Below are 57,671 nucleotides of genomic sequence, written 5' to 3'. Positions count from 1 at the left end.
TTCGACCAGTCCCGGAGTCCTCCTCTGGGAATACAGACTTACGAAGTTTCAAAAACTTCGTAAGTCTCCGCTTTGTGAGAAAGCCCCAACAAAAAAGGGCTTATCCGTTACAGATAAGCCCTTCAATATTATAAAGCTGATTTACTTAATTACAGCTTGCGTTTAACTTCCACATTTTCGTACGCTTCAACAATATCGCCTACTTCAATGTTGTTAAAGTTGTTGATGTTCAAACCGCACTCGTAGCCTGCGCTTACTTCTTTCACGTCATCTTTAAAGCGTTTCAGTGAAGCCAGTTCGCCGGTGTAGATCACCACGCCATCGCGGATGATGCGGATCTTGCTATTACGGTTAATTTTACCATCCAGTACCATACAGCCTGCAATAGTACCCACTTTGCTGATCTTGAAGGTTTCGCGGATTTCAACGTTAGCCACGATTTTTTCTTCAAAGGTTGGTGCAAGCATGCCTTCCATCGCCGCTTTAATCTCATTGATCGCGTCGTAGATGATAGAGTACAACCTGATATCGATCTGTTCAGCTTCGGCCAGTTTACGGGCGCCACCTGATGGGCGTACCTGGAAACCGATGATGATCGCGTCAGATGCCGATGCCAGCAATACGTCTGATTCGGAGATCTGACCTACCGCTTTCGAGATGATGTTCACCTGGATTTGCTCGGTTGACAGCTTCAGCAATGAATCTGACAGGGCCTCGATAGAACCATCCACGTCACCTTTAACAATGATGTTAAGTTCCTTAAAGTTACCAACTGCCAAACGACGGCCGATTTCATCAAGGGTGATGTGTTTCTGAGTACGTAAACCCTGCTCGCGTTGTAACTGTAAGCGTTTGTTAGCAATTTCACGTGCTTCAACTTCGCTTTCAAGCGCGTTGAACTTATCGCCCGCGGTTGGCGCGCCCTGCATACCTAATACCTGTACAGGTGTTGATGGTCCCGCTGAATCTACACGCTGGCCACGCTCGTTGGTTAACGCTTTAACACGACCGCTGTAGCAGCCTGCCAGTATCGGGTCACCTACTTTTAAGCGGCCTGCCTGTACCAGGATGGTGGTAACAATACCACGGCCTTTATCTAAAGCTGCTTCAATAACAGTACCTACGGCACGTTTGTTAGGGTTAGCTTTCAGTTCAAGCAATTCGGCTTCAAGCAATACTTTTTCCAATAGCAAGTCAACATTTAAGCCGGTTTTGGCCGAAATTTCCTGCGACTGGTATTTACCGCCCCACTCTTCAACCAAAATATTCATGGCCGATAACTGTTCCCTTACCTTATCAGCATTGGCACCTGGCTTGTCAATTTTGTTAAAGGCGAAGATGATTGGTGCACCTGCAGCCTGCGCGTGGTTTATGGCCTCGCGGGTTTGCGGCATCACGCTGTCATCGGCAGCTATCACTATAATTACAATATCTGTAACCTGCGCACCCCTTGCACGCATCGCGGTAAACGCTTCGTGACCCGGCGTATCCAGGAAGGTGATCTTTCCTTTGTTATCAGGCAACGTTACTTCGTAAGCACCAATGTGCTGGGTTATGCCACCCGCTTCGCCGCCTATTACGTTGGTTTTACGTATAAAGTCGAGCAATGAGGTTTTACCGTGGTCAACGTGGCCCATGATGGTTACGATTGGTGCACGAGTCACCAGGTCGGCCGGATCATCAGGCTGGTCAAGGTTGGCTTCCTCATCCTGCGGCTTCACAAATTCAACCTGGTAGCCAAACTCATCGGCCACAATTGAAAGTGTTTCGGCATCAAGCCTTTGGTTAATGGAAACAAACATACCCAGGCTCATACAGGTAGATATAATCTGCGTTACAGATACATCCATCATGCTTGCCAGCTCATTTGCCGTTACGAACTCCGTAACCTTCAATACTTTTGATTGCAGTTCCTGTTCCATTGCCAGTTCTTCGGCACTTGCAGCAACGTCATCACGTTTTTGACGACGGAATTTAGCACGCTGTGCAAACTTGCCCGACTTACCTGCTCCACTTAAGCGTGCAAGTGTAGCCTTGATCTGGTCTTGTATGTCTTTTTCTGAAGGTTCTTCCTTCGGTCCTATATGTTGAGGCGGATTATTGCGGTTGTTCCTGAAATCCGGGCGGTTACCACCGCCATGACCTCCCTGGCCCTGACCTGGCCCGCTGTTTCCGGGTGCTCCATGTGTACGGTTCCTGAAATCCGGGCGGTTAGGATTAATGGTACCACCACCGCTGGGCTGTTGACCTTGTTGCGGGTGATTGCCACCACCGCCCTGCTGGCCATGCGGATGGTTACCGCCGCCTTGCTGCGGGTTGCCCTGGTTATCTTTACGCTTACGTTTGCGTTTGTGATCGGCCGAGTTATTATTTGAATTTGATGATGAAGCTACCGGGTTGCGCTTTGGCGCATTAACCGGCAACTGGATCTTACCAATAATGTTTGGCCCTGTTAAACGCTCAGCTTTAGCACGGATCACGTCTGGCTCCTGGCTGTCATCAGCTACTGGTGCAGCCGGAGTTTCGGGAGCAGCCGGAGGTGTTGCAACCGGTGCTTTTTCAGCAACAGGCGCTTTAGGCTCTTCAGCTTTAGGTGCTTCGGCAACCGGAGCTGCCGGTTTTGGCGTTTCAACCTTTGGTGGTTCGGGCACAACCGGGGCTACCGGCTGTGGCGCTTCAACTTTTGGCTCGGCAGGTGCCGGAGCCGGTGTTGGCGCAGGTGCCTGTGCAACTGGCTCGGGTTGTTTAACAACTACTTCCGCTGGTTTTTCCGCAGGCTTCTCCGCCTGTGGCTTAGCATTCAGGTTGTTAAGGTCAATTTTTCCAACCACCTTAACACCAGGTAATACGTCATTGCGCTCATCAGAACGTGCAGGGGCTTGTGCTGCCGGAGCAGGCTCGGCCGGTTTTGGTTTTTCAACCTGCGGCTGTGCAAAGTGCCCTGTATTCTTGATCAGTATCTCTTCGTTCTCAAAATCGCGCGAACGGCGGTTCTCAACCGGCTTTTCAGGAAACTGTGCAGCAGGCTCTTCTTTCCTTATCTTTCCGATACTGATCTGCTTAGCTTCCTCCTTAATACTTTTGTCAACAGCAAATTCCTTTAACAGGGCATTGTACATGTCATTATCCAGCTTGGCCATAGGATGCTTGTCAACCTTGTATCCTTTGGTAGCTAAATAATCGACAAGGGTACCCATGCCAATGTTCAGTTCTTTTACTGCTTTAATTAATTTTATGGATTTGTCTTCTGACATTTAATATTACTTTCTCTGCTTATTTAGTGCAAAAATACGATTTTAATTTGCTTATTCCGCTTATTCAAACTCCGCATTCAATATTGATAGCACTTCTTTTACTGTTTCTTCCTCTAAATCGGTACGTTTTACCAATTCACCAACGGTTAAGGCCAGTACTGATTTTGCTGTATCTAAACCAATACGTTTAAATTCATCAATGATCCAGCCTTCAATCTCGTCAGAAAATTCTTCAATGTCCACATCCTCGTCATGCTCATCAGCCTCACGGTAAACATCAATTTCGTAGCCTGTCAATTTTCCTGCCAGCTTAATGTTGTGCCCGCCACGACCGATAGCTAATGATACCTGGTCGGGTTTTAAATACACAGCAGCTGTTTTTTTCTCATCATCTAATTTAATAGAAGTGATTTTGGCAGGCGACAATGCACGCTGAATATATAGCTGAACGTTGTTGGTAAAGTTAATAACGTCGATATTTTCATTTTTTAATTCCCGTACTATACCGTGGATCCGTGAACCTTTCATACCTACGCAGGCACCAACTGGATCGATACGGTCGTCATATGATTCAACGGCAACTTTAGCACGCTCGCCCGGTTCGCGTACAATTTTCTTGATGGTAATTAAGCCATCAAAAATCTCAGGAACTTCAAGCTCAAACAAACGCTGTAAAAATTCAGGCGCTGTGCGTGAAATGATGATTTTAGGATTGCTGTTCAGCATATCTACCTTTGATACAACAGCTTTAACGCTATCGCCTTTCTTAAAGTAATCGGCCGGGATCTGCTCTGTTTTTGGCAGTAACAGCTCGTTGCCTTCATCATCAAGAACTAAAGTTTCTTTTTTCCAAACCTGGTAAACCTCACCTGTAACAATTTCACCTACGCGGTCTTTATATTTTTTGAAGATCTCGTCTTTCTCTAATTCCAGAATTTTTGATACCAGCGTTTGGCGGGCGGCTAAAATAGCACGGCGGCCAAAGCTTTCTAAAGTGATCTGTTCAATATAATCATCACCAACTTCAAGGTCGGCGTCATACAGGTGTGCTTCGGCAAGTTCTATCTCCAGGTCATCATCTTCGCTAAAGCCATCTTCCATAACTTTACGTGTGCGCCAGATCTCTAAGTCACCGTTGTCGGTGTTCACAATTACGTCGCAATTTTCGTCCGTACCGTACTTTTTCCTGATCATGCTCCTGAAAACGTCTTCCAGAACGCTCATCATGGTAGGGCGGTCAATGTTCTTGAAATCTTTAAATTCCTGAAAAGAATCAATTAAATTAATATTGCTCATTTTTTACTTAAATGATATTAAAACCTTTGTTTCTGTTATTTGGTCCATTGGGATAACGCTTTCTATAACCTGCGCTTTTTTCCCTTTTTCTTTTACTTTTTGTTCAATAGTGATGGCATCCTCTGTAAGGCCGGTTAATGTGCCTTCGCGTTTAGCGCCATCTTTCATTTTAATGCCCAGGTTACGGCCAACATTCTTGGCGTATTGCCTTGGCGACGACAGCGGATAATCAATGCCCGGCGATGAAACCTCCAGGTTATAAGCGGTTTCAATCACGTTTTCCTCTTCCAGATGGAAACCTACGTGCCTGCTTACCTGTGCACATTCATCAATACCGATACCGTTATCGCCATCAAGCAGAATGATCAGCTTCCCGTTCGAGTGCATTTTAATATCCACTATAAACAGGTTTGGTTTATCTGCTATCTTCTCTTCTACCAGTTCTTTTACCCTTTTTTCAATATTCATTACCCACCGGTGTTTTTGACAGAATAATTTTGATTGATAAAATAAAAGAGGGGACTAATTGCCCCCTCTTTTATTAACGGTTGCAAATATAATCAAAAATATTAAATTTTCAAGCATATAGGTAGTTTATTGCTTAAAAATCAAATCTGTATAGTGCAAGGTTCCGGGTTTGCTGCGGCTTTTTATCAAATCGGTCAGCGTACCACCGGCACTGAAATCATAGTAACGAAAAAAATACGTTTGCTGTGTACTAAAGGCTGTATCCGGCGTAAAAATAACAACATTATCTTTAACGGTGTAACTACCCGGCTGTGCGGGCTGCAGGTTTCGCATGCTGGTATCGGCAGGCATGCGGTAAACAGCCATCAGCGTTTCCCAGGCTGTCGCCGATGAGTCACGGCTGATCTCGTTAATGATGGCCGGATCGAAGCCTGTTATCTGCAATGCGTTTCCGTTATTAACTGTCTTAATGGTTACCAGTGTTTTGGTTGATGTTTCTGTACAACTGAATAAAAACATTAACGGAAGTAATAAAGGAAAAAGTTTTTTCATTTCACAATAATAGGTTTATTGTAATAAAAAGCGGATATTTCTGTTTACAACACAAAACCTGACACAATTGAAACCGAGATTTTTATTCCTGCTCTTCTCAATGTTTTTTTGCTGTATTAAAACATACGCGGATGCACCTCGGGTAGACCTTAACCGTGTTAAAGAAAAAGCCAAACAAAGCCTGGCGTTTTGCCGGCAGCGTGGTTACAACACCCGCTATTGTATTTTAATTGATATGGCCCTGCCGTCGGGTGTTAAACGTTTTATGGTATGGGATTTCAGGAAAAACGATGTGCTGGTTTCCGGACTGGTGAGCCATGGCTGCGGCCGTAACCCCTGGAGTGGTGAATGGTCGAAAGACAAACCGGCGTTCAGTAACCTGGATGGCAGCCATTGTACTGCTCCCGGTAAGTATCAAATAGATGGGCGGGCCTACAGCGCCTGGGGAATCCACCTAAAGTATTACCTCACCGGATTGGAAGCAACCAATAATAACGCTTTAGCAAGGCAGATCGTTTTTCATTCGTGGGAACAGGTAGCCGAAACGGAAGTTTACCCTAAAGGGACACCAGAAGGCTGGGGCTGTCCGGCTATATCAAATAATACCATGAAAATTGTGGATGCTTTGTTGAAGAAACAAAAGACGCATGTGTTGATGTGGATATATCAATAATAGTTCGCGACTGCGGGACACGGCCGCGAGGTTAAATTACACTCCTCCTTTCACTGTCAATATAATTAAACTGGCTTTCTTCTAACTTTTCTTCTAAAGCGTCCAGCCCATTTTGCATTTTATAGTTCCGTTCTTGTAATGTTATAGGGATAAGCCAATAAAAAAATATTGTTTTATGGTTATTGCCAGGATCAAACAATTCAAGATCAGGTCCATCTAAATAAGGTAAAGAAATTAAACCATAGCTGCACTCTGAATTTTCCTGCCATGGCCGGCCAAAATTAACCGTATGCCCTAAATTGAGATTTTGATTTAAATTATGGAAGTAAACTACACTTGTTAATAATTCTAAAATAGAACTATTTTGAATGGCGGAAAATAAATGTAGTTCGACAGGTTTTTCATGTGAAAATGTAGACATGCCGCATGTTGCGTAGGTCCACATTTTTCTGTTGTCAGTTGGTTTAAATTCTAAAATTGTAAGCGTATTATCAAGTTCATTGATAGGCCCCGTAGTCCATATCTTCTCTTCATAATTGCTTCCCCAATTTGATATGTAGTGCTCTTTGATCAGTTTGTTGTAAATGCTCATCATTGTAAAATGCATTTTTATTAACTTGTCTATCTGGCTAAGCACATGGGATCCCGAAATAAATTCGGGACGACGGGTGGAGGTAATTACTCTACTTCTTCAACGTCCGCTCAAATAATTTATAGATCCGTTTATACTCATCGGCCCAGCTGCTGGGTTGTTCAAAGCCGTGGTCTTCCACAGGGTACGAGGCCAGCTCCCAGTTTTCTTTGTGCAACTCTATCAGTTTTTGAGTCAGGCGGATAATATCCTGGTAGTTTACATTCTGGTCTATCATGCCATGCAGCATCAGCAGGTTGCCTTTTAAGCCGCTGGCAAAATAAATAGGCGAACTTTTGCGATAGGCCTGTTCATCGGTAAAAGGCTCGTTAAGTATATTTGAGGTATATTCATGGTTATAATGCGCCCAGTCGGTAACGGAGCGTATGGCGCCGCCTGCCGCGAAAACATCCGGTTCAGTAAACATACCCATAAGTGTGATGAAACCACCGTATGAACCGCCGTACAAACCGACATGCTTCGGGTTAACACCATGTTTTTCAACCAGCAATTTTACGCCGTCAACCTGGTCGGTGAGGTCTTTGCCTCCCATGTGGCGATAGATCCCTGTTCGGAAATCCCGGCCATAGCCCGCGCTTGCTGTGTAGTCAATGTCCAGCACAGTGTAGCCATTATCGGCAAGCATGTTATTGAACATGTACTCGCGGAAATAGTAACTCCACGAATAGGTAACGTTTTGCAGGTAGCCCGCACCGTGGACAAAAACCACAGCTGGTTTCGCGGGATCTTGCTTTTTAGGCTGATACAGGCGAGCATAAACATCGGTACCGTAGCGGTTTTTAAAGGAAATAATCTCGGGGTCGCGCCATGGGTATGACAAGTATTCGGCCGAAACGGAATTGGTTATTTTTACCGCCTTTGCACCGGGTTTATTGGCCTGGATATATAGCTCCCATGGCCTGTTTGAATAAGAATAGCGGATAGCCAGCCACTTTTCATCGGGCGAAAGTGTTACCTCGTTACCGCCTTTCATACCGGTAATTTTAACGGGGGTACCGCCGCTAACCGGGATATTGTAAAAATGGGTAATGCCCGGGTGATCGATATTGGCGGTAAAATAAAACGTCTTTTTATCCTGGCTTAACTGTAAAGTTTGTACTTCCCATTTGCCGTTGGTGAGCTGCTTTTTAGCGCCGCTGGTTACATCAACCACATAAATATGCGAGTAACCGCTGGCCTCGCTCTGGTAATAAAAATGGTTATCATCAATAAAACCTGTATTCCCGGGATCATCAATGCCGGGGCCGCCAATCCAGGCCTCATCCCGCTGACGGTCAAGCAGGCTTAGTTTGCCGCTTACCGGGTCTAAGCGCATGATCCAGCAGTCTTTATTATCCTGTGCTGAGATAATGACCACGGCATTGCTGCCGCTTTGATTCCATAAAACGCCATCGATATTTACCTGCCTGTCGGCGTTTTCCTTTTGACGGGCTTTTAATTCATCGGGATAATCTTTTAAATAGTCGGGCAGGTCTTTAATGCCGGGGATCTCTGATGTAATAACCGGGTAAACTGCTTCACGGCGCTTGTCGTAAATAAACGTCTCTGAGGTTGACGATGGCCGGCCCACTTTTGAACGGTTCGGAATATCCTCGGTAAAACCCGATGCGGTAACATAATTAGGTACTATGGCATTCTGAACGCCATCGGCGCGTTTGGTAAGGCGATAGGTGATAAACCTGCCATCCGGACTGATCTGTACAGCGCTCAGTCTTTTATCGCCATAGGCAATCTCTTTCAGCTTGTCGGGCTTAAGCAATGCTGTTTCTGTTGAATCTTTTTTATCCTCCTTTGCTTCCTTTTTGATGATCTCAAACAACTCAAGCTGTTGTTTTTTGAGCCATTGTTCCTGCTCGCCGGGTTTATCCTTACTTTTTTTATCGCTTGCTGTCCGTACAAAATTGGTGAGCTGTACCAGGGTGCCGCCATTCAGGTTCAGGGCAAAGAGATTATTATCTTCTTTGTAAATGATCTTTGTTTCATCACCGCTGAAAACAGGGCTGTCTTCCTGCGCTACGGTATTTGTTAGCCGGGTGGTTTTGTTGGCTTTTACATCGTATAAAAATAAATCGCCGTTTTTACTGAATACCTTTTGGCTATGCTTTTTGTTCCATTCGCCGTAACCGGCTGCCAGATCGCGCTGCTCGGCAATGCTAACTTTTTGTACCTTGTTGTCGCCGGGGCTAACTGAATATAACCGAGTATCGCCCGAAGCATCATCATCCCATTTAAAATAGATCTTTTTACTATCGTTAGCCCAACGGATATTGGACGGCGAAACCCCGATCCATTTAGGGTCGCGCATAATTTTTTCGATGCTAAGGGAATCCAGCTTTTGGGCAAAGGCGCCCGTTACCGGGATCAGGAACAATAAGCCTAACAGTTTTTTCATATCTCAATAAAGCATGCAATTTAACAGTTTGGCTAATGATTGTTATTTTTAAGCATTTTATTGTTACAAAATGGAACTACAGGGCAACGGATTTTTATTGAGGACGTGGCAACCGGGCGATGAAGCATCACTTCAAAAGCATGCGGATAACCCTAAAGTATCGGCTTTTTTGCGCGACAGGTTCCCGTATCCTTATACTATGGAGGATGCCCTGTTTTGGGTAAACCTGGCCCAAAATCAGCAACCTTTAACCAACTTTGCCATAGTAGTTAACGGTGAAGCCTGCGGCGGCATTGGTGTTGAACTTTTTACCGATGAAAGCCGCATAACCGCCGAAATAGGCTATTGGCTTGGTGAAGAACATTGGGGAAAGGGCTTAGCAACCGAGGCTGTAAAACTGGTAACCACTTATGCTTTTGAACATTTTTCGCTATTGCGTTTAGAAGCCGGTGTGTATAATAGAAACACGGCATCCATACGGGTGCTCGAAAAAGCAGGCTATATTCAGGAGGCCGTACTACGAAGGTCAGTTATTAAAAATGGCGAGGTGATGGATAAATATATGTATGCTATTTTTAAGGATGAACAACTAAATTCACAGGATGCCTAATTTGTATATCATAGCAGGTGGTAACGGTGCCGGTAAAACCACGGCAAGCTATACAGTTTTGCCCGAATTGCTTAACTGTAATGAGTTTGTAAATGCAGATAACATCGCGGTGGGACTATCTCCCTTCAATCCGGAAAGTGTTGCATTCGAAGCCGGACGGATCATGCTGCAACGGATTGATGAGCTGCTGAACCGGGGAGTTGACTTTGCCTTTGAAACAACGCTTTCAACCCGGAGTTATGTATCTTTGGTTAAAAGAGCTCAGCAAAAAGGATATGAAGTTACTTTATTGTTTTTTTGGTTGAGCTCTCCTGAAATGGCAATGGAACGAGTAGCTAAACGAGTGAGTAAAGGAGGCCATAATATCCCTGCCGATGTAATAGAACGGAGATATTACCGGGGAATAAGAAATTTAGTATCTTTGTATATACCTCTTTGTGATAAATGGCTGATTGCAAACAACACGGATCTTGGGCCGGTGTTTGTTGCACAAAGTGCGGATGAACTTAAAACCAATATTATAACACCCGATATTTGGGAAACGATTTTATCGCAAGCTAATGACAACAAAAACACATAAAATGGATATAAACGAGTTTGCTGAAAAAGTGCTTGAAGGCATGAAGCGGGCAAACCGCAAACTGGTTGAAACTGCCGCTGCCAACAACGAAAGCCTTATCATTGGAGATAAAGACGGCAGTTTCAAAGCTGTACCCGCAAAAGAGCTTTTAAAAACCCTTCCTGCCAAATAACAATCACTTATAACTCTTTCCGCATTACATAATCGTTCATCCAGTATTTACCAATGGCTATATCCTCTTCATAGGCTATGGTAAACCCCATTTTTTCATAGAATGATTTGGCGTTATTGTACCTGTTGACGTTAAGTTCCAGCGTTTTCTTACCGGCATCTTTAGTTTTTTGGGCTACCTCGTTAATCAATACTTTTCCGTAGCCTTTGCCCTGGGTTTGCGGCAGGCAGTATAGCTTGTGCAGCTTATAAACCTCCGGGTTTTCCTCGCGGGGCGAATAGGCTGCAAATGCCACCGGATTGCCTTCTTCCTCCAGTAACAGGTAAGTTTGCTGATTTTCCTGAATCTGTTCGCTGATCTTATCTGCCGAATAGATCCCGCTCAACATAAAGGCAATCTGTTCATGTTGAAGGATGGGGCTGTAGGTTACCCACCATGTTTTATCGGCTATATCACGGATGGTTTCCACATCATTTATAGTGGCTTTACGTATTGTATACATCTCAAATTTAATTTTATGTTAATAAAGAAATGCCCGGTACTAACTTCTTTCTTCCCAGATCATGCACAGGTGCAAAATGGTTTCAACCGCTTTTTGCATATCCTGTACCGATACCCATTCGTGCCGGCTGTGAAAAGCATGTTCGCCGGCAAAAATGTTAGGGCAAGGCAAGCCCATAAACGAAAGCCTTGAACCATCGGTACCGCCGCGGATACTGCATAACTTAGCGGTTAAGCCCGTGCGGTTAATGGCCTCCATAGCATAATCAACAATTTGCGGGTGCTGATCAAGCACACCTTTCATATTGCGGTATTGCTGGCTCACGGCAATATCAAACGTTGAGCCCGGAAATTTCTTTAATACATCATCAGCAGTGCGGCGGATAACATCAACATGATCTACGAGTTTACTTTCATCAAAATCCCGGATAATAAAATCGATAGCGGCGGTTTCTACATGGCCTTCTATACCTACCGGATGCACAAATCCCTGCATGCCTTCGGTATACTCCGGCGAAAGTTCATCAGGCAAGGCGGCAATAATTTGTCCGGCAATTTTAATGGCGCTTTCCATTTTGCCTTTGGCAAATCCCGGATGTGAGCTTACGCCATTAACGGTAAGCCTGGCCCCATCTGCCGAAAAAGTTTCATTCTCCATATTACCCGTGCTTTCTCCATCCATAGTATAAGCGGCAAAGGCACCCAATTTGGCAATATCCACATGATCTACACCATGGCCAACTTCTTCGTCGGGCGTAAACAGGATCCGGATATCGCCATGTTTTATTTCGGGATGGCTGATGAGCTGGTAGCAGGCATCCATTATTTCGGCCACACCGGCTTTATTATCGGCGCCGAGCAGCGTGGTACCGCTGGCTGTAATAACATCGTTACCCAACTGGTTCTTCAGATCGGTATGCTCGGCCATGCGGATCACCTGGGTGTTATCATCAGGCAATATTAAATCCTGGCCCTGGTAATTTTTATGTACAATTGGTTTTACATCTTTTCCGCTGCAATCGGGCGCGGTATCCATATGCGAGCAAAAGCAAATTACGGGTACCCTTTTATCAGTATTTGACGGAATAGTAGCATAAACATAACCGTACTTATCCAAATGAGCGTCGGCTATACCCATAGCCAACAGTTCATCAACCAGTAGCCGGCCAAGATCTTTTTGCTTTTCTGTTGATGGAAATGAAACCGAAGAAGGGTCTGATTGCGTATCAATGGTAACGTAGCGCAGGAAGCGTTCGGCTACTGTGAACTTAATGAATGAGTTAAAATTCATATAAAGCTTTTATATTAGGGGAAATTTAGGCGGTGGTTAATGCCATCTCCAGTTGTAAATATTGATTAAAATTATACATTGAAAAAATATTTTCTACTTTTTGTTTTGGCTTTCGTCACGTTTATGGCTGAAGCCCAAAGTGGTTACAACTATTATGAATGGGGCTTTGGCGGAGGTGTCAATTACGCTCGTGGGTTCGATGACCTTAAAAAGCAGGTTTGGCACCCGGGCGGCACGCTTAACTTAACCTATAACTACAGCCCGTATGTACCGATAGCCCTCGATTTTCATTTTGGGACCATTGAAGGCGGAGGGCTTACTCCAGCCACGGATCAATTTGGCCGTAAATCAAAAAATAATTTCCTGGCACTTGCCCTTCGTGCTGATTTGCAGATGGGAGAAATTATTGATTACGACAACAGTAGTGTTTTAAATGTACTTAAAAACTTTTATATAGGATCGGGCATCGGTGCGATAAAAAACAAAATGGCTTTTGTGCAGCGTTCAAACCCGCCAGGATATGAAAATAATGGGCCGGTTGGCGAAACAAGAGGTTTTGAGGGGAAAGATAAAAGTACTAACCTGATGATACCGATAAGGTTTGGTTATGAATTTAAGATTTACGATGACTATGACCAGGTAGGTTACACCATAACATTGGGTATACAGCATAGCTATACTTTTGGCGAAGGGCTTGACGGATACAATGACAACCCTCAGATTTTCAAAAACAACGCGGCCGACCAGTTTGTTCAATATAGCATCGGTTTTAAATATAATTTTGGCAATACGGTATCCTATACCAAGCTGGTCAGAAACTTCAGACGATGAATATAGAGGAACTACGTGATTATTGTTTGCAAAAGCCGGGTGCAACGGAAGGCTTTCCTTTTGGTGAGGATACCCTGGTTTTTAAAATTGCCGAAAAGATCTTTCTGTTAACCGGTTTACAAACCGGCGACAGGTTCAATGTTAAATGCGATCCTGAATGGGCTGTTGAACTCCGCGAACGCTATCCCGAAGTGCAGCCCGGTTACCACATGAATAAAAAAATGTGGAACACCGTGCAAATGAACGGTTCCCTCAGCCGTAAACAACTCTGCGAAATGATTGACCACTCATACAATGAAGTGGTTAAAAGCCTGCCTAAGAAAGTGCAGGCGGAGATAGCTGTATTATAAAACGGTCCTCCCGTCATGCTGAACTTGTTTCAGGAACCCACAGCACAGATCGCCTCTAAGCAAGTCTGAAACGTAGCGTATGGGGTGCTGAAACAAGTTCGGCATGACGATAAATTAAATCATCTCTCCAGTAAAAATCACCTTATAGCCCCTTCCTTTGCCACACTTAAACTATATTTGAGCAACGTATTTACTTATGAAGATAGTTTTCGCTGCCCTTATTGCCTGTTTCGTTGCCTTATCTGCCCAAGCCCAGCTTACCCCCTTTGAGTTAAGTAAGGATAAAAATTATACCGCAACCTACGCCCAGGTAATTGATTACTATCAAAAGTTAAATAAGCGGTATCCGCAGCAAATGAAGCTTATCAATTACGGCACAACCGATGTAGGCAAGCCTCTTACACTCGTTGTACTTTCAAAAGATAAGATCTTTGATCCGGCAGTTATTAAAAAGCAAAACAAAAGGGTGCTGCTCATTAACAACGGCATTCACCCTGGCGAACCGGAGGGCATTGATGCAAGCATGATGCTTGTACGTGATCTGCTTAAAAATAATACCCTGCCAAAAGATGTGGTGATTTGCCTTATAGCGCTGTATAATATCGACGGTAATCTTAACCGCGGCCTGAGCCGTGTAAGCCAGAACGGCCCATCAGCCTACGGTTTCAGAGGTAACTATCGCAATCTTGATTTAAACCGGGATTTTATTAAGGCCGATAGCCGCAATGCCTTAGCCTTTACACAGATCCTTACTACCTGGAAACCCGAGATCTTTTTAGATAACCATACCAGCGATGGCGCCGACTATCAATATGTGATGACGCTCATCGAAACCCAGAAGGAAAAGCAAAACCCCATCCTGGCCGACTATACTACCAAAACACTTACCCCATATCTGTACAGCAAGATGAAAAAGAGCGGGTACGAGATGATCCCTTACGGTGCAGGCGAAGAAGGGCTTCCTGATTCGGGTATCGTTAGTTTTCTGGAAACCCCACGCTTTGCCACTGGCTTTACTGCCCAGCATAATATCATCAGCTATATCACCGAAACGCATATGCTGAAGCCTTTTGATAAACGTGTGTATGCTACTTATGATTTTATGCAGCACCTTATTGAAATTAACCAGCGGGATGCCAATCTGATTGGAGAGTTGAAACGCAAAGCCGATGAGCAGGTAGCCAATCAAAAAACGTTTGCATTAGGATGGACGGTTGATAAAAGTAAGGTTGATACCATTACTTTTAAAGGATATGAGGCAGGCTATAAAACCAGCGGCGTGAGCGGATTGCCAAGGCTATATTATGATCGGGATAAGCCTTACACCAAAACCATCAAATATTACAATACCTATAAAGTTACCGCCACTGCCGATAAGCCGGTGGCCTATGTAATCCCGCAGGCATGGGGTAAGGTGATTGACCTGTTTAAGCTGAATGGGGTGCAAATGAAACAACTGGCCCATGATACCACGCTTAGCCTGCAAATGTATTACATAGCCGATCTGAAAACACCGGCCCGGCCATTTGAGGGCCATTACCTGCATACCGGCGTAAAACTTAACCCGGTGGATATGCCTGTTAAATTTTATACCGGCGACTATGTAGTATATACTAATCAGCCAATAAACCGTTATATCGTGGAAACGCTGGAACCGCAAGGTGTCGACTCGTTTTTTGCGTGGAACTTTTTTGATTCGGTGCTGGGCGAAAAAGAGTATTTTTCGGATTATGTTTTTGAAGATATAGCCGCCGATCTGCTAAAAAAGGATCCATCGATTAAACAAAAACTGGACGATGCCAAGTCAAAAGATCCGCAACTGGCCAAAAATGCCGAAGCGCAATTATTCTTTGTTTACCGTAATTCGCCCTACTTTGAAAAAACTTTTATGCGCTACCCGGTAGGCAGGCTTTTAACAAATACTAAACTCGACCTTAAATAAATGGAATACTTACAAACGGCCCCGGTGGCCTGTGCTATTTTCGCAATAACAATTATTACTTCGCTTTTAGCTTTTTCAAATAATAACCTTTATGGCCGCATGATGCTGCACCCCTATACCGTTTCGCGCGGTAAGGATATTCACACCATCATCACCAGCGGGCTTATTCACCGCGACTGGATGCATTTGTTTTTCAATATGCTGTCGTTTTACTTTTTCGCGTTCGGGTTGGAGCCGTTATTAGGCCACGTTCAATTTGCCATATTGTACACTGTAAGCTTAATTTTAAGCGACATGCCTACTGTGCTCAAACACAAAGATCATTACAGTTATTATAGTTTGGGTGCGTCGGGTGCGGTAAGCGCGGTTATTTTTAGTGCGATATTATATAATCCCCTGGCTCAAATGATGATATTGCCGATACCGATACCTATTCCGGCAGTAATATTTGGTGTATTATATCTTGTATATTGCCATTATGCCTCAAAGTATTCGCGCGATCAGATCAACCATGACGCGCACTTTTATGGCGCACTGAGCGGCTTGATGATCACCATTATATTTCACCATGAAATTTTGCCCGATTTTTGGCAGCAGATTACAATGGCAGTTTCAAATCTTGGCCGTTAATAAAATCCCCATCTGCATTAAACAAAAAGCTCATAGGTTTTTCGGGGTTCCTGATAATCTCCAACAGCAGGAACCCCCAGTTTTTCCAAAAATTTTCCAGTACTTGTCCGTAGGTTTTGTTCATCCAGTCATCAAATAGCGGCTTGCTGCTTGTGCCACGCAGGGGCAGGGCTTCTAAGGATATGGTGTCACCAATATGGAAAATATCATACTCGGGCAGGCGGTTAAACAAATAAGCCGAGTAAAAGAAGCGGGCGTTTAATTCTTCAAACTGAATGGGGTGCAGGACATGATCTCCAATTTTATCTAAAGCTTCTTTGTGGTAGCGGGAATTGGCGCCGTTATCCTGCAGGCAAAGGATCAGGCCAAAATCTTTTATCCTCAATGAAAAGGTAAGCGTATTGATCTCATCGCGGTAGCCAAAAACGTTCTCAGCATTATCAACCTTAAACAATACCAGGCTATACGGCTTAAAACCATCAAACTCAACCGGCAGATTGAGGCTTTGCAGCATCATGTGCAGGTTATTGAATTTATGGATGATGGATTGAGATATATTAAACTCCTCGCCCTGCGAGTGTTGGAGTTTGATGCCTGCCTGGATCTCGTTAAAGATTATTCCATACAATAATTTACCCGCCCACAGAAACAGTTTATCTTCATCAAGCGCCTTTACAGCTTCATAACCGGTATCAAAAGCAGCAGCAATTTCGTTTTCGAGCGGTTCAAGATAGCGTTCGTTAACTTCGGCTGTGCAGGGCAGTTTCAGGTCTTTATAAGTAGCCATGCTTTCGTCGAGCAACTTAAAAGGCTTGTCTTCCAGTTCGTAACGGCTCATGAGCCATTGTGGAAATACCTGGATCTGTTCCTCGGGCGAATTAAGGTTTTGCCCGGTAAGGAAACATTTATTGTTGCTGAAATTGAAATTAGTGAACGGTGAATAAATTTGTGCCGGCATGGCCGCAAAGATAAGCACGATTTTCGTACTAAAATTTTAGCTTTGGTTTTTAACATGGAACTGACATATCAACCTTACGAGCTTCAGCTGAAGCATGCTTTTACGATAGCCAAATTTTCGCGTACCTCTACCCCGGTTATGCTGGTGCAGATCAGCCACGAAAGTAAAACAGGTTACGGCGAAGCCTCAATGGTGCCTTATATGGGCGAAAGCCATCAAAGCGCTACCGAGTTTTTAAGCAAGGTTGATATCAGCAGATTTAGTTATCCTTTTGATTTTGGAGCAGTCATTAATTACCTCGACAGTATTGCTCCCGGCAATCCGGCTATTAAAGCAGCCATTGATATTGCCCTGCATGATCTGGATGGCAAACTAAAACAACAACCTTGCTGGCAATTACTTGACAGCAGCCCTGCGCTGATGCCTGTTACCAGTTTCACAATAGGCATAGATACGCCCGAAATGATCATTAAAAAAGTAAAAGAGGCGGAAGGTTTTAAGGTGATCAAGGTAAAACTGGGCCGGGATACGGATAAAGAATTGATCTCTACCATCCGCTCTGTTACCGATGTGCCGCTTTATGTAGATGCAAACCAGGGCTGGACAGATTTACAGCAAAGCCTTGATATGACCCACTGGCTGCACGAACAAGGCGTACAATTGATAGAGCAGCCCATGCTCAAAACTGATCCCGATAGCAATGCCTGGCTCACCGAACGGAGTCCTATTCCTATTATTGGCGATGAAGCCGTTCAACGTTTTGAAGATGTGGAAAAAGCGAAAGGTATTTATACCGGGATCAACATTAAGCTCATGAAATCGGCCGGTTTATATGAAGCGAAAAGAATGATCGACAAAGCCCGCGAGCTTGACCTGAAGATCATGATTGGATGTATGACCGAAACAAGCTGTGCCGCTTTAGCAGGTTTAGCCATTGCTCCGCAAGCAGATTGGGTTGACCTTGACGGCCCCTTTTTAGTAAGCAATAACCCTTATGTAATGCCGGAATTTAGTGACGGAAAATACATACTAAACCACGATCCGGGCTTAGGGTTAAGATTTAGTTAAGTAGCTTTGATAACCATTCCAGGGCTTTCAGCTTTCGGCATTCTGCTTTTGGCTTTTTTTCAAACCATCCTTGGCCTCGTCCGTTATCCTGATACATCTAAATAAAAAACATTATGGACAAGTTAGAAATAAAAGGCGGATGGAATGAGCTGAAAGGCAAAATCAAACAAGCTTACGGCGACCTTACCGACGATGACCTTGCCTGGCAGGAAGGTAAAGATGATGAAACACTTGGCAAGCTTCAGCAAAAAACGGGCAAAACCCGCGATGAGCTGGTGAAGTGGATAAACAGTTTATAAAATTTGAGAAGCTCCGGGAACGGGGCTTTTTTATTGGAATAGCTTTGAAAGATCCAGTTTAAAACCTGGAATTACTATTGATGTTAGGATTTCTGTTTTAAAGGCCTTTTGCTGTAAACTATAACCCTCATGGGTTAATTTATATATATCAGCATTTTCCTGTACGGGATCTATAATGATATATTCTGCTACGCCGTATTTTTCATAGATATCTTTTTTCTGCCTTAAATCATAGTAAGCGGTAGAAGGGGAAAGGATTTCGATGATTAAATCTGGGGCTCCTTCTATCCTGTCTTTTACAAGGTCGGCAACCCTACCTTCTTTTATATAAAGTATATCTGGCTGAAGCACATTTCCATCATCAAATTTTACATCCATTGGTGCGCTTACAAGAAAGCCATTATCATTTATGCTATCTAAAAAGTTAGACAATAGCTGTATAATTTTAGCAGATAACTGTTGGTGGGCAGGAATAGGAGAAGGCGACATAATTAAATCATAGTTGATCAGCTGAAACGGCGCACCTTCCTCAAGCATCATGTAATCCTCCACAGTGTATTTCTTTTTTTTATCAGCCGTCAGCATAAATCAAATATAACTAATTTCGCACAATGAAAAAAGCTTCTCCAACCATACTTGTTGTAAATGACGATGGCATCACCGCGCCGGGCATCAAAGCCCTGATGGATGCTATGGCCGAAATTGGCCGTGTTGTAGTTGTTGCTCCGGATAGCCCGCAATCAGGTATGGGGCATGCCATTACCATCGGCAAACCTTTACGGCTTGACCAGGTTGACATTTACGAGGGCATTGAAATGTACCGCTGCTCGGGCACTCCGGTTGATTGCGTGAAGCTGGCTGTTAACAAGATCTTTAAAGGCAAAAAGCCTGATCTTTGTGTTTCGGGCATTAACCATGGCCTTAATAACTCCATCAATGTGCTGTATTCGGGCACGATGTCGGCGGCGGTTGAGGGAGCCATTGAGGGTATCCCGTCGATAGGTTTTTCGTTAGATGATTATACTTTGCAAGCCGATTTTGAGCCTTGCATCAAGTTTGTAAAAGAACTTGCTTTACAGGTTTTAGCCCATGGTTTACCACAAGCCAGTTTGTTAAATGTAAACTTTCCTGGTACCAAACACATTAAAGGCATTAAAATATGCAGGCAGGCGGCTGCCAAATGGGCCGAAGAATTTGATGAACGCATGGATCCGCATAAAAGGCCATATTACTGGCTTACCGGTGTTTTTCAATTGAATGATGGCGGCGAGGATACCGATGTGTGGGCTTTGGAACAGGGTTATGCTTCGGTTGTGCCGGTGCAGTTTGATATGACTGCACACCACGTTATCCCTTACTTAAACAACTGGAAATTCAACCTGTAATTATGCTAAACAAAAACGACGTATCCTTAGGCCTGCTCATCGGCGCTATACTGCCAGGTGTTAGCCTGTTTGTTTTTGGATTCCTGCTTAAAAATCAACTGGTTTTCATGCACAAGCCGGGCATCCCCTACTTTGTAGCTTTTGCTATCAATTTGTTTATCATCCGTTATTTTTATGGCAAAGGGGCTGATAAAACGGGAAACGGTATCGCTATGATCTCGCTTTTGTTTATGCTGGCCATATTCATTTTTAAATTGCAATCTCTATAATGAAATATTACCTGGTAGCCGGCGAAGCTTCGGGCGATTTGCACGGAGCTAATTTGATGAAAGCCCTGAAAGCGCTTGATCCGGCTGCTGATTTTCGTTTTTTTGGCGGCGACCTGATGCAGGCCGAGGGCGGCACACTGGTAAAGCATTATGCCGATATGGCTTTTATGGGCTTTGTTGAAGTGGTTGCCAACCTGCAAACCATTCTTAAAAACATGCGATCGTGCAAGCGGGATATCTCTGCTTACCACCCTGACGTATTGATCCTGATAGATTTTCCCGGCTTTAACCTCAAAATAGCCGAATATGCCAAAGCTAACGGCATACCGGTTAACTACTATATTTCGCCCAAAGTTTGGGCCTGGAACCAGAAGCGGGTGTTAAAGATCAAACGCATTGTTGACCACCTATTTTGCATATTGCCTTTTGAGGTGGCATTTTACAAAGAGTGGGGAATGGATGTTGATTACGTAGGCAATCCTTTACTTGATGCGGTTTCGGCATTTAATCCTGACCCTGCTTTCCTGCAAAAAAATAAACTCGGCAAAAAAAAAATTATAGCACTGTTACCCGGCAGCCGCAAACAGGAGATCAGCAGACTGCTGCCCGATATGATCCGGGCATCGGCCAATTTTCCTGAATACCAGTTTGTAATTGCCGGTGCACCGGCTTTTCAGGCTGATTATTATGCGCCGTACTTAAACGGCGCCGAGATCCCCGTTGTATTCAACGGCACTTATGATCTGCTGAATCGTGCCCATGCAGCTGTTGTAGCTTCCGGCACCGCGACACTTGAAACCGCGCTGTTTAACGTGCCGCAGGTAGTGGTTTATAAAGGCGGGAAATTAACTATTGCCATAGCGCGCATGCTGGTTAAACTTAAATTTATATCGCTGGTTAATCTGATCATGGATAAGGCGGTAGTGAAGGAGTTGATCCAGGAAGAGTGTACGGCTAACAAGATAAGTGAAGAGTTAAAACTGATTGTCAATGATGTAACCTATCGCCAAAACATGCTTAATAATTATGACGAGCTTGATGTGCGCATGGGGCAACCGGGGGCATCAGCCAAAACAGCCGGGTTAATTGTTAAATATACTGAAGCAGATAGGAAATCATAGTAAATTCAGCGGCTTCCTTAAAGTAAAAGACCATTATTGCTGTACGCAATGACGCCGGGATATGCTATTTCGCCAGGTTGTTTTTAACAACAAGCTCAGGATTCTATTTCCTTATCATTATTTTCTTCTGGTTTTAGTTCGGATTGGATGATATCCTGTTCCAACTTTTTTCATCTTTCTGGTTTCGCCTGATGATCCAAACCAGCAAAATAATAACAGCAATAACTACAATTGTTACTATGGGATAATTAACCTGGTCCATAATGTTTGTATTTATGTAGAGTATGTAATTTCACAGACAGCAATACACCATACAGACAATCAGTCTTTAGCTCCTGCTCATGCAGGATCAATTGACCGTAACCGATTTGTTCATCACCTGGTTAACGATACCACGCGTAAATAGATGGTGCAATATGGTGTTTAACTGCATAGGTCATTCGCCCGCCGTTTTACCCAAATAACCGTTTCAGGCATTTCCTTTAGGTGACCAAAGTGTTAATATATTGTTATTTAATATTATACAAAGATAGCATTAAGCTTGCCCGGCTTTACTAAAAAAATAGAGCCCTGTTTTTGCAGGGCTCCACGTTTTCATAGGTGATGTTAGTACTCGATAGGTAGATATATATATGTTGATCAAGCGGCAGACAGCGTTTGCTGTGCTGCTACCTGCTTGTTGTTGCTCATGAATTGGGTTTTGGCCCTGTAGTTTTTCAGATCTTCCCTCAACAGCTCCAATAATTCGGCATCAAAGCGTGCAAGTAATTTAGTTATTGCGGGTGTTGGTTTATATGCTTTCATAGGTAGATGTAGTGTAGGTGATGTTTTTTATATTTAGTTTAAGCTGCCGGCGTTAAATAGGGCGTTTTAGTTTTGATAGCTTTTAAGTCGCTCATGATGATGTTTTTAAGTGCATTATCAAAGCTTGCTATTAGTTTGGTGGTTGATGTTTGTTTTTGCGTTTTCATGTTGTAGGTTTTGAATGTTTTAATATTTTAATGTCTTCGTTTTAGTCTTTCTTTTTTTCGTTCCCGTTTTCGGTGAGGTTATCGTGGCGGCGTTTTGCTTCTTTATACTGCCTTAATATTTGTTCCTCATCGCGTGGGTCTGAAGTTTTTGTCGGTTCCACTGGGTTTTCCCACTCTTTCTCTTCTTCAGGTTTAACCGCTTTGTCTTTTGTTTTCATAACAACTGCGTTTGATAAGTACTAATCTAAATCAATGCCAAACTTTTATCGGAGAGCAAAAAAAGTCATTAAAAATTCAGATTTATTTTACAATACGATGTAAATGACTGTAATACAGTGATATTTTTTTAGAAGAAATTTTTACTTTTTTTGATCAATTCAATACCGGCAACTATTCAAAGCAGATAAACAGGCATACGTTACCGAACATCAGTAGCAGTAGCGGACGATTTTTTGTAGTTTAACAAATGCACTATGATCACTATTACTGATAAGGCAGCTCCAATAGCACACACTCCGTTCCACTCATGGTTTTTCCAAACTAAGCTGGCGAAGAACGTGCCTAAAGCCCCGCCTATAAAATAAGACACCATGTACACTGTATTGATACGATTGCGGGCTTCCGGGATCAATGCAAAAATAATAGACTGGTTAGAGATATGAGTAGCCTGCACACCCATATCAAGCAGAATAACCCCGATGATGAGCCCTATTATACTATGGCTCGAAAAATAGAATACAATAAAAGAGATCAGGATGAGCGAAAGTGTATAAATTGATAATTTGTATGCGTCCATTTTATCACTCAGGCGGCCCATAAAGCCAACGGCTACCGCACCGAAAGCGCCAACAAGGCCAAACATGCCCGCAGCGGCGCTGCCCTCATTAAACTGAGGCTGTTTTAACAGGAATACCAGCGTTGTCCAAAATGCGCTGAAACCGGCAAAACATAAAGCCCCTCTGAATGCTGCCAACCTTAATTTAGGCTGGGTTTTTACTAAATGGATCAATGACTTCATTAATTTACCGTAATTGCCTTTATAATCGGGTTCAATTTCGGGCAAAAACAAAAATATCATAACCCAGATGAGCAACATTAACCCGGCGGCTATATAAAACATGCTTCGCCAGCCGAAATGCTCGCCTATAAAGCCGCTTAATGTGCGTGACAGCAAAATGCCGATTAATAAGCCGCTCATTACAAAGCCAATCTTCTTACCCCGCTCATGTGGCCTGGCTAAGTGGGCCGCCATTGGGATCAGCAATTGCGGAATAATCGATGATACGCCCACCAAAAAACCCGCTATCATAAGTATAATTACGGAAGGCGCCATGGCGCTGGCTATTAACGATATGATCATGAGCACAAAATCAATTAAAATAAGACGCTTACGCTTAAGCATATCCGCCAATGGCACTATAAATAATAAACCCGTAGCGTAGCCAATTTGCGTTAAAAGCGATATTTGCTGCGCTTTTTTATCGCTTACGCCAAAAGTATGCGCCATATCGGCCAGTAATGGTTGGTTATAATATATGTTGGCTACCACCAAACCTGTAGCTATGGTCATGATCCATAAAGTTAATGGCGTAAGATGCGGGTGTTGTTTTGCGGTATGTGTTGATGACATATTTTAAAAGGCAGTATATTTTTGCTGCAAAAGTGTTAAAGCATCTTTAAAAAAAAGCCTTTGTAAAGTAATTTTTATTATGTAACTGCGTTTAGAACATAAATTGTTTTAGCAGACAATCGTTCTTTAAAGAGCTAAAAGCAGTATTAAGGCAAAAAAAATGTGGTATTTTGGAGTTTTCTAAAGAAAAATTGGCGATTGTTTTGCTTTAAGCATACGATATGCTTTGAAATTTAATTTTAATATAGGTTTGGATCCTAATTTTACTTTAAAAATCATTTAAAATTAAATTTTTGTAAACTTTATAAACAAAACCGCATCTTTTTTTTACTAAAATGAACGATGTGGAGATTATTATAAAATAATTTGAAAAAATTGGTAATTTAATAATGTTTTATTCTTATTTTTGACAATAAGATACCGGATGGCAATGTAATTGATAAAACTTACAAAACAATTACAAAATATATTTTCCGAATATCAAAACTTAGTGTTACTTTTACACCGTGTTAAAAATAACAATACATAAAGTAGTCTTCTCATAATTTAGGTTTATAATTGGTTAGTAAAGGCCCCTGCCCATCAGGGGCTTTACTTTTTTATTAAGCTTTCGTTCCGCCGGAAAATTAAGGCAAACCAACAGCATATATATTTTAAGTTTAAATTAAACAAACCGATAGTAATGGCAGCTGAGACAGGATTGGATAAAATAAATAACAATAGAATTTCATTTTAATTCACAAAATTCTATATTTGCAGCCCACCACGGGGGATTAGCTCAGCTGGCTAGAGCGCTTGCATGGCATGCAAGAGGTCATCGGTTCGACTCCGATATTCTCCACTTTGACAATCAAGCATTTACGATTTGTAAATGCTTTTTTTGTGCTTTATCAGGTTGTTTGGGGGCTTGTTCAAGAAATTTTTTTTCAAAAATTACGTCATATTCACCACCAAAACAGGCTAAAATCGCTTAGATAAAGCTTTCTAAAAGGTTCTTCATGAAAAAAGCATGCAAGAGGTTGCTCCGGACCGCTTAAGGTCAATTGTTCAGGGTAATCAATCAACGCGTCTAAATGATAAACCGACAAAGCACTTTCGGCGTTGATCTTTGTAACCATTAATAGAGATGAAGAGGTCTTGCGTATTTTAGGTATTTGCCGCAAAATGGGCTTATGCTCGACAAAGCGGAAAGGATCCTAAGAGTTTCAACTTAGTTGGCGTCAGTATGCATAATAGAATTCCTGTTTAGCTTATTTTTTAAACAGGAATTTACGGTGCGTAACTCCCCAGGCCGAAATAGCTTCAATTACTCCGCTTAAAGTCTTACCATGTTCTGTTAACTCATATTCCACCGTTATCGGCTTCGTAGGCATCACGGTCCGGGCTACTATTTGATTTTGCTCCAGTTCCTGTAACTCTTTAGAAAGCATTTTGGCAGCAATACCATCTATTCCACGCAGCAGATCCATAAACCGCACCTTACCATATAGCAGAAGCCATCCGATAATCTGAATTTTCCATTTCCCCGATAATAAGATCATCGTATCCTTTATCGCAATCAATTGCTCTTTACAATCAGGTATTTCCGGCGCTTGCTTTTTTGTATTCATATACTGCAAAATTACGATGGTCGATTTATGGTTAGCGGCTTAGTTTCATAGAGGAAACCGGTTTCCAAAGGGTAACAGATAACATTTATAAAGTTACTTCAAAATAATTTTGTGCCGTAAATATTTGAACCATGCAGAAAGAAAAAAGAATTTATTGGATAGTTATCATTATCGCCATGACGCTGATTGTGCTGCCGTCCTATTTTGCTCCGAAAGCGTATTTAATAGAGTCCATACACAGACTTGGCTTCCCGGCTTACTTTGGTCTGGAATTAGACATCTGTAAGATCGTTGGCGCCATAATTATCCTCATCCCCGCCGTACCCGTTATGTTCAAAGAATGGGCTTATGTCGCTTTCGGAATATTGCTGCTTTCCGCAAGCCTGGGGCACTGGCTCGCTGATGGCCCCGCAAAAGGTATAGCACCGCTGATCCCGTTTGCCATACTATGTGTATCCTACTATTATTTCAGAAAACTAAACTATCCGGTGACCGCAAAACGCTGAAAAATGAAAATAGAGATCTGGAGCGATGTGATGTGCCCGTTTTGTTATATCGGCAAGAGAAATTTTGAAGCTGCCCTGGCAAAATTTCCTGACAGGGATGATATAGAGGTAGAATGGAAAAGTTTCCAGCTTGACCCTGCCATGCCGGAAGTGCCGCGGTATCAGGAAAACATGTACCAGTTTGTGGCTGCACGTAAAGGGATCAGCTATGACCAGTCAGTTGCCATGCATGAACAGGTAGCAAGGATGGCTGAGAATGCAGGTCTTGACTATCAGTTCGATAAAATGCTTGTCACTAACTCGCTGAAAGCGCATCGTATTATCCAAATGGCAAAAACAAAGGGACTGGGAGAAAAAGCAGAAGAACAACTGTTTTATGCCTATTTCACAGAGGGCAAGAATCTTTCTGATGATGCGGTTCTAACAGAACTTGGAATTAGTATAGGCCTGACGGCTACAGAGGTAAAAGAAGCCCTCACCAATCCTGTTTTTCAACATCAGGTGGAAGCAGACGGTGCAGAAGCATCCAGGCTGGGGGCAAAAGGGGTTCCTTTCTTTGTAATAGATCGCAAATATGCCATCGCTGGCGCTCAGCCCGGTACTGAAATTCTTAAAGTACTGCAAACTGCTTACACTGAATGGAAGAAGGACAACCCCGGCCCGATCCATGTTAGACAGGGTGATACCTGTGCGCCCGGTAATGACTGTACAAATTAACTGATCAATGAAAAAACAAAAAAGAATAAAGATGAAAAAAACAATAGCCATTGTCGGTGCGGGTCCGGGTGTAGGATTTGCCGTGGCAGAAAAATTCGGAATTGAAGGCTACAATGTTGCGCTGCTTGCGAGAAATGTGGAAAAACTAAATGCGCTGAAAGACGATCTGTTAAAAAAAGACATTGAGGCTGCAACTTTCCAGGCCGATATATTAGACCGGGGGCAGTTGACACGCGCGCTGCAAGAGGTTATCCACCATTACGGAGCAATTGATATATTGGAATTCAGTCCGACCCCCACCTGGGAAAGTATGCGGACTGCCCGGAATATAGATATAGCAAATGAACAATATCATCTCGACTACCAGGTACTCGCTGCAATAACTGCCGTGCAGGTTGTACTCCCACAAATGCTGGAAAGGAAAGACGGTGCGTCTTGTTTACTACTGCGTCCTCCGCCCAGCATCCAGTAAACAGAACCGCCAGCTTCGGCGTTGCCGCAGGCGCTTTATTAAATTATGCGCGGTTGCTCAACATGGACCTGAAAGAGGACAGCATTTTTGCTGGTATTGTGTCAATTGGTGCTTTGGTTGTAAGTGAGGGTAAACACAAAGGAGATTTTCCGGATGGAATGCCAACGATAACAGCAGCAGAGGTGGCAGAAGCGCATTGGAATCTTTATAACCAACGCAATGTTGCAGAAATCATGTTGCCTTAATTTGGCGGCGGAGTTTGATTGTCAGCGTTGAAGCAGATCCATGCAAATGCAATCGAATAAAAGTTTTTCGCGTTCGATTAGATCAAATATATGGATATTTCGGAGGTCTTGGCCATTATGTTCCATGCGCTTGAGGGCACCGTTTTGTGTTGATAGTAAAGACAATCAAAAGTCAGTCAAATTCACAATGAGGGAATAAAAAACTACTCCCAGAGCCCAAAAACCGTGTTTGGGAGTTGTTTTTGAGGCCCTGAATAATCCGATCTCCACATCTTTTCCGCAAAATCCGCCGAGTTTCGCACGAAATCGGCGGATTTTCTTTTTTTACATACGTTTTTAAACAGTCTGGGATGTCCCAAAAATGATGGCGAATAAGACCCACTGCCGCCTGATAAAAAGACGAAACCTTTGAGGATAAGCCTGGAAATACCCTATAGTCATAAATTAACAATGATATTTGCATCAACTGGGTTATATTTGTCAAAACAACACCAATTAAAATAAATTACTGAAGCCTTTATTGGTTGCTGCGAGTGACTATTCATCATATTTTATTATGCTTAAGTTTAAAAGCTGTTATATATTGACATGCCTGCTCTTTTTGTATGTCCCATCTCAAATTTATGGACAGGCTGCTATAAACTTTACATCTATTACAATAAAAGAAGGATTGTCTTCGAATACCGTAAATACCATTATAAAAGACCGGTTTGGATTGATGTGGTTCGGAACCGGAAACGGCCTTAACAAATTCGATGGCAGTAATTTCGTTATTTACAGGCATGGCGCATCTGGTAATAGTATTCCTTCCAACGAAGTCTTGTCCATGTTTGAAGATAAAAGTGGGCGGATATGGGTTGGTACCAGCGGAGGGGGGCTTTCTTATTACAACCGCAAGTTTGATCGGTTCGAACCTTTCAAGGGAGATGGTTCCTGGCGAGAAATTTCAGACATATCAGTCAGGGCTATTTGCCAGGACCACCAGGGCAAATTATGGGTAGGCACCTACGAAGATCTCCGAATAATTGATGCGAAAACCGGGAGAATTACACCTGTTAAGATTCCGGAACCTGATAAAAAGGATGCGGGCGCGTTTGTCGTGCTCTCTTTGTTCGAAGATAGTCGACAGCGGATGTGGGTTGGTACCAATTACGGGTTATACCTGTATGAATGGTCATCAAATTCCTTCAAGAGGTTTTCGCACAATGAGCAGGACAGGTACGCATTAAGTAATAACACGGTTAAAGCAATCATTGAAGATAAAAAAGGCAGCATTTGGTTTGGTACGTACGACGGGCTGAACAAGTGGACAGACGATGGGCATTTTGAAATTTTTCGTTCTGGCAATCAATCGCCCCTGGGTCTGGACAATAATGCAATTTTCACGATGTGCCTGGCTAAAGACGGAAAGATCTGGATCGGAACAGAGGGTGGGGTCAATTTATTCGATCCTCAACTGGAGGTTTTTCAGCAATTGACCGCAGATCCCAGGAATGCGGGCAGCCTGAAAAGCAATTCCATACGCAGCATATTTATTGACCCTGCAGGTATATATTGGGTTGGAACTTTTACCGAAGGGATCGGAAAATACGATCCTCATCTTGCACTCTTCAATCACAAGAAAAGTGACCCTTTCGATCCTCTCGGCTTAAAATCGCCGCTTGTAACCGCTTTCGCGGAATGCAGCAGTGGTGACATTTTTGTAGGGACCGACGCAGGTATTGCTTTGCTCGACAAAAAGACAGGCCTTTTGCATTCGTATGATGATATACAAAGTAAGTTGAAACGCCGTGGAAGCTCACTGGCCGTAACATCACTTTATATCGATAGGAAAGGAAACTTGTGGGCGGGAACTTACCATAACGGGCTTTTCCGAATCGATACCGCTACTCATAGATATGTACAATATACAGCTGACGGCAATGGTCATGGAATTTTTAGCAATGATATTACTTGTATTAACGCCGACGCGAGTGGCAGAATTTGGATAGGTACACTGGGCCGGGGAATAGATATATATGATGAAAATAGCCATTCATTTTCACATCTGACAAGTCAAAACGGGGCCGGCGGCCAGAGCCGGAGTTTACCCGTTAACGGTTTTATTTCTTCTGTTATTCCGGGTCGGGACGGGCGTATGTGGATTGCTTCGATGGGAACTGGAATCGTAGTGCTTGATACTGAGCATCAAAAGTGGACGCATTACAATAAAAAAAATTCGGCACTGGCCGACGACGTGGTACTGAACTTATTTATAACTAATGATGGCAGTGTTTGGTCTGGCACCAAACAGGGGATTAGCTACTTCGACGAAAATCAAAAAAAATTCATTTCTTACGGTGAAGATCAGGGCCTGGCTAATTCCTTCGTAAAATCAATTTTGCAGGACGATAAAGGTTTCCTGTGGTTAAGCACAGATCGCGGAATCAGTTCGTTTGATTACAAAAGAAGGGTTTTCCGCAATTTTACTAACGAAAACGGCGTACAGCAAGGAGCTTTTTCTTCAGGCTCAGGAATAAAAACCAGGGACGGCAATCTTTATTTTGGAGGTCAGGACGGCTTTAATTTTTTTAATCCATCGAGATTACCGGTTGTCTCTCGTCCCGGACGGGTAATTCTAAGCAATTTAACCGTTGATAATGCGATAGTAAATCCTGGAAATGAGTCACCGATTCATGAGCATATCAGTACCGCAAAAGAAATCACTTTGAAATATGGCCAAAATTTTTCCATCGGCTATGTGGCACTGGATTATACATCTCCTAAACAGAATTTATATGCTTATCGGTTAAAAGGTTTTGATAAAGCCTGGAATTATGTTCAAAATATTCGGACAGCCAGTTATACCAATATTGATCCCGGGACATACAGTTTTGAGGTGATGGCCAGTAAAGATGAAAACCACTGGAATAACCCGGTGACGACCATCAGGATAACTATATTGCCGCCGTTTTGGCGAACAGTTTATGCCTATATTGCTTACGTGGTTATTTTAGGATCGGCTTTGTTTTTCATAAGAAGACGTGGTATTCAGAAGATCCGGAGGCAATTTGAGCAGGCCCAGGAGAAACTTCAAGTCAGTCAGCTTATTGAACAGGAAAGGCGGGAAGCTGAACGTTTGCATGAGCTGGACTTGCTGAAAATAAAGTTTTTAACAGATCTAAGCCACGAGTTTCGAACCCCGGTGTCGCTGATCCTGGCTCCGGTCGAAAAACTGCTTGAAAAATCTGTTCCGGGGAATGACATCGAGGATCTGAAAATGATCAATAGAAATGGTCGCAGGTTACTCAACCTGGTCAACCAGTTGCTTGACTTTCGTAAAATGGAAGAGCAAAAGTTGAAGCTCAGCCTTTCGGCGGGAGAGATTATGTCTTTTATCACCGAGTCGTGCGAAGCATTTCAGGACCTTGCTTTAAAAAAACAGGTTACACTGGAAGTTGATGTGCAACAGGAAGAGGTGCGGGCCTACTTTGACCCGGATAAACTGGAGCGGGTTATTTTCAACTTGTTGTCTAACGCATTTAAATTCACCCCTGCCGGCGGGGTAGTTTCTGTCAGCGCCCGGGCTGAAAAGAATTCGTTGTTGAGCACAGGCCTGCTGCTTAAGGTTACTGATACCGGAATTGGCATACAGGCCGATGATCTCGAAAAGATATTTGAACGCTTTTATCAATCGCGCCAAAGCAGTGCAATAGTCAACCAGGGTACCGGCATAGGCCTCTCCATAACCAAAGAATTTGTAGAACTTCACGGCGGCACCATTCAGGCGGAAAGTATAGCCGGACAGGGAACAAGCTTTTTAGTCAGGCTTCCGCTCACCGATGCAGTAGAGGCCGGTACCTGCGAAACAGCTCCCGTTTCTGATAGAGAAAACGCTAAAGACAGGCAGACCAACAGTGAAAACCCTGAACTAAAGCCAACCGTACTATTGGTAGAGGACAACGACGAATTCCGCTCCTATTTGTCAGATCACCTGGAAAAATACTATCATATTATTGAGGCGGCCCACGGTAAAGAAGGATGGCAAAAAACACTTGGCGCACATGTTAACCTGGTTGTCAGTGATATCAACATGCCCCACATGGATGGGATTGAGTTGAGCAAAAAAATTAAAGCCGATAAGCGCACCTGCCATACCCCTGTAATATTATTAACGGCAACAACCGGGGAAGAGCATCAGTTAAAAGGCCTCAAAACAGGCGCTAATGATTATCTTACGAAGCCTTTCAATTTCCAAATCCTGCAAACCAAGATCGATAACCTTCTTGACCTGAACAAAAATCTAAAGGATACATATTCCAGGCAGATACAGATGGTTAGCCCACAGGTTGAAATGGAGTCGGCCGACGTAAAGCTTTTAAATTCGATCATGAAATATATAGAAGATCAATTAAGTGAGCCGGGGCTGTCAGTTGAAGAACTGAGCCGGCATGTGGGCATGAGCAGGGGGTCACTTTATTACAAACTTCTGGAAATTACGGGGCAAACCCCGGTGGAGTACATCCGCAACGTCAAACTTGACAAAGCAGCCCAGTTGCTGGAGATCAGTGATTATAATGTAGCTCAGATCGCCTATATCACAGGCTTCGGCACACCCAGTTATTTTTCGCGGATCTTTAAAACACGCTTCGGCATGTTACCGTCGGAGTACATGATCATCAAAAGGAATATGTCTAAAAATAAGGCCACTCCTGCAATTTAAGGCGTCCTATAGCCTCCGCAGCCATCTTTTTACACAATGGTACATGTATCGGAAGCAGCATTCCGGATATTCGCGTGGTCGCGCGCTCAAGGCAAAGTAATTCGGCAACACTGCAGAAACCACCCATAATGGCATCATTGAACAAATGTATCACGAATTTTGCGATTTGTCCTACCCTAATCCCTTTAAAGCGATGATCTTCGGCATAGCTATGAGGGCATTCCTGCCGCCATATCCAATTTATAAACTAAAAAAAACATTCTGATTTATTTGATATCGTCCGGATTAAGATCCGCATTATGTCACCATCAATTTCGCAATCGATTGCGAAGCTGATCATAATAAAGTTATCGTTGTGATTTAACAAACTATAAAATGAAAAACCTGATTAGGGGCCCGGACGGGAAGCATATTAAACTCAAACCTGGGCGAATTGTTCCATGGCACAAAAACTTCAATTTTTTTAAACCTGAATTATGAAAAAATCATTACAAACTATTCAAAAGAAACCTTTCTTGCTGCTGCTGGCGGTTTTGCTTTCCAGCCTTACAGCATTTGGGCAAGGCAGGAAAATAAACGGTACCGTAGTCGATGAGAAGGGCCTGCCTTTACCGGGCGCTACCGTAAGGGCAAAAACAGCTAAAGCAACATCAGTAACCGATGTTGCCGGCAATTTCACCATAACTGTTCCTCCAACCGAGAAGGCGCTTATTGTGACTTTTATTGGTTATGCCGACCAGGAAATCCAGATTAACGGGCAAACACATTTATCCATTCGTCTTAGCCAAAGCAGTAACAGCCTTAACGATGTGATCGTTATTGGCTATGGTAGCCAAAGGCGGGAAGCTGTAACGGGTTCAGTCGCGTCGATCAGCGGCGAACGGATCCGTGATATTCCCGCGCCTAATATCAGCCAGGCCATACAAGGCAGGTTACCCGGCGTAGAGGTTTCTCAAACTTCTACAAAACCAGGTGCAACGATGCAGATCCTCATTAGGGGCCAACGGTCGCTTACTGCAAGCAATGACCCTTTGATCGTACTTGACGGCATCCCTTTTACCGGCTCTCTTGGAGATATTAACCCTAACGACGTTAAAAGTATCGATATTCTCAAGGATGCTTCAGCCACAGCTATTTACGGCTCGAGGGGAGCAAACGGCGTTGTACTTATTACCACGAATAGGGGCCAGGTGGGAGGAGCCGCGAAAATTACCTATAACGCCTATTATGGGGAGCAAAAACTTTTCGCCAGGTACCCGATGATGACCGGTCCCGAATTTTTAAAACTACGTAAAGCGGCAGGCCTGTACACCAACGCCGTAGACGAAGCTGATGACGTAAATACCGACTGGCAGAAGCTTTTTTACAGAAGCGGCATGGTTTTCAGTAATGACGTAGGTGTTTCCGGAGGCAGCCAAACGGGTACATATAATTTCGGCGGCGGCTATTATAAAAATCAGGGCCTTATTCCTACGCAGCAATATACCCGCTACTCCATGAGAGGATCAGTGGACCAGAATGTAGGCAAATACGTTAAAGTTGGCTTTACCACTAACAATAACTATAACCTTACGGAAGGCAGCCAGGTTGGCGTTGGCAGTGTTTTGGGACTTTCTCCCCTTGCCAATCCCTATAATGCGGACGGAAGCCTGAAAAGAACGGTTAAAACGCCATTGTCCGAAAGTTTCGTTTTGACCAAAGGTATCATCAATAATCTCCACGATCAATGGCTCAACGAAACAAGAAATTACGCCACATACAACTCCGTTTATGGCGAAGTAAAAATTCCGTGGGTAGAAGGCCTGAAATACAGGGTAAACCTTGGTCTCGATTATGTGCAAAGCAACAACGGCAATTATACCGGAGTTGGGATTGGCAGTGCCACGCCGACAACGCCGTCAACAGCGGGCGTAAGCAACTCAGCCCAATATCACTGGGCGGTTGAAAATTTGCTGACCTACGACCATACTTTCGCCCAAAAGCATAACATAAATGTCGTGGCCCTGTATTCTACCGAGCAAACCAGGTACAATTCTTCCAGCATGTCGGCCAAAGATATTCCAGCTGATGCTTTCCAGTTTTATAACTTGGGTGCAGCAACCGGCGAAATCACAATCGGCAACGGCAACTACAGCCAGAGCGGCCTGATGTCCTACATGGGTCGTGTGATGTATTCCTACGATGACCGCTTTCTGCTGTCCGCCACCGTGCGCTCGGATGCCTCTTCCCGGTTAGCTCCAGGTCATAAATGGCACACTTATCCTGCGGTTTCAGCAGGCTGGAATATCATGAACGAGTCTTTTATGAAAGGCATTTCGGTCATAGATAATCTGAAACTGCGCGCGGGCTTTGGGCAAACCTCAAACCAGGCAGTAAACGCTTATCAGACATTAGGTACTTTGGGTACACGTCAGTATAATTTCGGCGACACAAACTATGCGACGGGCTATTATGTAACCCAGCTTCCAAGTCCAACTTTAGGTTGGGAATACTCTAAGACATGGAACTATGGAATAGACTTTTCTTTGTTTAAACATCGCTTATCAGGTACTGTTGAATATTATGTTACAAATACAAACGACATCTTACTGGGCGTAGGACTGCCTCCTACCGCAGGGGTTGGAAGCTATACAGCAAACGTTGGGCGGACTCAGAACAAAGGGCTTGAGTTAAGTTTGAATGGTACGCTCATCAATAAAAACGGGTTTACCTGGGATTTGGGTATTAATATCTATGGAAACAGGAATAAACTTGTGGCGCTTGCTTCAGGGCAGACACGTGATGAGGGCAACGCATGGTTCGTAGGCCATAATATAAACGCCATATACGATTACAAGAAAATAGGATTGTGGCAGTCTGGCGACCCTTACCTGAGCACCCTCGAACCGGGCGGAAATGTGGGCATGATCAAAGTGTTGTATACCGGAACTTATGACGCCAACGGTCAGCCAACAAGGGCTATCGGGGCCGCCGATCGTCAGATCATCGATGTTGATCCTAAATTCGAAGGCGGCTTTAATACGCGTGTGGCCTATAAAGGCTTTGATTTTAGTGTTGTAGGTGCCTTTAAGAAAGGGGGCACGCTCATCAGTAGCCTGTATGGCTCAGGTGGCTATCTGAACCTGATGACAGGCCGCAGTAATAACGTTCAGGAAGATTACTGGACGCCTGATAACACAGGAGCAAAATACCCGAAACCAGGCGGTATCCTGAGTGGCGATAATCCGAAATATGGCAGTACGCTCGGTTACTTTGATGCATCCTATCTCAAAATCCGGACAATGACGCTTGGCTATGATTTCAGCAAGCTGCTCTCAAAGCACGCGAACATGCGCCTGCGCACTTACTTCACCGTGCAAAATCCATTTGTATTTTTCTCCCCTTACCACAAAGAGTCCGGTATGGATCCTGAACCAAACTCTTATGGTAATGAAAACGCAGCGGTGCCCCTGTCTAACAGTCTAAGACGATTCCTGACAGTCGGCAGCAACGCCCCTTCGACCACGAATTATGTACTTGGATTGAATTTGACATTTTAACATTATCAACATGAAAACTTTAAAGATAAAAAGCGTCATAAAATCCACGCTTTTGCTAACGGTGTTATCTACGGGATGTAAAAAAGTGCTTGATGAACAACCGCGTTCCTCCTTCAACCCGGAATATTTTAAAACGGTACAGGGTGTAAATGGTGGATTAACAGCCATGTACGCGCACCTGCGTAATATTTACGGGCAGGCTTATTACTATAATTCGGGTGTTACCGGTACCGATGAAGCTACATGGGGCCAGAGCGCCGACGGAAACTTCAAAGATCTGGATTGCTCAGGCGTGGGTATCATATCTTCAACCAGTTATCCTACCAGTATCATATGGGGCGAGTCTTTTACAGACATCAACACTGCCAGCGGCGTAATCGAAAACGCCAGTGCCGTGGGGATTTCCAGCGCTCTGATTGCTGAGGCCCGCTTCTTCAGGGCATTTGATTATTTTTTGCTGGTGCAGTCCTACGGTGGCGTACCGCTTGATCTGGGTTCGGGAGCGTTGAAATTTAATATCACGCCTTCAAGGACTTCAGTGCGTAATACCGTGCCCGAAGTTTATACAAAGGCGATTTTCCCGGATCTGCTGCAGGCGATCAATGATCTGCCGGAAACCGGCCGGGTAACCGGCGGACTGACCAAAACGGCAGCTCGTCTTTTCCTGTCTAAGGCCTATTTAACTTATGCATGGTGGTTGCAAAATCCCAATAGTATCCCGACCTATCCCGCAAGTAACCGGACAGATCCCAATGGACACGATGCTGCGTGGTATTTTCAAAACGCCTACGATATCGCCACCACCGCAATTGATAATCCGGGCTCGTTCAAATTACAGCCAACATTTTACGATGTGAATGTTGGAACAAACGACCGTAACAGCGAAATGGTGCTTTATGCAGACCATACTCAAAGCAGTGAAAAATATAACGGTTCGAGTTTGACCTATGGAAGCGGCGGCGCTCCGGATAACTTTGCCGGCTGGATGATGACCTGGAACTATCCGAATATAATCAGTGGCGGGGTGAACTCTGTTCTGCGTGAGGCAGATCAACATTTGGGCCGGCCCTGGGTTCGTATGGCCCCTACTGTTGAAGTACTGAAAAACACTTTCGCTGATAAAGTAAACGATTCACGATATGACGGAACTTTCACAACCGTATATCGCGGAAACTGGCAAAAGGGCGGAAATACGGCCCAGACCTTAGCCAATGCCAACGGCTTGCCCGTTGCACAGGGCGGCGCGATACTCTCGTTCCTGGATAATGACGATCCGAACGTGGTGTATGCCAAAGGAAATGGGAATGTTGGTGCCGGGTTACTGCCAGGGAGATCAGATTGGGTGGTCAACCCTGGCGATATAAGCCGGATAATTTATCCGGGACTCTGGAAACTGGGGCCGTATCGTACAGATAACGGCACAGGTTTGGGACAGCCAAATGCCGGTAGTACGCGTCCTTATCCAATAGCAAAATTCTCGGAGCTATATCTGATCGCAGCAGAGGCCGCAGTTAAAGGCGCCACTGTTAAACCAGGAAAATCAGCACGGGAACTCGTTAACGTGCTGCGGGCGCGCGCAGGAAAGTGGCGTTTCAATAATAATGGTAATGTAGTAAAGATTGAAGACGATAGCCAGGCTATGATGGCGGCTACTCCCGCAGTTATCGACATGAACTATGTATTAGCGGAACGTTCCCGGGAATTTTATGCAGAAGGCGGCCGCTGGTTCGATCTGGTACGGACGCAAAAGTGGGGGGAACTTGCTGCTTCCTTTACAATTGCAGGAACCACCTTTGGAGACCATACGCCGGTTAAAGTTACACGCTCCATCGACTCGCATCTCTATCTTCGCCCTATTCCGCAGGGGCAGATAGATGCATTGGTTATGAGCGCTGCTGATAAGGCTGCCTACCAGAATCCGGGCTACTAAGCTGGAGAAATAATGATTTTTTAACGAGGCTGTTCAATTGTGAACAGCCTCTTAATTTCTTCCGGTCGGTAATGCTTAGCGCACAGCATTTGCATAAATTATACGATGATCTTTCTCGTGTTTGAGGGGCAATTTATACGGCTTAATTCAGCTTTCCGGTTTAACATTTGCGCAATTGTATTGCGCAGGCCTATTCGGCGAACCCTGTTTTCTTTAAAACGGAGCTTGTTCGAAAATCAATCAATTAATCCGGGGATAAAATATTGTTCATAAGGCTAATAGTCAATATATTGTAAGAAAAAAGCAGCCATACTTAAAAAAGTGACTTGCGCTATAACCCAATAAACTGACTTGCAAACCGGCACGGGCTTGTATACCCCTGTCATAACTAAACTGATAAAATTGAAAAAGACATTTTTAGCAATAATTGCAGGCCTTTTTTGTGCCGTCGCCTGGGGACAAAATAATCAATCCGCTCTTCGGGATCTGCGTTATAAGTTATGGTACACCAGGCCCGCGACCACCTGGAATGAGGCCCTGCCGATAGGAAACGGTTTTATAGGCGGAATGGTCTTTGGCGGCGTACAGCAGGAACGCATCCAGCTCAACGAATCTACCATCTGGGGAGGCGCCCCCAACAACAACATTGATTCGGCCGCTAAGCCTCATATTGAAGAAGTACGCGTGCTTTTAGCGCAAAAAAAATACCTGGAGGCGCAGGCGGCTGCCAATAAATATCTCGGCCCGAAAGGCAACAGCGGCATGCCCTATCAACTCGCCGGCAATTTGTATATCAATTTTCCCGGCCAAACGGACGTCAGCAATTATTACCGCGACCTGGATATCGAACATGCTACAGCCACAGTACGGTACAGCTCGGGAGGTGTTCAGTATAAGCGGGAATACTTTACCTCTTTCAAAGAACATGTGTTACTGGTACGGCTGAGTGCCGATAAACCGGGAATGATCAATTGCAAGGTAAGGCTCCAGAGCCCGCTTGTACAAGAGATTACCGCAGCTAACCAGGAAATCGTTCTTTCAGGTAAAAGCAGCGATCACGAAAATCAAAAAGGCCAGGTTAGGTTTAACATGATCGCCCGTGCAAAAAATCATGGGGGTACTATACAAACGGATACTTCCGGGATGACCATCGCTCATGCAGACACGGCGACTATTTATCTCTCCATCGGCACTAATTTCATCAACTATCACAACCTGTCAGGAAACGCGCCCGGGCGGGCCCGCAACGATATGCAGGCTGCCTGTTCCAAATCGTTTAATACCCTGCGCCAATCTAATATCAGGTTTTATCAATCGTACTTTAACCGGATAAAACTGGACCTGGGCATGACAAACGCGATTAAGCTGCCCACAGATGTGCGGATACAAAACTTTGCAGGTAACAACGACGCCCAGCTGGCCGAACTGTATTTTCAATTCGGGCGTTACCTGCTGATCTGTTCGTCACAACCGGGATCACAACCGGCCAACCTCCAGGGCATATGGAACGGAGAACTGAAAGGCCCGTGGGATAGTAAGTATACCGTCAATATCAATACTGAAATGAACTATTGGCCGGCTGAGGCCACCCGGCTGTCTGAACTGGGCACGCCTTTATTTAACCTCATCAAAGATGTTTCCGTAACCGGTAAGGCGACAGCCAGGCAGATGTATGGGGCAAGGGGCTGGATGCTTCATCATAATACAGACATCTGGCGGATTACCGGTATAGTGGATGGCGCATTCTGGGGTTTATGGCCAACCGCAAATGCCTGGCTGTGCCAGCATCTGTGGGAGCATTATCTTTTCACAGGAGATAAAAAATTTCTGAAGCAATATTACCCGGTAATGAGAGGTGCCGCTACTTATTTCGTTGATGTGTTGCAAAAAGAACCGGATCATGGCTGGCTCGTCGTAAGCCCGTCCGTTTCGCCCGAACACGAATATATAACCGGGAGCCATGAGGTTTCGGTTGCTGCCGGGACCACGATGGATAACCAATTGGTATATGGCTTATTTACAGATGTTATATATGCTGCGGCAGACCTGAATACGGATAAAACATTTGCCGATTCGCTGAAAGCGCTGCGCGAAAAATTGCCGCCAATGCAGGTGGGCCGGTACGGGCAATTGCAGGAGTGGCTGGACGACCTTGACCGGCCAACTGACAATCACCGCCACGTATCGCACCTTTACGGACTTTTCCCGGGAAACCAGATCTCTCCTTTTATACATCCGGAATTATTTGCCGCGGCCAAAAATTCATTGGTATACCGTGGTGACGTATCTACCGGCTGGTCAATGGCCTGGAAGATTAATTTGTGGGCCCGGTTATTGGATGGCAATCACGCTTACAAGCTAATCAAAGATCAGATAAAACCGGTCATGACCGGATCCGGCGGTACATATCCCAATTTATTTGATGCACATCCCCCCTTTCAGATTGACGGCAATTTTGGCTGCACTTCGGGGATCACCGAAATGTTGATGCAAAGCCATGATGCTGCGATCTATCTGCTGCCTGCTATGCCCGACGACTGGGATAAAGGCAGTGTAAACGGACTGATGGCCCGTGGCGGATTCAAGATAGACCTGGCATGGTCAGGCCATCACCTAACAAAACTCGTTATACATTCGGCCCTTGGCGGGAATTGCCGGCTGCGTGTTAACGAACTGCTGAACAACCGGATGTTAAAAAAAGCGACCGGGGTTAACAGCAATCGATTCTACCGCATCACCGACATCGCGCAACCCATTATCAAAAAAAACGATAAAGATTTAAGCGTAAAACTCCCGAAAAGTTATTTATATGATCTTCCAACCCTGGCAGGTAAAACATACCGCGTTATTTGAGTAATTAATACGATGAGTTGTGGTAGCAATTCCGCTATAAGCATATAACAGGCAATTGGCCGGCGATATGATAAAAAAATGCCGGACAACCCGGGCTATCCAGCCCCGTCAAATTAAACATCGAAGTATAAATGCTCTGCCTGCTGCCTTTGGAAAACAATATTAACAAAGATGAAACAAACCCAATTTAAACTTATCTGCACACTCATGGCGGCGGTTTTCACCGTAAATCAGGCCGCCGCCCAAACAAAACAAAAACAAACCTTTTTATCTCCTCCCCTCATCAGATCGATTTATACCGCAGATCCCTCCGCACATGTTTTCAATGGTAAAATTTATATTTACCCTTCTCATGACATTGACACAGCCGTAACCGACAACGGCAGCGGCGATCACTTCGCGATGAGGGATTATCATATCCTTTCGCTCGATCATATCAACGGGCCGGTGACCGATCACGGGGTAGCCCTCGATATAAAAAATATCCCCTGGGCGGGAAGGCAGCTATGGGCGCCGGATTGTGCTTACAAAAATGGCGTATACTACCTTTACTTCCCGGTGAAGGATAAACAAGATGTTTTCCGTATTGGCGTCGCTACTTCCAAAAATCCCGCCGGGCCTTTTAAAGCGGAACCACAGCCGATTGAAGGCAGTTTTAGTATCGATCCGGCGGTTTATACAGACTCGGATGGCCAAAGTTATATGTATTTTGGCGGTATCTGGGGAGGTCAGTTACAGCAATGGGCCACGGGTAAATACCAGCCCAACGGTTCCAAAACCGACCTTCAGAACGACGACGCCCCGGCGCTCAGCTGTAAAGTGGTCAGGCTAAGTTCGGATATGAAGCATTTTGAGGGGCCGGTGAAGGATGTTATTATCCTGGACGAGAGCGGGCGCCCGCTGCTGGGAAAAGACCATGACAGGCGTTTTTTTGAAGGGCCCTGGATGCATAAATTTAAAGACAAATACTATTTCACCTACTCTACAGGCGACACGCATTACCTGGCATACGCTACAAGTGATAAGCCATTCGGCCCCTTCCGCTATAAAGGAATATTTTTGAAACCGGTGCAGGGCTGGACCACGCACCATTCTATCGTAGAGTTTAAAGGAAAATGGTACCTGTTTTACCACGACACGGAAATTTCCGGCAAAACACACCTGAGAAATGTTAAGGTAACGCCGCTTTACCACCGTTCAGATGGCAGTATTGCCCTGATTGACCCGTTTAAATCAAAATAAATTAATTAGCTACGGTCTTTGGTTCAATTGAAGACCGTAGCTAATTAATTTATTACCTTTTTTCCGCCCATGGATAGCAATCGGAAAGCACTGAGAGCGCCTGCCTTTATGATCAATTAGTTTGGGGCAGGGACAGCTTATTTAAACAATAATGATCTTATTGCCAAAGCATTCTTAGATCCTTTTATCTTAACATATAGATCATGCTGACCGGCAATGGCGGGTATCTTTGCAGATATGGCCGACCATTTATTCAATGAGCCTGTACTTTTAACCGGTATAACCGCGATTCTCCTGCCGTCTTTGTTTAGGTCTTCGATCCATACTTCAACGCTGCCGTTACTAAGCGCCGCGGCGGTCAAAGAAATACTGGTTGCTTTGTTTGTCCCTCTCCCCATATCCACTCCGCCCAGCATCACCCAACCTCCGGCATCATTGTTTAAGATAGCGCCATCAACCTGAGATAACGTAACGCCCCAATAATTATTGGCACCTGCTAAAGACTGCTCCGAATAACCGTCTTTATAAACGAAAAGATCGAAATCAGCTTCCCTGCCTTCAGCAAAAAGGCCCAGGCTGGTACCTACCCACGAATTAAAATTAGGCTGGGCTTTGTCCAGTTCACTTGCATTGATGACCGTACCGATTTGATGCCATTGCAGACCATCAGAACTGTAGTAACCGGTTAGCTCATGCGCTTTTCGCTCCAGCTTTAGCCATACGCTTTCCCCAATTTTGTTTTCTGTGCTGAACGACTGGCTGCCCATCGCGAAATTGAATGTTTTTCTGCCTTCTTCAAACCCCGTACAAAGACGCACGTTTACCGATTCATTGCCGGAAGCAAGGTAAATCCCCGCCTCTTGTCCCGATGCCAGGGCATTCAGCCTTACCCGCGTAACGAGCGAATAATAATGTCCCGCCTCTTTTTGCAGAATGTGGGTCCTGCCAATTTTCGGCTTAAGCCTAAGCCAGCCTTTATTGTCAGTGATTGAATACTGTTGTGCAGCGTTCTTGTTGAAAAAATGCCAATACAACGACAAATTTGAACTTGAAAATTCATCCGACCTCGGTAAGCGCCAGGCCAGGCCGTTATTTGTAAGATTTGGACGTGTAAGGGGCATATCTGAGGGATAAGGAACAAACGGACGGCCGTCGGCTGTCCACTGAACCTGCAAAATCAGGTCCTGCCTTCCCTGGCCGCTCCAGTCATCCCCTTTGGGCGCATCGTAACTTTGAGCGATACACCACCAGGTACCGTCACTTAACCGAAATGGAGACGACATGTGATTGACTGATCTGAACCTGTTATCCGGATCTTTTGAAAATGCGAATATTTTTCCAAGGTTCTCCCATTTCGCTGAATCCGCAGTAAGTGATCTTGAACGAAGTACGTACTGCCCGCCTGTAACATCACCAGCCATGAAGTAATAATACCAGCCGTCTCTTTTACACATCACAGGGCCCTCAGCCCAGCTATATTTCTTGTCGTGATTGATCCAGTCCAGGTTAATCAATTTGCCTGTCAGGTGGCCGGAACGATCGATCTGCTGTATGCGGTTAGCTGTCTGACTGGCTTTAATGATCATGTAAGGTGTGCCGTCGTCATCTACGAAAATAGAATTATCGTAGCCGATAGGCCCTGTATCCGGGGTTGTTTTAACTTTTTCAGGCGCAGACCATGGGCCCGACGGTTTGGTTGCGCTTGACATGTATTGCCCGCCCCCTGCGCTGTTTGAAAAATAAATACGATAAACGCCATAAAAATAGGTTATTGCGCCTTGCCAAATGCCGGCACCCGGCGCCCCGGACTTTAACTCATCCCAATCCGCGGGCACAACCCTTGAAATGAGCTCCCAATGCAACAGGTCTTTGGAATGGAGAATCGGTAAGTTAGGGACGAAATGAAAACTGGAGCCGCACATGTAAAAGTCATCGCCAACCTTTAAGAGTGTCGGATCCGGATGATCCCCGGCGAGCACCGGATTGACATAAGTTCTAACCAGGGTTGCTGCATCCTGGGGGTAAGGGGCCGGCTTGATATCTTCAACCTTATTGAACTGGGCCATAGCGCCATGATACCAGAAGAAAGAACAAACAACTATTAAACTACAACGGGAAATAATGGATTTGAAAGTCATCAGTGTACAAATGAATATAAGACCTAAAAATATGATTACAGCGTTGGCCCGGATGTCCTGTATGTAACTAATCGTACAACGAATGTGCAAAACCGCCATATTGATAACGCTTGTTGCAGATTTCGAATAGCTGATTATCCATATTGTCATTAGACTTTAGGTGACATGATCAAAGGTGCCGAATTATCAAAACAAGACTATTGTTCCATTTTTAAGTCATTGCGGCAATAGTAATGAGTATAAAAAAAGGTAAAAAATGTCTTTCCTGTATGTGCCTTTTTTATAAAAACTGTTAAGAGTTGTACTGTGTGCTTTCTTGCTGATATAGTGAGTATCTTCCGGGCTGAACGTGTGCAAGGCGTCCGATTTGTCACTTATAATGACTATAACAAATGATAAACATTAGGCACAATTGGCGTATTACCGGGCCTTTTGTAATATCCGCAGGGCCGGTTGGTTTAAATTTTCGGCGAATTAAAAAAATATTCAATTTTAATTATTTAAGACACGTTTATGAAAATAGTTGTCAGGTATCTTATTAATGCTTCAGCGCTGTTGTTTTGCTTTCAAACTTCAACAGCACAACAGTTTGTCCATCCGGGGCTGCTTCAAGGCCGCGAAGACCTGGCCAGAATAAAAAACGGCGTTGCCATGCGCATTGAGCCCATTTTTACGGGCTATAATGAATTAAAAGAGAATCGCCAGTCGCAGTTCGATTATAAAATGCAGGGGCCAATGGAGATGGTTGGCCGAAATCCTACCGTGGGCCAGGGTGTTTATGATGCTGACGCCAATGCGGCCTATCAGAACGCCATCATGTGGATCATAACAGCCGATCAACGTTATGCGGAAAAAGCAAAACAAATTGTTGATGCCTGGGCATCGACATTAAAATCCATAACAGGCCGTGACGCCGTATTAATGGCCGGTCTTGGGCCGTTCAAAATGGTTAATGCCGCGGAAATTTTGCGCTATACCAATTCAAACTGGGCACCTGTCAAAATTAAGCAGGCTGAGAAGCACTTTAAAGAAGTGATTTATCCGGTTATTAAAGATTTTGCACCTTTTGCCAACGGCAACTGGGATTCAGCTGCACTAAAAACAATGATGGCCATAGCAGTATTCTGCAATGACCGGCCAATGTTTGAACGCGCGATTGTTTACTATCAATACGGCGAAGGCAACGGCAGCCTTCCTAATTATATTATTAATGAAGAAGGACAGTGCCAGGAAAGCGGAAGAGACCAGTCGCATACGCAATTAGGTATTGCGCATCTTGCCGATTGCGCCGAGATAGCGTGGCAACAGGGACTAAACCTTTACGGTATACTCAATGATCGCCTGCTCAGGGGCTTCGAGTATACCGCGAAATATAACTTGGGGGAGGATGTCCCCTATTTGCCTGCAATGGACCGGACCGGAAAATATTTGCATGCGCAGATAGCTACAGAAGGGCGCGGCAAACTGCGTGCGGTTTATGAAGAGGTATTTAATCACTATGTTCACCGGGCGAATAAAACGGCCACTTTTACGCGGAAAGCTGCTGAAAAGGTACGGCCGGAACCGCAAGGCACGCCAGGTGCAGACCATATTGGCTTTGGTACTTTATTGTACTCACGCAGCCTGCAAACTATTGATCCTTATACAATGGTTACGCCGTGCACACCGTCGGGATTGACGGCCGTGCCCGAGAATGGGTCCATTCAATTGACGTGGGTACCGGTACGGGGAGCCACTTTTTATCAGGTTAAAAGGGCAGTCAATAGGAAAGGAATGTTTAAGATAATTTCCACCAGGGTTACTAATGCACAGTTTCAGGATAAAAACGTAGCCTCGGGGCGCAAGTATGTGTATACGGTATCGGCGGTGAATAATAAAGGTAAAAGTATGGACGCCTGTCCTGCTGCTGTTACAGCGGGATTGCCCGCCGGATGGTCGGTTACCGATCTCGACCCCAAATCAAAAAAAGGACAAGCACGGTCATTGGATTCTGGTTTTACTGTTGAAGGTACCGGCATGGGATTTACCCGAAACGAAGAGCAGGCTACCTACATCCATCACAAATTAGTGCCTTATCAAACGCTCGCCATTCATTACCAGCCACAGTTGACTTCGCAGTTCACCGGTTTCGGCATTTCGTTCCGGCAGTCTGCAAAGGAAAAGGGGACCGGAGTAAATTTGCTGATCTATCCAGAAGTTTCGCAACAACTTGAGGCTCCAAAATGGGTAGTAACCTGTACGGCTCGGCTTCACCCGGGCGACAGTTTAACACAGGTGGGAGCGACGCTCGATATAAAAGAGCCCGTCGTATCTTTTAACCGCATGACGGGCGGTTGCTGGTTGAAGTTGGTTCAGGAACAAAACCAGGTAAACGCGTTTTATTCCGCGGATGGCAAAGAGTGGCAACTGATCGGGACTGTTGCGCGAAACCTATCGCTGACAGAAGCCGGCATAATTGTTTTTTCAGGCCTTGAAGCGGTATCTACAACGGTCAGGTTTGATCAGGTTAGGTTAGAATAACCTTTTAAAAATATTAGTATAGCCAGAAATGCTGACATCGTCAGGTCGGGTTTATATAACAAAAAGTCTATTTGGAACAACAATATTCTTTTTGATACCCATAAATTCGTATCAACCATTTAGCCTGAGCAAACAAACCCGCGATCATATCTGCTGGTTGCACCATCAATTTTGGTATGCCTGCGGTTGAAAAGCCCGGATTTTTACAGGACTTGATAAGCCGGGTCAATTGAGGTGCAATTATAAACTTTGTTTAAACTGGTTATGATGTTACAGAATTTTAAACCGGAAAAATGAAAACTAAGCTTTCCCTGATTTTTTTAATACTATGTTCAATAGGTCGCCTTGCATACGGCCAGAGCGATACTTACCTGCTTGCAAGCACTAAGATTTCGCCATTCCCGGATGAAGCGGTCGTATTAAAACCGTCCTGGGTAAAACAACGGGAAGCGTTAAACACAGCATACCTGCTGTCACTTGATCCTGACAGGCTGCTCCATAATTTCCGGGTAAATGCCGGGCTGCCCTCAACAGCCAAACCATTATCAGGGTGGGAAGCCCCCGGGGTTGGCCTCAGGGGACATTTCACAGGCCACTACTTATCTGCCGTTGCGATGCTGGCAGAAAGGGATAAGGATACGGCAGCAATGCGCCGGCTCAGTTACATGGTTAACGAATTGTACAAATGCCAGCAGGCTTTTGGCAATGGTTACCTGAGCGCGTTCCCGGAAAAAGATTTTGACACGCTTGAGCAAAAGTACGGAGGCGTATGGGCGCCCTATTATACCCTCCATAAAATTATGCAGGGGCTACTGGACGTTTACGTCCGTACAGGTAACCGGAAAGCATACATTATGGTGAATGACATGGCGGCTTACGTTGACCGAAGAATGAGTAAGCTCAGCCCGGAGGCCATTGACAAAATGCTTTATACCCCGGAGGCCAACCCGTCTAACGAGGCAGGCGGTATGAACGATGTATTGTATAAGCTTTACGAAGTGTCCCATAACTCCAGGCACCTGGCCCTGGCCAGGCTTTTTGACAGGGACTGGCTTCTCAAACCATTGGCAAACAACCAGGATATCCTTTCAGGTCTTCATGCAAACACCCATATCGTACTGGTGAACGGGTTTGCGCAACGCTATATCATTACCGGAGATACGCTGTATCAGCATGCCGCACAAAATTTTTGGGATATGCTGACCGCTCATCATGCCTACGCCAACGGGTCCAGCAGCGGCCCGCGCCCGAACGTAGTTACACCAACATCGCTGACCTCCGAACACTGGGGCGTACCTGACCACCTCAGCAACACGATGACGAAAGAGATCGCCGAATCGTGCGTATCACACAATACGCAAAAACTCACAGCGATGCTGTTTTCCTGGAGCGGCGATGCCAAATACGCGGATGCTTACATGAACACCTTTTACAATTCAACCATGGCCATTCAAAATGCCCAAAACGGCGCAGTGGTTTACCATTTACCTTTAGGCTCCCCGCAAACAAAAAAGTTTCTGCAAAACGATGACTTCCGCTGCTGTAACGGCTCATCCGTTGAAGCATTCGCAGCCTTAAACAGCGGTATCTATTACCACAACGATTCCACCTTATGGGTAAATTTGTATATCCCCTCCCGGTTAAACTGGAAAGCCAGATCGCTTGTTTTAGAACAAAGCGGAAACTTCCCGACGGACCCGGCTGCAGAATTTACTTTCAAAGAGGTGAAAAAAGCCGGGCTTACCGTTAAGCTGCTGATACCCGACTGGTCAAAAAAATTTGAGGTGTACATCAATGATCAGAAGCAAGCGGTGAATGCTGCGCCGGGTTCTTATCTGTCATTGCAGCGGGAATGGAAGACCAACGACAAGATCAGACTGGTATTCCATTACGAGTTTTACCTGAAGCCAATGCCCGATGATGAAAACGTTTTTGCTATTTTTTATGGCCCGCTTATGCTGGCGGCTGAAACGGATTCCGAATTTATCCTGAAGGGACACAGGGATGACATCTTAAAAAACACAACTGCTGCAGGTGGCAATGCTTTCCGGTTGAAGAACGGCGAAAAGACATTTGTTTTGCGCCCGTTAAGCGAGATCAGCCAGCAATCGTATGGTGTTTACGCAACAATCAGGAACTATTGATCACCCGTTATGTATCACGTACAACACAACGGTTGCCAAGCCAATTATAAAAACTAAACTTCAGCTGTTAGTCCGCATACAAATAAGTATGCTGTCTTAACGCTGTAACATATCTGAATATCAAATGAACAGAAGAAATGTACTTAAAAGTATGGCGTTAGGGCTGTCGTCGTTCTACCTTTCCAAAAGTTATGCAGGCCAGTTGTTGAAAGCGCCGTACGCTGCAGGTCCGTTTAAACCAACCTGGGATTCGCTGGCACAATACCGGGTGCCCGAGTGGTTTCGAGATGCCAAATTTGGGATGTGGGCACACTGGGGGCCACAGTGCCAGCCCGAACAGGGTGATTGGTATGCACGGGAAATGTATATGGAGGGCGGACGGAAAAATAAATACCACCTGCAGAAGTATGGTCATCCCTCAGAATTTGGCTTCAAGGATGTGATCAATGAATGGAAGGCAGACCATTGGGACCCTGAAGAACTGGTAGGGCTTTATAAGAAAGCAGGCGCCAAATATTTTATGGCGATGGCCAATCACCATGACAACTTTGACATGTGGGACAGCAAACATCAACCATGGAATTCCGCCCGAATGGGCCCTAAGAAAGATATTATAGCCGGATGGGCCAAGGCGGCAAAAAATAACGGGCTGCGGTTCGGCGTGAGCGTACACGCCGCCCATGCCTGGAGCTGGATGGAAACCGCCCGGCGGGCCGACAAAGCCGGCCCGCTGGCCGGAGTGCCATACGATGGCAGCCTCACTAAAGCCGATGGCAAAGGCAAGTGGTGGGAAGGTGAAGACCCGCAGGAGTTGTACGCGCAAAATCATCCGCTGAGCGAAAATAGCCAGGATAACGGCATGATCCATAAACAGTGGGCCTGGGGCAACGGTGTATCAATGCCATCCAATGCGTATTGTGAAAAGTTCTATCGGCGTACCATCGAGCTGCTCGATAAATATGGTCCTGACGTTATTTATTTTGACGATACCGTGTTGCCATTATGGCCCATAAGCGATGCCGGGCTTCGCATAGCCGCTCACATGTATAACACCAGTATCAAACGTCACGGTAAGTTGGAAGCTGTTCTGTTTGGAAAAATGCTGAACGAGCAGCAGCGCAAATGTATGGCCTGGGATATAGAGCGGGGGCAGAGCAACAGCATAGAGCCCGAACCCTGGCAAACAGATACCTGCCTGGGCAACTGGCATTACGAACGCTCTTTGTACGATAACAACGGCTATAAAACTGCTAAAACGGTCATACATACATTGGTTGATGTAGTGAGTAAAAATGGCAACCTTATGTTGAACGTTCCGGTGCGCGGCAACGGCACAATTGATGCTAAAGAACGCGCCGTGGTAGAAGGCATTACCGACTGGATGCGCATCAACAGCGAGAGCATTTACAACACCCGCCCATGGACCACCTTTGGTGAAGGCCCGGCTATTGAAGATGCAGCGCCATTGAACATGCAAGGGTTTAACGAGGGAAAGGGCAAACCTTTTAGTGCAGCCGATTTCAGGTTTGTCAAAAAGGATAAAGTTCTGTATGCTACCATGCTGGGCTGGCCTGATAATAACGAAGCCGTTATCAAAAAACTGGCGCTTAACAATGTACCTAAAGTACAGCGCGTAAGTTTGCTGGGTGCTGATGCTCCGCTCAATTTTGAACAAACCGAGACGGGACTCAAAATTAACCTGATGCAAAACCGACCCGGTGATATTGCCTATGTATTTGAAATTAACGGCGCTGTTGCCTGATTATTGCAGATTATGGATCGTCAAATCATTATTGCGGGCCTTGTTTTAGCCCTGCTTTGTTTTAATAAAGCCAGTTGCCAGCCTAAACAATTAGCCCCGCTATGGGGCAACTGGACTAACTGGGGCGACCAACCCGACGGTACTTACCGTAACCCTGTCTTACCCGGTGATTACAGCGATGTGGATTGCATCCGGGTGGGTACCGACTATTATGCCGTATCATCTACGTTTCAGTATTCGCCTGGTTTTGTGATCCTGCACTCCAGGGACCTGGTTAATTGGCGCATCCTGGGCCACGCCGTCAACGATATTTCGGTGATTTCGCCGGCTATGAACTACACCAAAATGGACCGTTATGGCCGTGGGATCTGGGCGGGGGCCATACGCTATCATAACAACCGTTTCTGGATCTACTTCGGTGATCCGGACGAGGGCTATTTTATGAGTTCAGCCACACGGCCCGAAGGCCCCTGGGCACCTTTAAAACATGTACTGAGCGAAAAAGGCTGGGACGACTGCTGCCCGTTTTGGGATGATGACGGCCAGGGCTACCTGATAGGCACCAGGTTTGCCGACAACTATAAAATCCACCTGTTTAAAATGTCGGCCGATGGCTCGGTGATTGACCGGGAAAGCGACAAGGTGATCTACCAGTCGCAGGGCAGCGAGGCAAACAAGCTGTACAAAATTAATGGCTATTATTACCACCTGTTTAGCGAGGTGCGCAACAACGTAAGGGTGCTCATGATGGAGCGGGCCAAAGATATCCGGGGCCCTTACGAAGGCCCACAGCAATTGAGCGAAGGTCAGCCGCAATTTAACGAACCCAACCAGGGCGGATTAGTGCAGGCAGCTGACGGTAAGTGGTACTTTTTGACCCATCATGGCTCGGGCGATTGGTCGGGCCGGATATTGAGCCTGTTACCTGTAACCTGGACTAATGGCTGGCCTATCATTGGCCAGCTTAACGCAGCGGGCCTTGGCGAAATGGTGTGGCAGGCCCCCATGCCCGTAACCGGCACCGGCCGGGCTGTTCCGCAAAGCTCGGATGAGTTTACCGGCAACACGCCGGGACCACAGTGGGAATGGAACTACCAGCCCCGCGCCGGCAAATGGTCCTTAACCCAACGAAAAGGCTGGCTCAGGCTGCACGCCTTCAAACCGCTCAAAAACGATTTGCTGTATGCCGGTAACACCATAACCCAGCGCTGCTACCGCACCGGTGCCAACGAAGCCACCGTTAAAATTGACCTGAGCGGTATGGCTAACGGCCAGCGCGCCGGGCTATCGCACTTTGGTGCGCCCCATTATGCGGCGGCCGGTGTAGTGCAAACCAGCAGCGGTAAACAGTTGCAGTTTTTTACTGAAAATGCCGTAACCGACGGCCCCATCATCAAGGGCAATAGCATTTGGTTACGCACAGTGTGGGGCCTGGATGGCAAAAGTAATTTTACGTACAGCACGGATGGCAGGAATTTTAAACCCATTGGCGAAACCTATCAGTTAAGATGGGGATCTTACAGGGGCGACAGGCTGGCCATTTACAGTTTTAACGATCTGCAAGATGCCGGTTTTATTGATGTTGATTACCTGCACTATCAATATTCCAATTAACAACAGCTCTAAAAGGGGTGCAGACTGACTGACCCTATAACATGCATAATCCCTACCAACCCGATGATCCGCTTAATATCCGCACTGCAATTATTATTCGTTTACAGTATATTGACCACGGCCCCGGCCGCCGCGCAATCCTGGACGGCCGACAACGGTAACGGCACCTACACCAACCCGTTGTTCTACGACGAATTTTCAGATCCCGACCTGATCCGGGTAAATAACGATTTCTACATCACAGGTACCACCATGCATAGCGTACCGGGCCTGCCGGTGCTGCACTCTACCGATTTGGTGAACTGGCGGCTGGTGAGTTACGCACTTCCGCGTTTTGACGACAGCGATGATTTTAACCTGCGCAACGGTAAAGAAGCTTATGGGCAGGGGATCTGGGCGCCCTGTATCAGGTACCACAACGGTACATTTTATATTTTCTCCAACATAAACCGGCACGGCCTGCAGGTATTTACCGCTAAAAGCGCGGCCGGCCCCTGGAAACAATATGACCTTAAAAAGCCTGTTTATGACCTTTCGGTACTGTTCGAAAACAACAGGATCTACATCGTTTACGGGCAAAGCGAAATCAGGATGATTGAACTCAAGCCAGACCTTAGCGGCTTTGAACCCAATACCGACAGGCTGCTCATCGCACGAACCGAGGCTATGGGCGAAGGCAACCATTTTTATAAAATCAACGGTAAATATTACATCACCAATGCCGATGGCGGCCGCTTGCAGTGCGCCCGGTCTGCCAATATCTACGGCCCTTACGAAACTACGGTGATAAGCGCCAAAGAGACCATGGGCACCTCGCTGGGCTGGTTTACCAACAATATGGGCCAGGGCACGCCTGTACCTTCCCCCACCGAAAACCTGACCATGGTTAAGCGTAATGACCAGCTGTTAGCCTCCGTGCCCATGCACCAGGGCGGTATTGTAGATCTGCCAAATGGCCAGTGGTGGGGCTTTTCGATGATGGACTTCAGGTCGGTGGGCCGCACTACGTTCCTCTCGCCTGTTACCTGGCAGGATGGCTGGCCTTACTTCGGCCTGGCGGGCAACCAGGGCCGCTCGCCCAAAACCTGGTTTAAGCCTAACACATCAGCACCGCATGCCCCTTACGTGCGGAGCGACGATTTTAAATCGGGCCGGCTGGTATCCGCCTGGCAGTGGAACCATAACCCCATCAACACTCACTGGAAACTTAAAGCCGGCGAACTACAGCTGCGCACCCTGCCCGCAAAAGATTTTTTATGGGCACACAACACACTTACCCAACGCTGCGTAGGCCCCGAGAGCGAAGCTACAGTAATCCTGGATGCCTCGCACCTGAAGGAAGGAGATATCGCCGGTTTAGGCCTGATGAACATCCCCTACGCCTGGGTGGCCGTACTGCGTGAGGGTAACGGGTATACGCTGCGCTTTTTTGACCAGTATAAGCATCAAACTATTGATAAGCCGCTACAATCGCCGCAGGTGAGCTTACGGGCTTTTGGCGATTTTGATAACGATATTGCCAGGTTGAGCTACAGCATTAACGGAACGGGGTTTGAAAGCCTTGGCGATACCATTCGCCTGCCTTACCAGTTAAAAACATTCCAGGGTACCCGTTTTGCGCTGTTTGCCTATAATACCCAAAATAAAGAAGGCGGCATAGCCGCATTCAGTAAATTTGAACTGAAGGAGCCCCTGGCTGACCGATCCAAAAACCTGCCCATCGGAAAAACAATTACATTAACCAACCTGGCCGACGGCCGCATGGTACGGGCCGATCCCCACGGCATGCTCGTCCCCGGACGGAGTTACCGGACCAACGAAAAAGACGTGGGCTGCAATTTCAGGGTGATTGACCGGGGAAATGGCCGCGTTGTGCTGCAGGCCATGAACGGTACCGGCTTTGTAACCATTACCGGCCAGGGTATGGCGGCCGATGTTCGGCTCACTCAGAAGGAAACTGCCGCCAGCCTGCTGCTGTGGCAGGATATGCTGCGGGGCCAGTGCATGCTGCTGTCATTACATACCAACCGTTTTGTGGGCCTGAACCCCCATACCGGCGAATTGTATGGGGCCGACTGGCCCGGAACCCTGCCCGGCAAAAAAGATGGTACCGTTTTTAGCTGGCGGGAAATTGCCCCATAAACCCGCGGCAAGTTTACCTGTATGATGCAGGGCTATATGGTGCAATTATCGGCTGTTTCATTGGCCAGCGATGCCTGTCTATGAAAAAACTTAGCTGTTTTTGAACTGGTGCCCTCCCTTATTTACCTATAAACACAGGATGTGAACCCTTTGATTTAACACCAATTCGATTTAAAATTTAATTTTTGATTAATATTAATTCTGGAGAGTATAAACAATTTGCTTTATTGTCTTATAATGGAGTTTTGCTCAGATTATAAGCTAAAATATTGCTCATTAAATTTAATTATATCTACAAAATGAAAAGTAAATCAATTCAATTGGCTATTTGTGTCATAGCCTCGCTTTGCGGATGCAGCAAACCGGTATCTGTTCAGAGCGTAACAACCGGCGGTAAAGACAGTGTAGCAGGCAAAAATTTAACGTCATATTCGTTAGGCAGCGTAACAACCATTGTTCACCCGGGAATGCTGCATTCGGCAGCGGATTTTGCCCGGATGACGGCCAAGGTGAATGCCGGGGCGCAACCCTGGCTCGACGGCTGGAACAAGCTCGTCGCTAACGGTCATTCATCTGCTACGTATGTTCCCAGGCCGGTAGATACTATTGTGCGCGGGAAGGCGGCAAGCGGAAAGGGCGAGAATTATATACTGGCTTGCCAGGACGCGGCCGCGGCTTATCAAAATGCATTACGCTGGAAAATTAAGGGCGATACCGCCTGCGGGAATAATGCCGTAGCTATTATGAACGCGTGGGCCGCAAAATGCAAACTGATTGACGGCGATAGTAACAAACAGCTTGCAGCCGGCCTGCAGGGTTACCAATGGGCCAACGCGGCTGAAATTATGCGTAGCTACAGTGGCTGGTCGGCATCCGATTTTACCGCTTTTAAAAACTTTATGCTTAATGTTTATTATCCCGTATCAAGCGATTTCCTGGCGAGGCATAACAATACCTGCGGAACACATTACTGGTTAAATTGGGATATGTCAAACCTTTGTACCGTGCTGGCCATTGGCATTCTTTGTGATGATATCAGTAAAGTTAATTACGCTATCAATTATTACCAGCACAGTGGTGTCGGTACCGCGTATATAGGGCGTGTAACCACCGCCACCTATCCCAACGGAATGGACCAGGCGCAGGAAGCCGGAAGAGACCAGGGGCACGCCACCATGGAAGTTCCGCTCTTTGGCACTTTTTGCCAGATGTTATACAACCAGGGGCAAAACTTTTTCGACTATAATCCCTGGAACCATGTTAACCCGCCGCTTTTGGGAGTAAGCGAATATATCGCGGCTTACAACATCAATACAACCAACACTGTTCCTTATACAACTTATAATAACTGTGAAAATTCAAACCAAACCGTTATTTCAAGCGGAGGCCGGGGGAATGTTCGCCCGGGTTGGGAACTTGTTTATAACTACTATGTTAAAGTAAAGGGGAAAACAGCCACCTATACTACCCAATTTGCAACTAAAGTACGCCCCGAAGGAGGAGGTGGCGATTACGGAGGTAATAGTGGCGGCTATGATCAATTAGGCTTTGGCACACTAACCTTCTCCCGTTAAACAACAAACAACTAAACAGGCTGCACTGGCTTTGTCAAATATCGACGAAACCAGTGCTTTTCTATGATAATAGATACGCGCAGTTTAAATCATAAGCAACAAGCGCTGGCGATGGAAATTGTAGCCACGTTGCGACCCAAACCTGCAAACTAAATAGCCGCTTCTTGATATTTCGAATTAAATTCTATCTTTGCATCCAATTCCTGATTTGTTAATCTTTTAAATATCAAGGAATCATGACAGAGCAAATCTACATATCGCCCCTTTCGCTCATTGCCTGATCAGGCAGGCAAACCCTGTATTTTATTAAATAATTAAACGGTTGCATCAGTAACCTGTGCATTATTTTGCCTGCCCCCCAAATTCACTGGGGTTTTTGAGCGCTCTAAAAAGGGTATATCCTTACTCAAGGACGAACTGAGATCAAAAATCAAATTCAGGAAAATTAAATGAAAGTGTGATGAACACACATGAATGGCCGCGCTGTATCAAATCGGCACGGCGCAAAAGGCGGCTCGTTAAAACCGGTCGGGATAAACAACTGATACATCTGTACAAACGGCGTGATGAACTAAGTGAGCAAAGAAGGCTTTTGCCTATGGTTGCGCTTGAACACCCGTATCAACGTGGCTGGAAACGTTTTTTTGTGTTGCGGGATGACCAGAAGCATAACCCCAGGAAGGACTTTTATGAAGCCTTATTAATGAAAATTAACACGGTTGAATATCATCAGGACAAATCCTTCAAACGGAAAAAACGACGCAAACAACGTTATGTGTACCAGGCAAAACCGCAAATGCTGCGTGAGCTGTCGCAACATAGCTGGGATATCAACAGGATCAATTTAACCGAGCAGGAAAAGGTTTGCTTTACCCGTGTTGAAACTTTTGATGTTAAAACCTACCGTACCGAGGTAAAATACGTGTTTGCCGAGCCCTGGCGATATGTGCTAAAGGTAGCGCCGCATATGGTTACGCATATTAAAATGATCGATACGGATATTGAAACGGAGTTAGCGTGGATAGACGAACACATTGGTAACAACTACTTATGGCCGCGCATTAACCTGTTAACCCGTGGCCGGAGCTATCGCTGGAAAGATGAGTTTAACGACCGGCCAAAATACATTAACAAATTTAAAAACACACCAAGGTATGCCTGTAAAGAAGCTTACCTGGAATTAGAAAGATAACCCACATGGGCAATTTAAGAACAAAAGATTTAAGTAAAATAGGTTATCATAATGATCAGCTGCGAAGCCTGGTTATTGGTATAATCTCTAAAAATTTCAAGCACCATAGTAAGCAGCAGCTACTGGACCTATTGGTGGATATTAAGAACGATCCGGAAGCATTTCTGGATGATGAGCTAACAAGCAAGATAGCCGAAAAGGTAATTGGCAAAACGGACGCACCATCCTTTAAAACGTTTGCACTGCGTGATGAACCGGTGTACTGCAAAACTTACGGTGGCAAGGGCATTGAGCAATCGGCCAAAAAACAGATGGAGCTGGCTAATATGCTGCCCGTAAGCGTTCAAGGTGCATTAATGCCTGACGCGCACATGGGTTTTGGTTTGCCTATTGGTGGCGTACTCGCTGCAAACAACGCGGTAATTCCCTATGCTGTAGGTATGGATATTGGCTGCCGCATGGCGCTGTCGATTATCGATGAGAGCGACGGTTTTCTAAAAAGGTTCGAATATCAAATTAAACAAGCCTTAAAAAATCATACTCATTTTGGTATGGAAGGAGGCCTGGATGTAAGGCAGGAGCATGAAGTGCTGGATAGCAGGGTATTTGATGAGATCCCATTTTTGAAACCGCTGCGAAGTAAGGCGGTACGGCAATTAGGCACCTCGGGCAACGGAAACCACTTTGTGGAGTTTGGCGAGATCGAACTTTTTGCTGATAACGCTTTAGGTTTACCCGCTAAAAAGTACACAGCCTTGTTAACACATTCGGGCAGCCGGGGTTTAGGTTCGGCAATAGCAAGGCAGTACACGCAGATAGCCATGAATACCTGCAAACTTCCGCGCCACGCACAGCAACTGGCCTGGTTGGATAT

At 45.2% G+C, this 57,671-nt stretch carries 47 protein-coding genes and 1 tRNA gene (1 of these 48 running past the window's edge); 31 read left to right on the top strand and 17 right to left on the bottom strand.

What is annotated here, in order from left to right:
• Positions 1 to 149: 149 nt before the first annotated feature.
• From infB to ACEN82_RS24545, 4 genes are all read right to left on the bottom strand, one after another.
• The gene (gene infB, locus ACEN82_RS24560) at positions 150 to 3,254 is read right to left on the bottom strand and encodes a translation initiation factor IF-2 (protein WP_413321119.1); all 3,105 of its coding nucleotides are present in this window, start codon (positions 3,252 to 3,254) and stop codon (positions 150 to 152) included.
• Between the two features lie 60 nt (positions 3,255 to 3,314).
• Positions 3,315 to 4,550 carry a transcription termination factor NusA gene (gene nusA, locus ACEN82_RS24555; RefSeq protein ID WP_090532515.1) on the bottom strand — a complete coding sequence of 412 codons (1,236 nt, stop codon included), beginning with the start codon at positions 4,548 to 4,550 and terminating at the stop codon, positions 3,315 to 3,317.
• 3 nt (positions 4,551 to 4,553) lie between these two features.
• Positions 4,554 to 5,018, bottom strand: coding sequence for a ribosome assembly cofactor RimP (gene rimP / locus ACEN82_RS24550; RefSeq protein WP_413321120.1), 465 nt, complete (start codon positions 5,016 to 5,018; stop codon positions 4,554 to 4,556).
• Positions 5,019 to 5,144: 126 nt separating this feature from the next.
• Positions 5,145 to 5,570 (bottom strand): hypothetical protein, encoded by a 426-nt coding sequence (locus ACEN82_RS24545; protein ID WP_413321121.1) that lies wholly within the window; start codon positions 5,568 to 5,570, stop codon positions 5,145 to 5,147.
• Positions 5,571 to 5,637: 67 nt separating this feature from the next.
• Between ACEN82_RS24545 and ACEN82_RS24540 the strand changes: the two genes are divergently transcribed.
• Positions 5,638 to 6,243: a murein L,D-transpeptidase catalytic domain-containing protein gene (locus ACEN82_RS24540; protein ID WP_413321122.1), complete on the top strand. Its 606-nt coding sequence runs from the start codon at positions 5,638 to 5,640 to the stop codon at positions 6,241 to 6,243.
• Between the two features lie 31 nt (positions 6,244 to 6,274).
• Here the strand turns inward: ACEN82_RS24540 and ACEN82_RS24535 are convergent, their stop codons facing one another.
• Both ACEN82_RS24535 and ACEN82_RS24530 read right to left on the bottom strand, forming a co-directional pair.
• Positions 6,275 to 6,838 carry a suppressor of fused domain protein gene (locus ACEN82_RS24535; RefSeq protein ID WP_413321123.1) on the bottom strand — a complete coding sequence of 188 codons (564 nt, stop codon included), beginning with the start codon at positions 6,836 to 6,838 and terminating at the stop codon, positions 6,275 to 6,277.
• Positions 6,839 to 6,926: 88 nt separating this feature from the next.
• A complete protein-coding gene (locus ACEN82_RS24530; protein WP_413321124.1) occupies positions 6,927 to 9,287 on the bottom strand; it encodes a prolyl oligopeptidase family serine peptidase in 2,361 nt (786 codons plus the stop codon).
• Positions 9,288 to 9,357: 70 nt separating this feature from the next.
• Here ACEN82_RS24530 and ACEN82_RS24525 point away from each other — a divergent pair, with 70 nt between their 5' ends.
• From ACEN82_RS24525 to ACEN82_RS24515, 3 genes are read left to right on the top strand one after another with little or no spacing between them, the layout of a single operon-like run.
• A complete protein-coding gene (locus ACEN82_RS24525) occupies positions 9,358 to 9,897 on the top strand; it encodes a GNAT family N-acetyltransferase (RefSeq protein ID WP_413321125.1) in 540 nt (179 codons plus the stop codon).
• Entirely contained in the window at positions 9,890 to 10,477 is a 588-nt protein-coding gene (locus tag ACEN82_RS24520; RefSeq protein WP_413321126.1) for an ATPase, read from the top strand. Before ACEN82_RS24525 ends, ACEN82_RS24520 begins: the two co-directional genes overlap by 8 nt.
• 1 nt (position 10,478) lies before the next feature.
• Positions 10,479 to 10,649 (top strand): DUF8506 family protein, encoded by a 171-nt coding sequence (locus ACEN82_RS24515; protein WP_189549082.1) that lies wholly within the window; start codon positions 10,479 to 10,481, stop codon positions 10,647 to 10,649.
• Between the two features lie 7 nt (positions 10,650 to 10,656).
• Here the strand turns inward: ACEN82_RS24515 and ACEN82_RS24510 are convergent, their stop codons facing one another.
• Entirely contained in the window at positions 10,657 to 11,151 is a 495-nt protein-coding gene (locus tag ACEN82_RS24510; RefSeq protein WP_413321127.1) for a GNAT family N-acetyltransferase, read from the bottom strand.
• Positions 11,152 to 11,190: 39 nt separating this feature from the next.
• Positions 11,191 to 12,441, bottom strand: coding sequence for a peptidase T (pepT, locus tag ACEN82_RS24505; RefSeq protein ID WP_413321128.1), 1,251 nt, complete (start codon positions 12,439 to 12,441; stop codon positions 11,191 to 11,193).
• Positions 12,442 to 12,519: 78 nt separating this feature from the next.
• Between pepT and ACEN82_RS24500 the strand changes: the two genes are divergently transcribed.
• From ACEN82_RS24500 to ACEN82_RS24485, 4 genes are all read left to right on the top strand, one after another.
• Entirely contained in the window at positions 12,520 to 13,272 is a 753-nt protein-coding gene (locus ACEN82_RS24500) for a hypothetical protein (protein ID WP_495644031.1), read from the top strand.
• On the top strand, positions 13,269 to 13,622 hold the full coding sequence (locus tag ACEN82_RS24495; RefSeq protein WP_112655563.1) for an MmcQ/YjbR family DNA-binding protein: 354 nt from the start codon (positions 13,269 to 13,271) through the stop codon (positions 13,620 to 13,622). Before ACEN82_RS24500 ends, ACEN82_RS24495 begins: the two co-directional genes overlap by 4 nt.
• Before the next feature lie 196 nt (positions 13,623 to 13,818).
• Complete coding sequence (locus ACEN82_RS24490; protein WP_413321130.1) at positions 13,819 to 15,564, top strand: M14 family zinc carboxypeptidase; 1,746 nt, start codon at positions 13,819 to 13,821, stop codon at positions 15,562 to 15,564.
• Positions 15,565 to 16,194: a rhomboid family intramembrane serine protease gene (locus tag ACEN82_RS24485; RefSeq protein ID WP_495644030.1), complete on the top strand. Its 630-nt coding sequence runs from the start codon at positions 15,565 to 15,567 to the stop codon at positions 16,192 to 16,194.
• Here ACEN82_RS24485 and ACEN82_RS24480 read toward each other — a convergent pair.
• Positions 16,163 to 17,152: a hypothetical protein gene (locus ACEN82_RS24480; RefSeq protein WP_413321518.1), complete on the bottom strand. Its 990-nt coding sequence runs from the start codon at positions 17,150 to 17,152 to the stop codon at positions 16,163 to 16,165. The genes ACEN82_RS24485 and ACEN82_RS24480 overlap by 32 nt on opposite strands.
• 54 nt (positions 17,153 to 17,206) lie before the next feature.
• Between ACEN82_RS24480 and ACEN82_RS24475 the strand changes: the two genes are divergently transcribed.
• On the top strand, positions 17,207 to 18,220 hold the full coding sequence (locus ACEN82_RS24475) for a dipeptide epimerase (RefSeq protein WP_413321519.1): 1,014 nt from the start codon (positions 17,207 to 17,209) through the stop codon (positions 18,218 to 18,220).
• Between the two features lie 113 nt (positions 18,221 to 18,333).
• On the top strand, positions 18,334 to 18,519 hold the full coding sequence (locus tag ACEN82_RS24470; protein ID WP_090532481.1) for a CsbD family protein: 186 nt from the start codon (positions 18,334 to 18,336) through the stop codon (positions 18,517 to 18,519).
• Between the two features lie 30 nt (positions 18,520 to 18,549).
• Here the strand turns inward: ACEN82_RS24470 and ACEN82_RS24465 are convergent, their stop codons facing one another.
• Positions 18,550 to 19,104: a Uma2 family endonuclease gene (locus tag ACEN82_RS24465; protein WP_413321520.1), complete on the bottom strand. Its 555-nt coding sequence runs from the start codon at positions 19,102 to 19,104 to the stop codon at positions 18,550 to 18,552.
• A 26-nt stretch (positions 19,105 to 19,130) separates the two neighbouring features.
• Between ACEN82_RS24465 and surE the strand changes: the two genes are divergently transcribed.
• Genes surE through lpxB form a run of 3 tightly spaced genes read left to right on the top strand, consistent with a single transcriptional unit; the run spans position 19,131 to position 21,294 of the window.
• Entirely contained in the window at positions 19,131 to 19,904 is a 774-nt protein-coding gene (surE, locus tag ACEN82_RS24460) for a 5'/3'-nucleotidase SurE (protein ID WP_413321521.1), read from the top strand.
• 2 nt (positions 19,905 to 19,906) lie between these two features.
• Positions 19,907 to 20,173: a hypothetical protein gene (locus ACEN82_RS24455; RefSeq protein ID WP_090532473.1), complete on the top strand. Its 267-nt coding sequence runs from the start codon at positions 19,907 to 19,909 to the stop codon at positions 20,171 to 20,173.
• Positions 20,173 to 21,294, top strand: a complete 1,122-nt coding sequence (gene lpxB / locus ACEN82_RS24450) for a lipid-A-disaccharide synthase (protein ID WP_413321522.1) — start codon at positions 20,173 to 20,175, stop codon at positions 21,292 to 21,294. The genes ACEN82_RS24455 and lpxB overlap by 1 nt, the downstream gene beginning before the upstream one ends.
• Positions 21,295 to 21,427: 133 nt before the next feature.
• Here lpxB and ACEN82_RS24445 read toward each other — a convergent pair whose 3' ends face one another.
• From ACEN82_RS24445 to ACEN82_RS24425, 5 genes are all read right to left on the bottom strand, one after another.
• Positions 21,428 to 21,556, bottom strand: a complete 129-nt coding sequence (locus ACEN82_RS24445) for a hypothetical protein (protein ID WP_413321523.1) — start codon at positions 21,554 to 21,556, stop codon at positions 21,428 to 21,430.
• Between the two features lie 377 nt (positions 21,557 to 21,933).
• The gene (locus ACEN82_RS24440; RefSeq protein WP_158604167.1) at positions 21,934 to 22,098 is read right to left on the bottom strand and encodes a hypothetical protein; all 165 of its coding nucleotides are present in this window, start codon (positions 22,096 to 22,098) and stop codon (positions 21,934 to 21,936) included.
• A 38-nt stretch (positions 22,099 to 22,136) separates the two neighbouring features.
• Positions 22,137 to 22,265: a hypothetical protein gene (locus ACEN82_RS24435; RefSeq protein ID WP_255485329.1), complete on the bottom strand. Its 129-nt coding sequence runs from the start codon at positions 22,263 to 22,265 to the stop codon at positions 22,137 to 22,139.
• 41 nt (positions 22,266 to 22,306) lie between these two features.
• A complete protein-coding gene (locus ACEN82_RS24430) occupies positions 22,307 to 22,483 on the bottom strand; it encodes a hypothetical protein (protein ID WP_175490072.1) in 177 nt (58 codons plus the stop codon).
• 200 nt (positions 22,484 to 22,683) lie between these two features.
• Positions 22,684 to 23,895: an MFS transporter gene (locus ACEN82_RS24425; RefSeq protein WP_413321524.1), complete on the bottom strand. Its 1,212-nt coding sequence runs from the start codon at positions 23,893 to 23,895 to the stop codon at positions 22,684 to 22,686.
• A 767-nt stretch (positions 23,896 to 24,662) separates the two neighbouring features.
• Between ACEN82_RS24425 and ACEN82_RS24420 the strand changes: the two genes are divergently transcribed.
• A tRNA-Ala gene (locus tag ACEN82_RS24420) sits at positions 24,663 to 24,736 on the top strand.
• Positions 24,737 to 25,145: 409 nt separating this feature from the next.
• Here ACEN82_RS24420 and ACEN82_RS24415 read toward each other — a convergent pair.
• The gene (locus tag ACEN82_RS24415) at positions 25,146 to 25,505 is read right to left on the bottom strand and encodes a winged helix-turn-helix transcriptional regulator (RefSeq protein WP_090532468.1); all 360 of its coding nucleotides are present in this window, start codon (positions 25,503 to 25,505) and stop codon (positions 25,146 to 25,148) included.
• A 131-nt stretch (positions 25,506 to 25,636) separates the two neighbouring features.
• Here ACEN82_RS24415 and ACEN82_RS24410 point away from each other — a divergent pair, with 131 nt between their 5' ends.
• The 9 genes from ACEN82_RS24410 (at position 25,637) to ACEN82_RS24370 (ending at position 41,711) form a co-directional block, all read left to right on the top strand.
• Positions 25,637 to 26,011, top strand: a complete 375-nt coding sequence (locus ACEN82_RS24410) for a DoxX family protein (protein WP_413321526.1) — start codon at positions 25,637 to 25,639, stop codon at positions 26,009 to 26,011.
• A 3-nt stretch (positions 26,012 to 26,014) separates the two neighbouring features.
• Positions 26,015 to 26,728 (top strand): DsbA family oxidoreductase, encoded by a 714-nt coding sequence (locus tag ACEN82_RS24405; RefSeq protein WP_413321527.1) that lies wholly within the window; start codon positions 26,015 to 26,017, stop codon positions 26,726 to 26,728.
• Positions 26,729 to 26,735: 7 nt separating this feature from the next.
• Positions 26,736 to 27,200 carry an SDR family NAD(P)-dependent oxidoreductase gene (locus ACEN82_RS24400; protein WP_413321528.1) on the top strand — a complete coding sequence of 155 codons (465 nt, stop codon included), beginning with the start codon at positions 26,736 to 26,738 and terminating at the stop codon, positions 27,198 to 27,200.
• Positions 27,164 to 27,445: a hypothetical protein gene (locus ACEN82_RS24395; RefSeq protein ID WP_495644029.1), complete on the top strand. Its 282-nt coding sequence runs from the start codon at positions 27,164 to 27,166 to the stop codon at positions 27,443 to 27,445. Before ACEN82_RS24400 ends, ACEN82_RS24395 begins: the two co-directional genes overlap by 37 nt.
• Positions 27,446 to 28,001: 556 nt before the next feature.
• Entirely contained in the window at positions 28,002 to 32,147 is a 4,146-nt protein-coding gene (locus ACEN82_RS24390) for a hybrid sensor histidine kinase/response regulator transcription factor (protein ID WP_413321530.1), read from the top strand.
• A gap of 476 nt (positions 32,148 to 32,623) precedes the next feature.
• The gene (locus ACEN82_RS24385; RefSeq protein WP_090532454.1) at positions 32,624 to 35,686 is read left to right on the top strand and encodes a SusC/RagA family TonB-linked outer membrane protein; all 3,063 of its coding nucleotides are present in this window, start codon (positions 32,624 to 32,626) and stop codon (positions 35,684 to 35,686) included.
• Between the two features lie 10 nt (positions 35,687 to 35,696).
• Entirely contained in the window at positions 35,697 to 37,616 is a 1,920-nt protein-coding gene (locus ACEN82_RS24380) for a RagB/SusD family nutrient uptake outer membrane protein (protein ID WP_413321531.1), read from the top strand.
• Between the two features lie 402 nt (positions 37,617 to 38,018).
• The gene (locus tag ACEN82_RS24375) at positions 38,019 to 40,469 is read left to right on the top strand and encodes a glycoside hydrolase family 95 protein (protein WP_413321532.1); all 2,451 of its coding nucleotides are present in this window, start codon (positions 38,019 to 38,021) and stop codon (positions 40,467 to 40,469) included.
• Between the two features lie 171 nt (positions 40,470 to 40,640).
• Positions 40,641 to 41,711 carry a glycoside hydrolase family 43 protein gene (locus tag ACEN82_RS24370; RefSeq protein ID WP_413321533.1) on the top strand — a complete coding sequence of 357 codons (1,071 nt, stop codon included), beginning with the start codon at positions 40,641 to 40,643 and terminating at the stop codon, positions 41,709 to 41,711.
• 137 nt (positions 41,712 to 41,848) lie between these two features.
• On the opposite strand, the gene ACEN82_RS24365 is transcribed toward ACEN82_RS24370, so the two are convergent.
• Positions 41,849 to 43,849 (bottom strand): family 43 glycosylhydrolase, encoded by a 2,001-nt coding sequence (locus ACEN82_RS24365; RefSeq protein WP_413321534.1) that lies wholly within the window; start codon positions 43,847 to 43,849, stop codon positions 41,849 to 41,851.
• 513 nt (positions 43,850 to 44,362) lie between these two features.
• Between ACEN82_RS24365 and ACEN82_RS24360 the strand changes: the two genes are divergently transcribed.
• From ACEN82_RS24360 to ACEN82_RS24325, 8 genes are all read left to right on the top strand, one after another.
• On the top strand, positions 44,363 to 46,369 hold the full coding sequence (locus ACEN82_RS24360; protein ID WP_413321535.1) for an alginate lyase family protein: 2,007 nt from the start codon (positions 44,363 to 44,365) through the stop codon (positions 46,367 to 46,369).
• A 293-nt stretch (positions 46,370 to 46,662) separates the two neighbouring features.
• Positions 46,663 to 48,513, top strand: a complete 1,851-nt coding sequence (locus tag ACEN82_RS24355; RefSeq protein ID WP_413321536.1) for a beta-L-arabinofuranosidase domain-containing protein — start codon at positions 46,663 to 46,665, stop codon at positions 48,511 to 48,513.
• A gap of 124 nt (positions 48,514 to 48,637) precedes the next feature.
• The gene (locus tag ACEN82_RS24350; protein WP_413321537.1) at positions 48,638 to 50,275 is read left to right on the top strand and encodes an alpha-L-fucosidase; all 1,638 of its coding nucleotides are present in this window, start codon (positions 48,638 to 48,640) and stop codon (positions 50,273 to 50,275) included.
• 12 nt (positions 50,276 to 50,287) lie between these two features.
• A complete protein-coding gene (locus ACEN82_RS24345; protein WP_413321538.1) occupies positions 50,288 to 51,889 on the top strand; it encodes a glycoside hydrolase family 43 protein in 1,602 nt (533 codons plus the stop codon).
• 63 nt (positions 51,890 to 51,952) lie between these two features.
• A complete protein-coding gene (locus ACEN82_RS24340) occupies positions 51,953 to 54,031 on the top strand; it encodes a glycoside hydrolase family 43 protein (RefSeq protein ID WP_413321539.1) in 2,079 nt (692 codons plus the stop codon).
• Positions 54,032 to 54,330: 299 nt separating this feature from the next.
• Complete coding sequence (locus ACEN82_RS24335; protein WP_413321540.1) at positions 54,331 to 55,605, top strand: alginate lyase family protein; 1,275 nt, start codon at positions 54,331 to 54,333, stop codon at positions 55,603 to 55,605.
• A 460-nt stretch (positions 55,606 to 56,065) separates the two neighbouring features.
• Positions 56,066 to 56,797: a hypothetical protein gene (locus ACEN82_RS24330; RefSeq protein ID WP_413321541.1), complete on the top strand. Its 732-nt coding sequence runs from the start codon at positions 56,066 to 56,068 to the stop codon at positions 56,795 to 56,797.
• 5 nt (positions 56,798 to 56,802) lie between these two features.
• Positions 56,803 to 57,671, top strand: the 5' portion of a protein-coding gene (locus tag ACEN82_RS24325) for an RtcB family protein (protein WP_413321542.1). 532 nt of this gene lie beyond the right edge of the window; 869 of the gene's 1,401 nt are visible here — the first part of the coding sequence; its start codon is at positions 56,803 to 56,805; its stop codon lies beyond the right edge, outside the window.

The organism is Mucilaginibacter sp. Mucisp73, from assembly GCF_059491465.1.
The sequence above is the reverse complement of the archived record's forward strand: the minus strand, read 5'-3'. Positions and strand labels throughout refer to the sequence as shown.

Coding starts and splice junctions, on each gene's coding strand:
- ACEN82_RS24535 (WP_413321123.1), bottom strand. CDS start 6,838: ATGATGAGCATTTACAACAAACTGATCAAAGAGCACTACATATCAAAT.
- ACEN82_RS24380 (WP_413321531.1), top strand. CDS start 35,697: ATGAAAACTTTAAAGATAAAAAGCGTCATAAAATCCACGCTTTTGCTA.
- nusA (WP_090532515.1), bottom strand. CDS start 4,550: ATGAGCAATATTAATTTAATTGATTCTTTTCAGGAATTTAAAGATTTC.
- ACEN82_RS24545 (WP_413321121.1), bottom strand. CDS start 5,570: ATGAAAAAACTTTTTCCTTTATTACTTCCGTTAATGTTTTTATTCAGT.
- pepT (WP_413321128.1), bottom strand. CDS start 12,441: ATGAATTTTAACTCATTCATTAAGTTCACAGTAGCCGAACGCTTCCTG.
- ACEN82_RS24415 (WP_090532468.1), bottom strand. CDS start 25,505: ATGAATACAAAAAAGCAAGCGCCGGAAATACCTGATTGTAAAGAGCAA.
- surE (WP_413321521.1), top strand. CDS start 19,131: ATGAAAAAAGCTTCTCCAACCATACTTGTTGTAAATGACGATGGCATC.
- ACEN82_RS24510 (WP_413321127.1), bottom strand. CDS start 11,151: ATGTATACAATACGTAAAGCCACTATAAATGATGTGGAAACCATCCGT.
- ACEN82_RS24485 (WP_495644030.1), top strand. CDS start 15,565: ATGGAATACTTACAAACGGCCCCGGTGGCCTGTGCTATTTTCGCAATA.
- infB (WP_413321119.1), bottom strand. CDS start 3,254: ATGTCAGAAGACAAATCCATAAAATTAATTAAAGCAGTAAAAGAACTG.
- ACEN82_RS24390 (WP_413321530.1), top strand. CDS start 28,002: ATGCTTAAGTTTAAAAGCTGTTATATATTGACATGCCTGCTCTTTTTG.
- ACEN82_RS24425 (WP_413321524.1), bottom strand. CDS start 23,895: ATGTCATCAACACATACCGCAAAACAACACCCGCATCTTACGCCATTA.
- ACEN82_RS24345 (WP_413321538.1), top strand. CDS start 50,288: ATGGATCGTCAAATCATTATTGCGGGCCTTGTTTTAGCCCTGCTTTGT.
- ACEN82_RS24470 (WP_090532481.1), top strand. CDS start 18,334: ATGGACAAGTTAGAAATAAAAGGCGGATGGAATGAGCTGAAAGGCAAA.
- ACEN82_RS24515 (WP_189549082.1), top strand. CDS start 10,479: ATGGATATAAACGAGTTTGCTGAAAAAGTGCTTGAAGGCATGAAGCGG.
- ACEN82_RS24360 (WP_413321535.1), top strand. CDS start 44,363: ATGAAAATAGTTGTCAGGTATCTTATTAATGCTTCAGCGCTGTTGTTT.
- ACEN82_RS24370 (WP_413321533.1), top strand. CDS start 40,641: ATGAAACAAACCCAATTTAAACTTATCTGCACACTCATGGCGGCGGTT.
- rimP (WP_413321120.1), bottom strand. CDS start 5,018: ATGAATATTGAAAAAAGGGTAAAAGAACTGGTAGAAGAGAAGATAGCA.
- ACEN82_RS24475 (WP_413321519.1), top strand. CDS start 17,207: ATGGAACTGACATATCAACCTTACGAGCTTCAGCTGAAGCATGCTTTT.
- ACEN82_RS24435 (WP_255485329.1), bottom strand. CDS start 22,265: ATGAAAACGCAAAAACAAACATCAACCACCAAACTAATAGCAAGCTTT.
- ACEN82_RS24440 (WP_158604167.1), bottom strand. CDS start 22,098: ATGAAAGCATATAAACCAACACCCGCAATAACTAAATTACTTGCACGC.
- lpxB (WP_413321522.1), top strand. CDS start 20,173: ATGAAATATTACCTGGTAGCCGGCGAAGCTTCGGGCGATTTGCACGGA.
- ACEN82_RS24520 (WP_413321126.1), top strand. CDS start 9,890: ATGCCTAATTTGTATATCATAGCAGGTGGTAACGGTGCCGGTAAAACC.
- ACEN82_RS24530 (WP_413321124.1), bottom strand. CDS start 9,287: ATGAAAAAACTGTTAGGCTTATTGTTCCTGATCCCGGTAACGGGCGCC.
- ACEN82_RS24335 (WP_413321540.1), top strand. CDS start 54,331: ATGAAAAGTAAATCAATTCAATTGGCTATTTGTGTCATAGCCTCGCTT.
- ACEN82_RS24480 (WP_413321518.1), bottom strand. CDS start 17,152: ATGCCGGCACAAATTTATTCACCGTTCACTAATTTCAATTTCAGCAAC.
- ACEN82_RS24385 (WP_090532454.1), top strand. CDS start 32,624: ATGAAAAAATCATTACAAACTATTCAAAAGAAACCTTTCTTGCTGCTG.
- ACEN82_RS24445 (WP_413321523.1), bottom strand. CDS start 21,556: ATGGACCAGGTTAATTATCCCATAGTAACAATTGTAGTTATTGCTGTT.
- ACEN82_RS24455 (WP_090532473.1), top strand. CDS start 19,907: ATGCTAAACAAAAACGACGTATCCTTAGGCCTGCTCATCGGCGCTATA.
- ACEN82_RS24410 (WP_413321526.1), top strand. CDS start 25,637: ATGCAGAAAGAAAAAAGAATTTATTGGATAGTTATCATTATCGCCATG.
- ACEN82_RS24400 (WP_413321528.1), top strand. CDS start 26,736: ATGAAAAAACAAAAAAGAATAAAGATGAAAAAAACAATAGCCATTGTC.
- ACEN82_RS24430 (WP_175490072.1), bottom strand. CDS start 22,483: ATGAAAACAAAAGACAAAGCGGTTAAACCTGAAGAAGAGAAAGAGTGG.
- ACEN82_RS24355 (WP_413321536.1), top strand. CDS start 46,663: ATGAAAACTAAGCTTTCCCTGATTTTTTTAATACTATGTTCAATAGGT.
- ACEN82_RS24490 (WP_413321130.1), top strand. CDS start 13,819: ATGAAGATAGTTTTCGCTGCCCTTATTGCCTGTTTCGTTGCCTTATCT.
- ACEN82_RS24525 (WP_413321125.1), top strand. CDS start 9,358: ATGGAACTACAGGGCAACGGATTTTTATTGAGGACGTGGCAACCGGGC.
- ACEN82_RS24465 (WP_413321520.1), bottom strand. CDS start 19,104: ATGCTGACGGCTGATAAAAAAAAGAAATACACTGTGGAGGATTACATG.
- ACEN82_RS24350 (WP_413321537.1), top strand. CDS start 48,638: ATGAACAGAAGAAATGTACTTAAAAGTATGGCGTTAGGGCTGTCGTCG.
- ACEN82_RS24365 (WP_413321534.1), bottom strand. CDS start 43,849: ATGACTTTCAAATCCATTATTTCCCGTTGTAGTTTAATAGTTGTTTGT.
- ACEN82_RS24495 (WP_112655563.1), top strand. CDS start 13,269: ATGAATATAGAGGAACTACGTGATTATTGTTTGCAAAAGCCGGGTGCA.
- ACEN82_RS24340 (WP_413321539.1), top strand. CDS start 51,953: ATGATCCGCTTAATATCCGCACTGCAATTATTATTCGTTTACAGTATA.
- ACEN82_RS24405 (WP_413321527.1), top strand. CDS start 26,015: ATGAAAATAGAGATCTGGAGCGATGTGATGTGCCCGTTTTGTTATATC.
- ACEN82_RS24330 (WP_413321541.1), top strand. CDS start 56,066: ATGAACACACATGAATGGCCGCGCTGTATCAAATCGGCACGGCGCAAA.